The 51,487-nt window shown below is 70.8% G+C and carries 38 protein-coding genes, 1 tRNA gene and 11 pseudogenes; 26 read left to right on the forward strand and 24 right to left on the reverse strand.

What is annotated here, in order from left to right; all coding sequences use genetic code 11:
- From dnaA to BJF83_RS13055, 9 genes and pseudogenes are all read left to right on the forward strand, one after another.
- Window positions 1-1,533, forward strand: a 1,533-nt coding sequence (gene dnaA / locus BJF83_RS13015) for a chromosomal replication initiator protein DnaA (RefSeq protein WP_262391512.1), incomplete at its 5' end; no start/stop codon positions are given.
- A 1,075-nt stretch (window positions 1,534-2,608) separates the two neighbouring features.
- Window positions 2,609-3,745, forward strand: a pseudogene (dnaN, locus tag BJF83_RS13020) (DNA polymerase III subunit beta).
- 109 nt (window positions 3,746-3,854) lie between these two features.
- Window positions 3,855-4,759, forward strand: a pseudogene (gnd, locus tag BJF83_RS13025) (phosphogluconate dehydrogenase (NAD(+)-dependent, decarboxylating)).
- A gap of 89 nt (window positions 4,760-4,848) precedes the next feature.
- The gene (gene recF, locus BJF83_RS13030; protein WP_075926508.1) at window positions 4,849-5,982 is read left to right on the forward strand and encodes a DNA replication/repair protein RecF; all 1,134 of its coding nucleotides are present in this window, start codon (window positions 4,849-4,851) and stop codon (window positions 5,980-5,982) included.
- Window positions 5,983-6,061: 79 nt separating this feature from the next.
- On the forward strand, window positions 6,062-6,565 hold the full coding sequence (locus BJF83_RS13035; protein WP_394329331.1) for a DUF721 domain-containing protein: 504 nt from the start codon (window positions 6,062-6,064) through the stop codon (window positions 6,563-6,565).
- Between the two features lie 451 nt (window positions 6,566-7,016).
- Window positions 7,017-8,954, forward strand: coding sequence for a DNA topoisomerase (ATP-hydrolyzing) subunit B (gene gyrB, locus BJF83_RS13040; protein WP_075926509.1), 1,938 nt, complete (start codon window positions 7,017-7,019; stop codon window positions 8,952-8,954).
- An 87-nt stretch (window positions 8,955-9,041) separates the two neighbouring features.
- Complete coding sequence (gene gyrA, locus BJF83_RS13045) at window positions 9,042-11,624, forward strand: DNA gyrase subunit A (RefSeq protein WP_075926510.1); 2,583 nt, start codon at window positions 9,042-9,044, stop codon at window positions 11,622-11,624.
- 108 nt (window positions 11,625-11,732) lie between these two features.
- A pseudogene (locus tag BJF83_RS13050) lies at window positions 11,733-12,364 on the forward strand (DUF3566 domain-containing protein).
- A 180-nt stretch (window positions 12,365-12,544) separates the two neighbouring features.
- Window positions 12,545-12,618 (forward strand) — tRNA-Ile (locus BJF83_RS13055).
- A 2,226-nt stretch (window positions 12,619-14,844) separates the two neighbouring features.
- Here BJF83_RS13055 and BJF83_RS29075 read toward each other — a convergent pair.
- From BJF83_RS29075 to BJF83_RS13070, 4 genes and pseudogenes are all read right to left on the reverse strand, one after another.
- Window positions 14,845-15,322 (reverse strand): annotated as a pseudogene (locus BJF83_RS29075) (transposase); the annotation flags it as partial.
- 103 nt (window positions 15,323-15,425) lie between these two features.
- Window positions 15,426-15,668 (reverse strand): hypothetical protein, encoded by a 243-nt coding sequence (locus BJF83_RS13065; protein WP_394329332.1) that lies wholly within the window; start codon window positions 15,666-15,668, stop codon window positions 15,426-15,428.
- Between the two features lie 471 nt (window positions 15,669-16,139).
- Window positions 16,140-16,352, reverse strand: a pseudogene (locus tag BJF83_RS29080) (hypothetical protein); the annotation flags it as partial.
- A 37-nt stretch (window positions 16,353-16,389) separates the two neighbouring features.
- Window positions 16,390-16,704: a helix-turn-helix transcriptional regulator gene (locus BJF83_RS13070; protein ID WP_075926512.1), complete on the reverse strand. Its 315-nt coding sequence runs from the start codon at window positions 16,702-16,704 to the stop codon at window positions 16,390-16,392.
- Between the two features lie 245 nt (window positions 16,705-16,949).
- Between BJF83_RS13070 and BJF83_RS13075 the strand changes: the two genes are divergently transcribed.
- From BJF83_RS13075 to BJF83_RS13085, 3 genes are all read left to right on the forward strand, one after another.
- Complete coding sequence (locus tag BJF83_RS13075) at window positions 16,950-18,173, forward strand: Dyp-type peroxidase (RefSeq protein ID WP_083678522.1); 1,224 nt, start codon at window positions 16,950-16,952, stop codon at window positions 18,171-18,173.
- Between the two features lie 80 nt (window positions 18,174-18,253).
- Window positions 18,254-19,201 carry a helix-turn-helix domain-containing protein gene (locus BJF83_RS13080; RefSeq protein WP_075926513.1) on the forward strand — a complete coding sequence of 316 codons (948 nt, stop codon included), beginning with the start codon at window positions 18,254-18,256 and terminating at the stop codon, window positions 19,199-19,201.
- The gene (locus tag BJF83_RS13085) at window positions 19,198-19,755 is read left to right on the forward strand and encodes a dihydrofolate reductase family protein (protein WP_075926514.1); all 558 of its coding nucleotides are present in this window, start codon (window positions 19,198-19,200) and stop codon (window positions 19,753-19,755) included. The genes BJF83_RS13080 and BJF83_RS13085 overlap by 4 nt, the downstream gene beginning before the upstream one ends.
- 352 nt (window positions 19,756-20,107) lie before the next feature.
- On the opposite strand, the gene sigJ is transcribed toward BJF83_RS13085, so the two are convergent.
- On the reverse strand, window positions 20,108-21,007 hold the full coding sequence (gene sigJ / locus BJF83_RS13095) for an RNA polymerase sigma factor SigJ (RefSeq protein WP_075926516.1): 900 nt from the start codon (window positions 21,005-21,007) through the stop codon (window positions 20,108-20,110).
- Between the two features lie 246 nt (window positions 21,008-21,253).
- Here sigJ and BJF83_RS13100 point away from each other — a divergent pair, with 246 nt between their 5' ends.
- Window positions 21,254-22,417 carry an FAD-binding oxidoreductase gene (locus BJF83_RS13100; RefSeq protein ID WP_262391513.1) on the forward strand — a complete coding sequence of 388 codons (1,164 nt, stop codon included), beginning with the start codon at window positions 21,254-21,256 and terminating at the stop codon, window positions 22,415-22,417.
- A gap of 418 nt (window positions 22,418-22,835) precedes the next feature.
- Here BJF83_RS13100 and BJF83_RS31095 read toward each other — a convergent pair.
- Window positions 22,836-23,305: pseudogene (locus BJF83_RS31095) on the reverse strand (hypothetical protein).
- 110 nt (window positions 23,306-23,415) lie between these two features.
- Window positions 23,416-23,856, reverse strand: coding sequence for a MarR family winged helix-turn-helix transcriptional regulator (locus tag BJF83_RS13110; RefSeq protein WP_075926517.1), 441 nt, complete (start codon window positions 23,854-23,856; stop codon window positions 23,416-23,418).
- Window positions 23,857-24,070: 214 nt separating this feature from the next.
- Here BJF83_RS13110 and BJF83_RS13115 point away from each other — a divergent pair, with 214 nt between their 5' ends.
- The 4 genes from BJF83_RS13115 to BJF83_RS29095 are packed head-to-tail and all read left to right on the forward strand — an operon-like array spanning window position 24,071 to window position 27,234.
- The gene (locus BJF83_RS13115; protein WP_075926518.1) at window positions 24,071-24,931 is read left to right on the forward strand and encodes a polyphosphate polymerase domain-containing protein; all 861 of its coding nucleotides are present in this window, start codon (window positions 24,071-24,073) and stop codon (window positions 24,929-24,931) included.
- Window positions 24,932-24,968: 37 nt separating this feature from the next.
- Window positions 24,969-25,655: a DUF4956 domain-containing protein gene (locus BJF83_RS13120; protein WP_075926519.1), complete on the forward strand. Its 687-nt coding sequence runs from the start codon at window positions 24,969-24,971 to the stop codon at window positions 25,653-25,655.
- 5 nt (window positions 25,656-25,660) lie between these two features.
- Window positions 25,661-27,007: a CotH kinase family protein gene (locus BJF83_RS13125; protein ID WP_262391516.1), complete on the forward strand. Its 1,347-nt coding sequence runs from the start codon at window positions 25,661-25,663 to the stop codon at window positions 27,005-27,007.
- Window positions 26,992-27,234 carry a hypothetical protein gene (locus BJF83_RS29095; protein ID WP_262391517.1) on the forward strand — a complete coding sequence of 81 codons (243 nt, stop codon included), beginning with the start codon at window positions 26,992-26,994 and terminating at the stop codon, window positions 27,232-27,234. Before BJF83_RS13125 ends, BJF83_RS29095 begins: the two co-directional genes overlap by 16 nt.
- A 70-nt stretch (window positions 27,235-27,304) precedes the next feature.
- Here the strand turns inward: BJF83_RS29095 and BJF83_RS13135 are convergent, their stop codons facing one another.
- On the reverse strand, window positions 27,305-28,534 hold the full coding sequence (locus BJF83_RS13135; RefSeq protein ID WP_075926522.1) for a glycosyltransferase family 4 protein: 1,230 nt from the start codon (window positions 28,532-28,534) through the stop codon (window positions 27,305-27,307).
- Window positions 28,531-29,346, reverse strand: a complete 816-nt coding sequence (locus BJF83_RS13140) for a hypothetical protein (RefSeq protein ID WP_075926523.1) — start codon at window positions 29,344-29,346, stop codon at window positions 28,531-28,533. The genes BJF83_RS13135 and BJF83_RS13140 overlap by 4 nt, the downstream gene beginning before the upstream one ends.
- Before the next feature lie 461 nt (window positions 29,347-29,807).
- Between BJF83_RS13140 and BJF83_RS13145 the strand changes: the two genes are divergently transcribed.
- Window positions 29,808-31,166: an MFS transporter gene (locus tag BJF83_RS13145; protein ID WP_075926524.1), complete on the forward strand. Its 1,359-nt coding sequence runs from the start codon at window positions 29,808-29,810 to the stop codon at window positions 31,164-31,166.
- 240 nt (window positions 31,167-31,406) lie between these two features.
- Here the strand turns inward: BJF83_RS13145 and BJF83_RS13150 are convergent, their stop codons facing one another.
- Both BJF83_RS13150 and BJF83_RS13155 read right to left on the reverse strand, forming a co-directional pair.
- Window positions 31,407-31,601, reverse strand: coding sequence for a DUF397 domain-containing protein (locus BJF83_RS13150; protein WP_075926525.1), 195 nt, complete (start codon window positions 31,599-31,601; stop codon window positions 31,407-31,409).
- 12 nt (window positions 31,602-31,613) lie between these two features.
- Window positions 31,614-32,417 (reverse strand): helix-turn-helix domain-containing protein, encoded by an 804-nt coding sequence (locus tag BJF83_RS13155; RefSeq protein ID WP_394329333.1) that lies wholly within the window; start codon window positions 32,415-32,417, stop codon window positions 31,614-31,616.
- 436 nt (window positions 32,418-32,853) lie between these two features.
- On the opposite strand from BJF83_RS13155, the gene BJF83_RS13160 reads away from it, so the two are divergent.
- The 5 genes and pseudogenes from BJF83_RS13160 (at window position 32,854) to BJF83_RS13180 (ending at window position 37,162) form a co-directional block, all read left to right on the forward strand.
- Window positions 32,854-33,177: a hypothetical protein gene (locus BJF83_RS13160; protein ID WP_143831878.1), complete on the forward strand. Its 324-nt coding sequence runs from the start codon at window positions 32,854-32,856 to the stop codon at window positions 33,175-33,177.
- A gap of 86 nt (window positions 33,178-33,263) precedes the next feature.
- Window positions 33,264-33,461, forward strand: a complete 198-nt coding sequence (locus tag BJF83_RS13165; protein WP_075926526.1) for a hypothetical protein — start codon at window positions 33,264-33,266, stop codon at window positions 33,459-33,461.
- Between the two features lie 258 nt (window positions 33,462-33,719).
- Window positions 33,720-34,804: pseudogene (pdhA, locus tag BJF83_RS13170) on the forward strand (pyruvate dehydrogenase (acetyl-transferring) E1 component subunit alpha).
- Window position 34,805: 1 nt separating this feature from the next.
- Window positions 34,806-35,798 carry an alpha-ketoacid dehydrogenase subunit beta gene (locus tag BJF83_RS13175; protein ID WP_075926527.1) on the forward strand — a complete coding sequence of 331 codons (993 nt, stop codon included), beginning with the start codon at window positions 34,806-34,808 and terminating at the stop codon, window positions 35,796-35,798.
- Window positions 35,795-37,162, forward strand: a complete 1,368-nt coding sequence (locus tag BJF83_RS13180; RefSeq protein ID WP_075926528.1) for a dihydrolipoamide acetyltransferase family protein — start codon at window positions 35,795-35,797, stop codon at window positions 37,160-37,162. The genes BJF83_RS13175 and BJF83_RS13180 overlap by 4 nt, the downstream gene beginning before the upstream one ends.
- A gap of 96 nt (window positions 37,163-37,258) precedes the next feature.
- Here the strand turns inward: BJF83_RS13180 and BJF83_RS13185 are convergent, their stop codons facing one another.
- On the reverse strand, window positions 37,259-37,489 hold the full coding sequence (locus BJF83_RS13185) for a MerR family transcriptional regulator (RefSeq protein WP_075926529.1): 231 nt from the start codon (window positions 37,487-37,489) through the stop codon (window positions 37,259-37,261).
- A gap of 8 nt (window positions 37,490-37,497) precedes the next feature.
- Here BJF83_RS13185 and BJF83_RS13190 point away from each other — a divergent pair, with 8 nt between their 5' ends.
- Window positions 37,498-37,815: a hypothetical protein gene (locus tag BJF83_RS13190; RefSeq protein WP_075926530.1), complete on the forward strand. Its 318-nt coding sequence runs from the start codon at window positions 37,498-37,500 to the stop codon at window positions 37,813-37,815.
- On the opposite strand, the pseudogene paaZ reads toward BJF83_RS13190, so the two are convergent.
- The 9 genes and pseudogenes from paaZ to sigK all read right to left on the reverse strand — a co-directional run bounded on the left by paaZ (window position 37,776) and on the right by sigK (window position 46,517).
- Window positions 37,776-39,808, reverse strand: a pseudogene (gene paaZ, locus BJF83_RS13195) (phenylacetic acid degradation bifunctional protein PaaZ). The gene BJF83_RS13190 and the pseudogene paaZ overlap by 40 nt on opposite strands.
- Window positions 39,809-40,051: 243 nt before the next feature.
- A complete protein-coding gene (locus BJF83_RS13200; RefSeq protein ID WP_075926531.1) occupies window positions 40,052-41,014 on the reverse strand; it encodes an ADP-ribosylglycohydrolase family protein in 963 nt (320 codons plus the stop codon).
- Between the two features lie 97 nt (window positions 41,015-41,111).
- Window positions 41,112-41,471, reverse strand: a pseudogene (locus tag BJF83_RS29100) (PucR family transcriptional regulator); the annotation flags it as partial.
- Window positions 41,466-42,030: pseudogene (locus BJF83_RS30515) on the reverse strand (SDR family NAD(P)-dependent oxidoreductase); the annotation flags it as partial. The pseudogenes BJF83_RS30515 and BJF83_RS29100, both read right to left, overlap by 6 nt.
- A 300-nt stretch (window positions 42,031-42,330) precedes the next feature.
- Window positions 42,331-42,564 carry a hypothetical protein gene (locus tag BJF83_RS13215; RefSeq protein WP_075926532.1) on the reverse strand — a complete coding sequence of 78 codons (234 nt, stop codon included), beginning with the start codon at window positions 42,562-42,564 and terminating at the stop codon, window positions 42,331-42,333.
- 181 nt (window positions 42,565-42,745) lie between these two features.
- Window positions 42,746-43,246 carry a MarR family winged helix-turn-helix transcriptional regulator gene (locus BJF83_RS13220; RefSeq protein WP_075926533.1) on the reverse strand — a complete coding sequence of 167 codons (501 nt, stop codon included), beginning with the start codon at window positions 43,244-43,246 and terminating at the stop codon, window positions 42,746-42,748.
- Between the two features lie 67 nt (window positions 43,247-43,313).
- A complete protein-coding gene (locus BJF83_RS13225) occupies window positions 43,314-44,948 on the reverse strand; it encodes an AMP-binding protein (protein WP_075926534.1) in 1,635 nt (544 codons plus the stop codon).
- Between the two features lie 178 nt (window positions 44,949-45,126).
- Window positions 45,127-45,924 carry an anti-sigma factor domain-containing protein gene (locus tag BJF83_RS13230; RefSeq protein WP_075926535.1) on the reverse strand — a complete coding sequence of 266 codons (798 nt, stop codon included), beginning with the start codon at window positions 45,922-45,924 and terminating at the stop codon, window positions 45,127-45,129.
- Window positions 45,921-46,517, reverse strand: coding sequence for an ECF RNA polymerase sigma factor SigK (gene sigK, locus BJF83_RS13235; RefSeq protein WP_187347141.1), 597 nt, complete (start codon window positions 46,515-46,517; stop codon window positions 45,921-45,923). Before sigK ends, BJF83_RS13230 begins: the two co-directional genes overlap by 4 nt.
- 158 nt (window positions 46,518-46,675) lie before the next feature.
- Between sigK and BJF83_RS13240 the strand changes: the two genes are divergently transcribed.
- Together BJF83_RS13240 and BJF83_RS13245 are read left to right on the forward strand one after the other, a co-directional pair.
- Window positions 46,676-48,277, forward strand: a complete 1,602-nt coding sequence (locus tag BJF83_RS13240; RefSeq protein WP_075926537.1) for a molybdopterin-dependent oxidoreductase — start codon at window positions 46,676-46,678, stop codon at window positions 48,275-48,277.
- 90 nt (window positions 48,278-48,367) lie between these two features.
- Window positions 48,368-48,673: a hypothetical protein gene (locus tag BJF83_RS13245; RefSeq protein WP_075926538.1), complete on the forward strand. Its 306-nt coding sequence runs from the start codon at window positions 48,368-48,370 to the stop codon at window positions 48,671-48,673.
- A 102-nt stretch (window positions 48,674-48,775) separates the two neighbouring features.
- Here the strand turns inward: BJF83_RS13245 and BJF83_RS13250 are convergent, their stop codons facing one another.
- The 3 genes and pseudogenes from BJF83_RS13250 to BJF83_RS13260 all read right to left on the reverse strand — a co-directional run bounded on the left by BJF83_RS13250 (window position 48,776) and on the right by BJF83_RS13260 (window position 50,697).
- Window positions 48,776-49,459 carry a hypothetical protein gene (locus BJF83_RS13250; RefSeq protein ID WP_075926539.1) on the reverse strand — a complete coding sequence of 228 codons (684 nt, stop codon included), beginning with the start codon at window positions 49,457-49,459 and terminating at the stop codon, window positions 48,776-48,778.
- 167 nt (window positions 49,460-49,626) lie between these two features.
- Window positions 49,627-49,911, reverse strand: coding sequence for a DUF6114 domain-containing protein (locus BJF83_RS13255; protein WP_262391518.1), 285 nt, complete (start codon window positions 49,909-49,911; stop codon window positions 49,627-49,629).
- 118 nt (window positions 49,912-50,029) lie between these two features.
- Window positions 50,030-50,697, reverse strand: a pseudogene (locus tag BJF83_RS13260) (DUF6230 family protein).
- Between the last annotated feature and the right edge of the window lie 790 nt (window positions 50,698-51,487).

The raw sequence follows: 51,487 nt of genomic DNA on the forward strand, positions 1-51,487 counted from the left end.
CGACCGAGACTCCCGCGCCGCAGCCGAACCCCGCTCCCGCCGCCCCCGAGCCGGACACTCGGCACGCGTGGGAGCCGTCGGGGCAGGAGCGGCCCGCACTGGGGTGACGTCCTCGGTCCCACGCAACCGGCGACCGGGACACCCCCGACCGAGACTCCCGCGCCGCAGCCGAACCCCGCTCCCGCCGCCCCCGAGCCGGACACTCGGCACGCGTGGGAGCCGTCGGGGCAGGAGCGGCCCGCACGGGCGTCGTGGCAGCAGCCGACCTGGGACGAGACCGACTGGGACCAACCGAACCGCTGGGAGACCCCGCGGCCGCCGGTGTCCCCCACGGCGGCAGCCGCCTCCGCCCCGGCGCCGCCCGCCGTCCCCGCCGGTGCGGACCGTCCCGACGCCGCGCCGGAGCCGGCCGAGGGGTCCGAACCGGTCGGGGAGGCGCGCCCGGACGTCCCGGACGCGCCTCCGGGCCGGTCCCAGGAGATCCCGGCGGGCGAGCACGCGCGGCTGAACCCGAAGTACACCTTCGACACGTTCGTCATCGGCTCCAGCAACCGGTTCGCCCACGCGGCGTCGGTCGCTGCCGCGGAGGCGCCCGCCAAGGCCTACAACCCGCTGTTCATCCACGGCGGGTCAGGGCTGGGCAAGACGCACCTGCTGCACGCCATCGGGCACTACACGCACCGGCTCTACGAGGGCTCGCGCGTGCGCTACGTCAGCTCGGAGGAGTTCACCAACGAGTTCATCAACTCGATCCGGGACGGCAAGGCGGACGGGTTCCGTCGCCGTTACAGGGACATCGACGTCCTGTTGGTGGACGACATCCAGTTCCTGGAGAACAAGGAGCAGACCCAGGAGGAGTTCTTCCACACCTTCAACACGCTGCACAACTCCGACAAGCAGATCGTCATCTCCAGCGACCGGCCGCCCAAGCAGCTGACCACGCTGGAGGACCGGATGCGCAGCCGTTTCGAGTGGGGACTGCTCACCGACGTCCAGCCGCCCGAACTGGAGACCCGCATCGCCATCCTGCGCAAGAAGGCCGCCCAGGAGGGGCTGGCCGCGCCGCCGGAGGTGCTGGAGTTCATCGCCAGCAAGATCTCGACGAACATCCGCGAGCTGGAGGGGGCGCTGATCCGCGTCACGGCCTTCGCCAGCCTCAACCGACAGTCGGTCGACCTCGACCTGACCGGCCAGGTGCTGCGCGACCTCGTGCCGAGCACCGAGGTCCCCGAGATCACGGCGGGGGCGATCATGTCCCAGACGGCGGCCTACTTCGGCCTGAGCATCGACGACCTGTGCGGAACCTCGCGCTCCCGCGTGCTGGTGACCGCCCGGCAGATCGCGATGTACCTGTGCCGTGAGCTCACCGATCTGTCCCTGCCCAAGATCGGGCAGCAGTTCGGCGGCAGGGACCACACGACGGTCATGCACGCCGACCGCAAGGTCCGGGCGCTCATGGCCGAGCGGCGGTCCATCTACAACCAGGTGCACGAGCTGACGAGCCGCATCAAGGATCAGCCCCCCCTCGCCTGAGCCGGGGACACGGGAGTCGTCGGGGCCGGTCCGCGCGCGGACCGGCCCCGACGCGTTCCCCCGCCGTCCACACCGGTGCCCGCACCGGGTTCGTCCGGCCCCCGTCTGCGGCGCCGGACACCACCCCACGGCAGGGGGTTATCCACAGGCTCTGGGGACAACGGGAGGGACGCGCCGACTTCACCCCGCGATCGGCGCAGACACGCCGCCCTGTCCGACGCCGCACCGTTTTCCCCGTCCGCGTCGGGCTCGCCACCGCTGTCGAGCCGCCCACACCAGGCTCGGCGGCTGCGCTGTCCTGGCGGTTCGCCTCCCCTCCGCGCGCACCCGCGCACCGGGCTGTGGACAAACCTGTGCACAACCGGTTCGTCCAGGTTCGTGTGGTCTGCCCGGGGGCCCGGAAAAAAAAGTTCTCCACTTTCTCGGCCGAGTTATCCACAGGAGGGGGGTCAATTCTGTGGATAACCCTGTGGAAAACCTGTGGACAAGTGCTCCGTAGTTGTGGGTAACCGGGGGTCCTCCTGTGGACGCTCTGCCCCACCATCGGATCACCGAACCACCGGTGGTTGTGGACAACCAGGCGAAAAACTGTGGACACAGCTGTGGACAGAGTGTGGACAACCTGTGGGCGACCTCGGCCGTCCACAGGGCCTCCGAGTTACCCACAGGGATACCCACAGGCCCTGTGGATAAAAATCTCCACTCTGACCTGCGATAACAAGGGTTATCCACACTATCCACAGGCCCTACTACTACGACGCACCTTCATTAACCCAAACGTGGCTTCACAACGCTCCGCGGGAAATCTGTGGACAACGCTCCGATCGACGACCCGAGGCGGTCCGTCGCCGAGTCGTCAGCGACGGGGGAGGAATCCGGGTAACGTGTGGTGTCGCCCCTGTCCACCGCCGCCCCACCCGAGTGACGGTCCCACGGGAACCGAGGCGGACCCGGTGGTGCCCACGTACCCGCCCTCGCTGGCGGTCACCCACCCGCGTCGGTGCCCTCGGCCGACCCACCAGCTGCAACGTTGAGGCTTCGACCGGCCCACCGGTCGTGCGGAAAGTGAGTCGAAGTGAAGTTCCGGGTCGAACGCGACGTATTGGCCGACGCAGTCGCCTGGACCGCGCGCACCCTCCCGACGCGCCCGTCGGTCCCGGTCCTCGTCGGCGTCCTGCTCGACGCAGGCGAGTTCGACGGCCGCCAGCAGGTGCGGCTGTCCGGCTTCGACTACGAGGTCTCCACCCAGGCCGCGATCGACGTCGAGGTCGAGGAGGCCGGTACGGTCCTCGTCCCCGGCAAGCTCCTGGCCGAGATCACCCGCAACCTTCCCCCACAACCCGTGGAGATCTCCACCGACGGCGCCAAGCGTCGTGACGTGCGGCAGCGCCAAGTTCACACTCACGACGATGCCGGTCGAGGACTACCCGACCCTGCCCGAGATGCCCGGTGTGAGCGGCACCGTCGGCAGTGACGCCTTCGCCGCCGCCGTCGGCCAGGTCGCCGTCGCCGCTGGCCGGGACGACACGTTGCCCATGCTCACCGGCGTGCGGGTGGAGATCGAGGGCGAGACCATCACGCTCGCCTCCACCGACCGCTACCGCCTGGCCGTGCGCGAGCTGACCTGGAAGCCGGAGAACCCCGAACTGTCCGCGGTGGCGCTCGTCCCGGCCAGGACGCTGCACGACACCGCCAAGTCGCTCACCTCGGGCGCGAGGTCTCCATCGCGCTCTCCAGCGGTGCGACCGGCGACGGCATGATCGGCTTCGAGGGCGGCGGTCGCCGCACCACGACCCGCCTCCTGGACGGCGAGTTCCCCAAGTACCGCGCGCTGCTGCCGGACAGCTTCAACACCGTCGCCGAGGTCAGCCGGTCCGAGTTCGTCGAGGCCGTCAAGCGCGTGTCGCTGGTCGCCGAGCGCAACACCCCGCTTCGGCTGGCGTTCAGCCCCGGCCGCCTGGTCCTGGAGGCCGGGACCGGCGAGGACGCCCAGGCCGTCGAGGTCCTGGAGGCGGACCTTGAGGGCGACGACATCCAGATCGCGTTCAACTCGGGCTTCCTGCTCGACGGCCTGGGCGCCATCGGCACCGACACCGCCCGCCTGAACTTCACGACCTCCACCAAACCGGCGATCCTCACCGGCAAGCCCGCGGAGGAGGGCGCGGAGCCCGAGTACCGCTACCTGATCATGCCGGTGCGCCTGTCCGGCTGACCGGTCCGGGTTCGGTTCGATTGACGCGCGTCTGCCGTCCCGTGTCCGCGGCCACCGCCCGGACCGGACGGCGCCCACCTGTTCACCGGCGGCGAAGGGGAGCACTGCCATGCAGCTCGGAATGATCGGTCTCGGCAAGATGGGCGGCAACATGGCCGCCCGCCTTCGCGAGAAGGGCCATGAGGTCGTCGGCTACGACGTCTCCTCCGACGAACGGGACGTCGCGAGCCTGGCCGCGCTGGTCGAGCGTCTGCGGGCACCCCGCGTCGTGTGGGTGATGGTTCCCTCCGGCGACCCGACCACCGCGACCGTCAACGAGCTCGGCGGCCTCCTCCAGGCGGGCGACGTGCTCATCGACGGCGGCAACTCCCACTACGCCGACGACCGCGCCCGCGCTGAGCAGCTCGGCGCCAAGGGCGTCGGCTACCTCGACGTCGGCGTGAGCGGCGGAGTCTGGGGCCGCCAGAACGGCTACGGCATCATGGTCGGCGGCGCCGCGGCGGACGTCGAGCGGGCCCGTCCGATCTTCGAGGCCCTCACCCCCGACGAAGGCGGCGGTTTCGTGCACGCAGCGCCGTCGGCGCCGGTCACTTCGTCAAGATGGTCCACAACGGCATCGAGTACGGCATGATGCAGTCCTTCGCCGAGGGCTTCGAGCTCATGGGCGCGTCCGGGATCGTCGACGACGTCCCGGGGACCTTCGAGAGCTGGCGCGAGGGCACGGTCGTCCGCTCCTGGCTGCTCGACCTGCTCAGCCGGGCTCTGGAGGAGGACCCCGACCTCTCCGAGCTGCGCGGTTACGCCGAGGACTCCGGCGAGGGCCGCTGGACGGTGCAGGCCGCCGTCGACCACGCCGTCCCCGCCCCCGCGATCACCGCCGCGCTCTACGCCCGGTTCGCCTCACGCCAGGACGACAGCCCGGCGATGAAGGTGGTCGCGGCCCTGCGCCAGCAGTTCGGCGGGCACGCCGTGACCAAGTCCGGCCCGGACCCGCGCACTCCCTCCCGGGACTGATCCGCGCAGCTCCGAGGACGCGCCCGTGCGGACGCGTCCTCGGACCCCGTGTCCGCCGTCCAGCGCCACCGTCCCAGGAGGAGGGCCGGATGTACGTTTCCCATCTGCGACTGGTCGACTTCCGGTCCTACGGCGACGTCCTGCTGGAACTCGACCCCGGCGTGAGCGCGTTCGTCGGCGCCAACGGCCAGGGGAAGACCAACCTGGTCGAGGCGGTCGGTTACGTGGCCACCCTCGGCAGCCACCGGGTCGCCTCGGACACGCCCCTGATCCGCCAGGGCGCGCCCCGGGCCGTCGTCCGGGCCAAGATCGTGCGCGAGGACCGCCACATGGTGGTGGACCTGGAGCTCAACCCCGGCCGGGCCAACCGCGCCCGGATCAACCAGTCCGCGGCCGGACGCCCGAGGGACGTGTTGGGGATCCTGCGCGCCGTGCTGTTCGCCCCCGAGGACCTGGCCCTGGTCAAGGGCGACCCCGGGGAGCGACGGCGTTTCCTCGACGACCTCCTCGTGGCGCGCGCTCCCCGGATGGCGGGGGTGCGCTCCGACTACGACCGGGTGCTCAAGCAGCGCAACGCCCTGCTCAAGTCGGCCTCGGGCCGGATGTTCGGGCAGCGCTCGGCGCCCGACCTCGGCACCCTGGAGGTCTGGGACGCCCACCTGGCCGAGACCGGAGCGGAACTGCTGGCCGCGCGGACGGCGCTGGTGGCGGAGCTGCGGCCGCGCGTCTTGGAGGCCTACGCGGGCCTGGCCGACTCCGGCGGGCCGGCGGTGTCCGCCTACCGGTGTTCGGCCGACCCCGAGGGCGGGGAGCCGCCGGCCGACCGTCCGCGGCTGGTGGAGACACTGCGCGCGGCCATGGCCGGGGCGCGGGACCGCGAACTCCGGCGCGGAGTCAGTCTCGTCGGGCCGCACCGCGACGACCTCCACCTCCAACTGGGCGACCTGCCCGCCAAGGGGTACGCGAGCCAGGGCGAGTCCTGGTCCTTCGCCCTCGCGCTCAAGCTCGCCGCGTTCGACCTGCTGCGGGCGGACGGTGACGACCCGGTACTCATCCTCGACGACGTGTTCGCCGAACTCGACACCGAACGCCGCCGCCGCCTGGCCGAGCGCGTGCGCGACGCCGAACAGGTCCTGGTGACCGCCGCGGTGCCCGACGACATCCCCAAGGAGTTGGACGGCGTCCGTTTCACGGTCAGCGCGGGGGTGGTCGAGCATGCGTGAGGGTCGTCCACAGCCCGTGGACCGCGGGGAGGGGGCCGCGCGTCCGAGGACGGGCTTCGGGCAGGTCCGTCCACACCCTGTGGACAACGCCCGGGGCGGCGCGGCGGCGCCCGCCGTGGACGCCCCGGACCCGGCGGCGTCCGTCCCGCCGCCGGCCGTGTCCGGCGCCGACCTCGCCCGGCAGGCGTTGGCCCGCGCCCGCGCCGAGGCCCGCGAGCGCGGGGCGGTTCCCCGGGGCGCCGCCCCGCGTCGACGGGCGCGTGGCCGAATCCGGTCACGCAACGAGCCCCAGTTGTTCGGCGACGCCGTCCGGGCGTGGCTCATCGAACACGGCTGGCAGGAACAGGTCGCGGTCGGCGGGGTGTTCGGCCGGTGGGCGGACATCGTCGGCGAGTTCAACGCCCAGCATCTCCGGCCGGTGAAGTACGCGGAGGGAGAACTCGTCGTGGCGGCTGATTCGCCGACCAGTGCCGCCCTCGGACGGTCGATGGCGCGCGATCTGATGCGCCGCCTGAACGAGGAACTCGGTGAGGGAACGATCGTCTCCATCGACGTCAAGGGCCCCGGGTCCCGTCGCCGATGACCGCTCCGACCACCTGCGGGTCTGTGTTCGTGCAGGTCAAAGCGGTTTTCCGTGACGGTCCGGCCATCCGGACGGCGCGGAGGGGCCGTTCGGGCGCGCCGGGACGACGGTCGGGGCGGAGTGACCCAACGGCCACTGAACCGCACCGGAACTTGCGGAAGGGCCCACCCGCGTGTAGGGAGTCGTCTCCCTCCCTGAACGTTCGTTGTCGAGCGGCACAGCGCCGCGAATGCTCTTTTGTCGCACCGCGCGGGGTATCATGGAGCCGGTTCTTCAGATGCCTGTAGCCGGTCCCGCGCCCCCAGGAGAGGGTGGGCGGACGGCCCGTGCGATGGTGTGGTGATCCCCCTGGTGTCGCGGTACGCCGACCCCTTCGGTCACCGCCCCGCGGGCTGACCGCCGTCCGCTCGGCCACGGTCGGCAGGCGTCCCCAGCAGGAGGGTGTTCCCACTTGGCCTACGACGCTCGATCAATCACGGTCCTTGAGGGGCTTGAGGCAGTACGCAAGCGCCCAGGGATGTACATCGGTTCCACCGGGGAGCGGGGCCTGCACCACCTTGTCTACGAGGTGGTCGACAACTCCGTCGACGAGGCGCTGGCGGGGCACGCCAACGCCATCGAGGTCACCCTGCTGGCGGACGGCGGCGTGCGGGTGGCCGACAACGGCCGCGGCATCCCCACCGACCTGCACCCCGTGGAGAAGCGTCCGGCCGTCGAGGTCGTGCTGACCACGCTGCACGCGGGCGGCAAGTTCGACGGCAAGTCCTACGCGGTCTCCGGCGGTCTGCACGGCGTGGGCGTCTCCGTCGTGAACGCGCTGTCCACGGCCCTGGACGTGGAGATCCGCAAGGACGGGCACGTCTGGAACCAGCACTACGAGATGACCGCGCCCACCGGTGAGCTGGTCAGGGGCGAGGAGACCGACGAGACCGGGACGCAGATCACGTTCTGGCCAGACGGCGACATCTTCGAGACCACGGTCTTCTCCATCGAGACCCTCGCCCGCCGGATGCAGGAGATGGCCTTCCTCAACAAGGGCCTGTCCATCACCATCCGCGACGAGCGGCCCGAGCACACCGACGACGGCCCGACGGTCAACACCTTCCACTACGACGAGGGTCTGTCGGACTTCGTCCGGCACATCAACGCCAAGAAGGAGGCCGCGCACGCGTCGATCATCTCCTTCGAGGAGGACGGCGAGGGCATCTCGGTCGAGATCGCGATGCAGTGGAACCAGTCCTACACCTCGTCCGTGCACACCTTCGCCAACACGATCAACACGGCTGAGGGCGGCACCCACGAGGAGGGCTTCCGCTCCGCGTTGACCACCCTGGTCAACCGGTACGCGCGGGACCAGAGGCTCCTGCGCGACAAGGACGACAACCTCACCGGCGACGACATCCGCGAGGGCCTGACCGCGATCATCTCGGTCAAGCTCGCCGACCCGCAGTTCGAGGGCCAGACCAAGACCAAGCTCGGCAACACCGAGGCCAAGTCCTTCGTCCAGAGGGTCACCAACGAGCACCTGCGCGACTGGTTCGAGCGCAACCCCGGTGAGGCCAAGGACATCGTCTCCAAGGCCAGCCAGGCCGCCCGCGCCCGGATCGCCGCCCGCCAGGCTCGCGACCTCACCCGCCGAAAGACCCTGCTGGAGTCCACCTCCCTCCCCGGCAAGCTGTCCGACTGCCAGTCGACCAACCCGGAGGAGTGCGAGCTCTACATCGTCGAGGGCGACTCCGCCGGCGGCTCCGCCAAGGGCGGCCGCGACCCGCACCACCAGGCGATCCTGCCGATCCGGGGCAAGATCCTCAACGTCGAGAAGTCGCGGATCGACCGCATCCTCAAGAACAACGAGGTCCAGGCGATCATCACCGCGTTGGGAACCGGCATCCACGAGGACTTCGACGCCGACAAGCTGCGGTACCACAAGATCATCCTCATGGCCGACGCCGACGTCGACGGCCAGCACATCCGCACCCTGCTGCTGACCCTGCTGTTCCGCTTCATGAAGCCGTTGGTCGAGGCCGGTCACGTCTACCTGGCGTCGCCGCCGCTGTACAAGGTCAAGTGGGACCAGCGCGGCAGCGACGCGAGCTACGCCTTCTCCGACGCCGAACGCGACCGGGTCATCGAGGCCGGGATCGCCGCCGGGAAGAAGGACCCGCGCCCGCGCGACATGGTCCAGCGCTTCAAGGGTCTGGGCGAGATGAACGCCAACGAGCTGTGGGACACCACCATGGACCCCGACCGCCGTCTGCTGCTCCAGGTCAGCCTGGACGACGCGGCCCAGGCGGACGAGATGTTCAGCGTGCTCATGGGCGAGGACGTCGAGTCCCGGCGCTCCTTCATCCAGCGCAACGCCAAGGACGTCCGCTTCCTGGACATCTAGTCCGTGCCGCCCGGGCCGCGCCCCCTCGGGTGGCGGCCGGGCGGGAGAACCACGCTCAACGAAGCTTCGTAGAAGGGATCGACATCCGTGACGGATGCGAACAACCCGGACTCTCCTGAGGGTGCGGACTCCGCTGGCGGAGGCCCGGTCAGGGATCGGATCGAACCGGTCGACATCCAGGTCGAGATGCAGCGCAGCTACCTCGACTACGCCATGTCGGTCATCGTCGGACGCGCCCTCCCCGACGTGCGCGACGGCCTCAAGCCGGTCCACCAGCGCGTGCTGTACGCGATGTACGACGGCGGGTTCCGCCCCGACCGCGGGTTCTTCAAGTGCGCCCGCGTCGTCGGCGACGTGATGGGCAACTACCACCCGCACGGCGACAGCGCGATCTACGACACGCTGGTGCGCCTGGCGCAGTGGTGGTCGATGCGTATGCCGTTGGTCGACCCGAACGGCAACTTCGGCTCTCCGGGCAACGACCCGGCGGCCGCCATGCGGTACACCGAGTGCAAACTCGCGCCGCTGGCCATGGAGATGCTCCGGGACATCGACAAGGAGACCGTCGACTTTCGGCCCAACTACGACGGACGCTCCGCCGAGCCGGTCGTCCTGCCGGCGCGCTTCCCGAACCTACTGGTCAACGGATCGTCGGGCATCGCGGTCGGCATGGCGACCAACATCCCGCCGCACAACCTGCGCGAGATCGCCGACGGCGTCAACTGGTTCCTGGAGAACCCCGAGGTCGGGGACGAGGCGCTGCTGGACGCGCTCATCGAGCGGGTCAAGGGCCCCGACTTCCCCACCCGCGGACTCATCGTCGGCAAGCGCGGGATCGAGGAGGCCTACCGGACCGGCCGCGGCTCCATCACCATGCGCGCGGTCGTGGAGGTCGAGGAGGACAGCCGCGGTCGCCAGACGCTGGTGGTCACGGAGCTGCCCTACCAGGTCAACCCGGACAATCTCGCGCTGAAGATCGCCGACCTGGTCAAGGACGGCAAGGTCACCGGCATCGCCGACGTGCGGGACGAGAGCAGCGGCCGTACCGGTCAGCGCTTGGTGATCGTGCTCAAGCGCGACGCCGTCGCCAAGGTCGTGCTCAACAACCTCTACAAGCACACCCAGCTCCAGGAGACCTTCGGCGCGAACATGCTCGCGCTGGTGGACGGTGTGCCGCGGACCCTGCGCCTGGACCAGATGATCCGGCACTGGGTCAAGCACCAGGTCGAGGTCATCGTCCGTCGGACGCGCTACCTGCTGCGCAAGGCCGAGGAGCGCGCGCACATCCTGCGCGCGCTGCTGCGGGCGATGGACCGCATCGACGAGGTCATCAGCCTCATCCGGGCCAGCGCCTCCGCCGACGAGGCCCGCACCGGCCTGATGGGTCTGCTGGAGATCGACGACATCCAGGCCCGCGCCATCCTCGACATGCAGCTGCGCAAGCTGGCCGCGCTGGAGCGCAACCAGCTCACCTCGGAGTACGACGAGCTGATGGCGCAGATCGCCGACTACAACGACATCCTCGGCTCGGACCCGCGCCAGCGGTCGATCATCCGCGAGGAGCTGGCCGAGATCGTCGACAAGTACGGCGACGAGCGGCGCACGCACATCATCCCCTTCGAGGGCGACATGCGCATGGAGGACTTCATCGCCGAGGAGGACGTGGTCGTCACGATCTCCCGGGGCGGGTACGCCAAGCGTACGCGGATCGACAACTACCGGGCGCAGAAGCGCGGCGGCAAGGGGGTGCGCGGCGCCCAGCTGAAACAGGACGACATCGTCCAGCACTTCTTCGTCACCACCACCCACCACTGGATCCTGTGCTTCACCAACCAGGGCCGTGTGTACCGGACGAAGGCCTACGAGCTGCCGGAGGCGGCCAGGGACGCACGCGGCCAGCACGTGGCGAACCTGCTGCCCTTCCAACCGGGCGAGGAGATCGCGCAGATCATGGCCCTGCGCGACTACGAGGCGGCTCCGTACCTGGTGCTCGCCACCCGTGACGGCCTGGTGAAGAAGTCGCGTCTGGAGGACTTCGACTCCGCGCGGGCGGCGGGGATCATCGCGATCAACCTGCGCGAGGGCGACGAGCTGATCGCGGCCCGGCTGGTCTTCGCCGACGACGACCTGCTGCTGATCTCCAGCGACGCCCAGGCGATCCGTTTCCCGGCCTCCGACCAGTCGCTGCGCCCGATGGGCCGCGCGACCAGCGGTGTGATCGGTATGCGGTTCATGGAGGGCGACTACCTGCTGAGCATGGACGTCATCCGGCCCGGGGACGGGCCCTCCGACGTCCTGGTGGCCACGGAGAACGGCTACGCCAAGCGCACCCCGGCCGACCAGTACCCGGTGCAGAACCGGGGCGGCAAGGGCGTCCTGACGGCCAAGGTCGTCGAGGCGCGCGGCAAGCTGGTCGGGGCGATGATGGTCGACCCGGAGGTGGACGAGATCTTCGCGATCACCTCCGCCGGCGGGGTGATCCGCACCGGGTCCGCCGAGATCAAGCAGTCCGGCCGCACCACCATGGGCGTGCGTCTGATGAACCTCGACAAGGGCAACAAGATCGTGGCCGTGGCACGCAACGCCGAGGCCGCCGAGGACACCGGCGAGGGCGAGGTCGGCGACACGGCCGAGGTCGCGGTGACCGAGGAAGGAAACCCCGAGGCCTAGACTGCGCGTTAGGTCCTATTGGTCCCGTGGGGTTCCGTTCGCGAGCCCCACGGGACAACTCTTCGCGGCATCCACCTGTCTCAACGAAAGTCCAGCGGTAACGTTTCTATGTCTGACAACCAGCGGAACACCCCCACGAACGAATCCGAAGCGGACACGGCGGTGACCGCCGGTGACGAGGCTGCGGAGAAGGACACGGTCGAGACCCAGGCCGTCGAGGAGACCCCTCCCACGAAGGAGGAGGACTCAGCAGCCAAGGTGACGCAGGCCGTGGAGGACCACGCAGAGGCGGGAGAGACGGCAGTGACCGATTCCGAGACCTCGGTCCGCGAGGGGCCGGGCGCGTGAAGGCGACCATGTCGAGTCGTAAGGCGCACCTGACGGTCTCCCGCGTGGAGCCGTGGTCGGTGATGAAGTTCAGCTTCGTCGTGTCGCTGGTGTGCTTCATCATCCTGTTCGTCGCGGTCGCGGTGATCTACGCGACGCTGTCCATGCTGGGCGTCTTCGACGAGGTGACCAGCATGATGGAGGCGCTCCTGGAGGGTGACAGCGGCGACGACGAGCTCGGCCTCGACCCTGCCGCGTGGTTCTCCCCGGGCCGGGTGCTCGGGTACACGGGCGTGGTGGGCGCGCTCAACATCGTGCTGATCACCGCCCTGTCCACGGTGGGCGCGATGGTGTACAACCTGGTCGCCGACCTGGTCGGTGGCGTGGATGTCACGCTGACCGAGGCGGAGTAGGCGCTGTGCCCGGCCCCGGACGCCGCGCCCGGGGCCCCTCGCGCTCCGGTCCGAGCACTCGGGAAACTCGGTAAAATCGGAGGTGAAGAGGGACGCGGAGTCCCGTGTCCCTCTCGCTTACGCGTTATCGAACCGGTTCGCTCCGCGTACTGGGATGCGGTAGAGTTCCACGAGGAACGAGGGCGTATAGCTCAGTCGGTTAGAGCGCATCCCTGATAAGGATGAGGCCCCAGGTTCAAGTCCTGGTACGCCCACACTCGTCAACTGCGAAAAGGCCCCCGCCGGGAACCGGCGGGGGCCTTTGACAGCAGTGGCGACAGCAACGGCCTCAGTCGCCCGGCCCGTCCTGCTGTGTCGCTTCGTCGCTATGTGTTCGGAGGAGTTCACGGTCCGCGCGTTCCGCTGCCCGATGCGCGACGGGGACCCGTACCGCCACGACGACTGGTCCCCGCTCTCTCGCGCGGTACCGCCCCGGGCCGTCAGGCGATACGCGGCCGTCCCCGTGCCCGTAGGCACGCACGCTGTCCGGCATCCGCCCCGCGCGGGTTCACGGCGCTGTTCGGCGTGGACGACCTCCGGTTCGTCGTTGGGTTGGGCCTCGGTCGAGGCCCAACCCAACGACGGCGGGGGGATGCTCATGCGGCCGGGGCCAGGGGCGTCGCCCGCTTCGGGCTCACGGCGTGAGCGGCCGGGCGGCGGAGCACGGGGCGTTTGCAGTCCGTTGCGCCGCGCCTGGCACGCATCGTCCACGAGGTGCCCCGTTCCACTGCCCGCCCCTTGGGGAGCGCAAGGACGCCCGTGGCGTCCTTGGTGCGGGCAGCGACCTGGATCGTGCTGACCAGGGCGTCCTGGGCCCGGGTACACGCCGTGCGGCACCCTGCCGCGGGAACGGGCTCAGCTCACTCGGCCGAGCTGCCGTCCCTGTTGATTCGGGCGTTCTGCTTGAAGGGGAATTCCTTCTGCCCGAGCTGGGCGAAGGTCACATACGTGCCGTCGCCCTGCCTCTCACCGACGGCGACGACTCCCACGGAATTCGCGATGTTCGCCCAGAAGACAGCGATGCTACCGAACTGTGAGAGGTAGACGTCCTCCTTCACCGTGGACCAGCCGCTTTGGGTGGCCTTGATCTTGATCTTGACCTTGTCGTTGTCGTCGTCCTCGTCGTCCTCGTCGTCCTCGTCGTCCTCGTCGTTGTTGTTGTCGTTGTCGTTGTTGTTGTCGTTGTTGTTGTTGTTGTCGTTGTTTTCGTCGTCCTCGTCCTCGTCGATGACAACGACGTTGCCGTTGTCATCGAAACGGAGGTTGCCGTCGTCGTCGAAAACGGCGTTGGGGTTGAAAAGGACGTTGCCGTTGTCGTCGACAACGACGTTGCCGTTGTCGTCGAGAAGGACGGGGCCGTCGTCGATGACAACGACGTTGCCGTCGTTGTTGAGAACGACGTCGGCGTCGCCGCGGACCGTGCCGTTTTTGTCGACGCGTATGTAGCTGACGCCCTTGTCGCTGATCATGTTCACGTCGTCCGCCACAGGCTGCGGAAAGGTCTGCAGCTTCACGTCCTGCACGGCCGCCTCGAGGGCGTCCTTCAGATTCCGGACGTTCGATTCCCGGAAGTTCTTATTGTGCCTCTTGACCCTGTCCGTGACGGCGTCGATCGCGTCCGGGACGATTCGCCGCTCGTTGAGCTTCTGCTTGAACTTAGCGATCGGCTTGACGGGCACGGTGCCGCCGTTGTTGGAATTCTGCTGTGACGGGCCCCCGCCATTGGGTCCGACCCTGTTGTTGCTCTGGCAGTAGAATCCGGGACCGTCGCTGCCGCTCGGCTGCCCCATCCTGATGACGTAGGAGGCCTTGTCGACGTGCTCACCGAAGGCCACGATCCGCACGATGGTGAAGCTGGACCCACGCTCGACGGCGTACCAGATGCTCATCGCCGAAACGCCCACCTTGCCGGCGCTCGCGTGCATCACGTCGGTGGTCAGCTGGTTAACCTTGCCTTCGTCGCCCTCACCGATCAGGACATTGCTTCTGGAAGCCTTCCCCTGGTTCGGGTTGAAGACGTCGTTCATGGCCTGTGAGACGTTCGGCCTCGTGCTGGACATCCCGAGCCTCTGCGCGTGGCGGTACAGCCAATCGGTGGCCCGAGTCTGTGTGTATGTGACCACCGGGATGACCGCGAAGCATTCTGCGACGGGCATGTGACCTCCATAAATACCAAAAAGAGCGGGCTCCGGGCGCTGTCGCTGGGAAGGAGGGACGGATTCCGGCAGCAGGCCGTGTCCGCCTCCAGCGACGCACTGCGGAGAAGGTGCCGAAAGCATAGCGTGCGCGTGGTCGCGTGTCTGGCATTTCCAGAAATTCCCAGATCGCCTCGGGGTGTCGCCGGGACGGGTGCGCGAGGATCGGATGCGGCCTATGCGCGGTGTTCGGGTGTTTGAGCTGCGGACGCGCGGTTTTTGGTGTAGGTCACCTCCCACTCGCCCCGCCCCGGCCAACCGCCCGAACGCCGCGGGGTGGGGAAAGACCTGCACCACGTTTGCTCTGCGGTTGACCTCCCGGTTCAACCGCTCCAACGGGTTGGTCGACCAGATCTTCTTCCCATGCGCCACCGGGAAGCCCGGGAACGCGGTGATGTCGACGCTCGCTTCGGTGAGCATCTGCTCGACCTGTGGGAACGGGCGGCCCAGCAGGTCAGTGACCACCGCGATCTGGGAACGCACCGCTTCGGGGTCGGCCTGGGCGAAGATCGTGCGGGTCGCGGCCGCGACCATCTCCCCCGATCCCTTGGGCGCCTTGGCCAGGACATCACGCACGAAGTGGACCCGGCACCGCTGCCAAGTCGCCCCCCAGGAACACCGTGGCGATGGCGGCGACCAGCCCCGCGTGGGCGTCGGAGACCACCAGTTGCACCCCGTCCAGGCCGCGGGAGCGCGAGCCGCGCAGGAACTGGGTCCACAACGCCGGCGGACTGGTCGGCGCCGGGATCGCGGGGCGCCGTTGCCAACCGTGGTTCTGTAGGGGCGTGCGCCGGGGAGCGGTGTGTCGGGGTGGACTCCGGTGTGTGTCATCCACGGGCGGCGAGGTAGGCGAGCAGCCCCGCTCCGACTCCCAGGACAACCAATTGCACGAGGCCGGGAATGCGCCATCCCAAGGCGAGAAGACCACCGCCTGTGACGACGGCGCCGCCTGCCAGGATCCACATTCCCCGCAACGCTTCCTGGGGCGCCCTGGGCGGATTGCCACTGTCGTAGCTGTCGGCCCAGCCAGCCATCCCGTACTGGATGAGCACTAACCAGGCGATGACCATCAGGTCGATAGCGAGCAGGGCAACGCTCGCCCCAACCTGCTCGCCTCTCGACGGTCTACCCCCGCGCCTCATAACGACCACCGATCCGTTGTTGGGTGACAGGCTGTTGATCGCATGCCGCTCAGCATGCTGGTGTGGTTGGCGCCACGCATGAGCTCACGTACTCAGATGCGCCGCCCTCGTAGGATCCTCTGGAGCGCAGTCGGATCGTCACCGGCCAGCTCGGTGCTGAGCGGCTTCGTCGGGACCTGATGCGCCGAGCGCTGCCAGTCGAGTGTTCCCCTCTTCGCCGACACCAGGACCTGACATCGCCGACGCCGGACAGCGGCGGACACCGCCGAACGTCGACCGACCGCCGGTCGGGAGACGAGTCGGCGGACGTTCCAGGGGAGCATGATCGACCCTACAAGGAGGCCCAGGTTCAATTCCGAGTGCGCCCACCCCGTTTTTCCTGTTCAGGGCCTAGTTTCTCTACCTGGGGAGCACGGCTCCGATGTGCCCGTCATCTGGCCTTGGGGACCCCACGGCATCGCCTGTCGGACCGCGTCCTGGCGCAGGGACTGACGTCCTACCGCCGTTCGGGGAGAATCCGCGCCGCCAGGGCAGGGAGACGTGGACCAGGGCGACGAGGACCGGCGCCTCGATGAGCGGGCCCACGACCCCGGCGAGCGCCTGGTCGGTGGAGGCGAGCAGTCGGCGGTGGCCGCGGCGTCGGCGCGGGTCATGGACAGGCCCTCTTGGCGTCGGCGGCGATGGTCCGGCGCGCGGTGACGGCGAGTTCGCCCAGGGCCCCGGCCAGACCCTCCAGCACCTGGGGGCGCAGTCGGTAGTAGGTGAACCGCCCGCACGGCTCGGTCTCGACCACCCCGGCCTCGCGCAGGACGCGCAGGTGGTTGGACAGGTTCGTCTGCTTCGCACCGGTCTCCTCGACCAGATGCGTGGTGCAGAGGGTCTCGTGGGCGAGCAGGGAGACGATACGCAGGCGCAGCGGGTCTCCCAACGCCCTGATCAGATCATTGTCAGCTGACGTCAGCATGCGCTGATAGTGGCATATCAGTCGGGGCTGATGCGAATCGTCCGCTGGGCCGACCTGGCGGCCGAGTCGGCCCGCCCGTCCCTGGCGGCGCTCCCAGGCCGTCCTCGTGACGCCTCCGCACGCTTTCGCCCTCCTCCGCGTCCGGGTCCCGCGCCGCACCTGGGGACACCCCCGTTCGAAACAGCGGCTCGGGTCGTGTCGCACGCGGCGGCGCGCCGAGCGACTAAATGTGACCGACAGTGTCGATGAAAATACAATGGGTGGTGTTCCGGTCGGGGGTCACGGCCCGCGACGCCGCCTGCCCGCTGCTCGAAGAACGGCTGCCCATGAGCTCACCTCAGGACCCCGCCCCGACCCGGCGCGGACTGATCGCCTCAACGCTCGGGCTCGCGGCCGGGGCCGCCGTCGCCGCCCGCCCGTCCGCGTCGCACACCGCAGTCGCCGCGGACGGCGCACCCTTCCGAGGCCGGCGCCAGGCGGGTGTGACCACACCGCACCAGTCCGACCTCCTCCTCGCCGCCTTCGACCTGCCGGAGGGGGTGGGCGTCGACCAGGCCCGCCGTGCCCTGCGCGGTGTCCTCGACACGTGGACCCGGGAGCTGACGTCCGTCATCGACCGGGGCGAGGGACCGGAGGTCCTCGCGCACGCCCGCCACTCCCGCCTGACCGCGACCGTGGGTCTGGGCGGCACGGCCTTCGACCGGCTGGGACTGTCCCGGCCCCCGCTCCTGGCCGACTTCCCGGCCTTTCCCGGAGACCGGATCAAGGACGCCCACAGCGGCGGCGACCTGGTCGTGCAACTGTGCGCCGACGACGTCTGGACCGTCGCCACCGCGGCCGACCTGCTGGCCGAGGCGGCGGACACCCTGTCGCCGCGTTGGCGGCAGAGGGGGTTCGTCGCCCCGGCCCCGGGGGGAGGGGCCTCCCGCAACCTCTTCGGGCACAAGGACGGCATCTCCAACCCCACGGCGGAGGAGTCCGAGCGGCTCGTGTGGATAGGCCAGGGGGCCGAGGCGGACGGTACCTACATGGTCTTCCGGCGCATCCACATGAAAGTGGACCGTTTCGAGGCGCTGTCCACGGCGGACCAGGAACGCGTCATCGGGCGGCACAAGGACACCGGGGCGCCCCTCGGCCAGCAGAGGGAGACCGACGAACCCGACTTCGCGGCGGTGACCGCGGACGGCGCCCCGGTCATCCCCGACGACGCCCACATGGCGCTCGCCCACGCCCGAAGCCACGACGGGGACCGGATGCTGCGACGGGGCTTCGCCTACGCCGACTCGTGGGACGACCAGGGGCTGCTCTTCCTCGCCTTCATGGACGACCCCCGCCTGTTCATACGGATGCAGAACCTGTTGACCAGGAAGGACCCCCTGTACCCCTTCACCGAGCACAGGGGGACCGGTCTGTACCTGGTGCTCCCCGGGGCGGTCGAGGACCGACCGCTGGGCACGGGCATCCTGTGACCGCGTAGGCGCACCGTCTTCGGCCCGACAGGGCAAGATCGGTCAAGCGGCGACGGCCGCGTCGTGAACATACTGGTCACATGACCCTTCCCACCGACGAACCGCCTCCGGGGCGCGACCGTCTGCGTGAACTCCTCGACGCGGTCCTGGACGAGGACAACACCAGCCTGTCGGACATGGCGGGCAGCGCCCACTCCTCGCCGTTCCACTTCAGCCGACGGTTCTCCCGGGACACCGGGGAGTCGCCGGTGGCGCTGCGCCGCCGGGTCCTGTTGGAGCGGGCCGCCTGGCAGATCAGTCAGGGCGCCAGCGTCACCGACGCGGCCTTCACGGCCGGATACGCGACCGTGGAGGGGTTCACGCGGGCGTTCGCGCGGGCGTTCGGTCATCCGCCCAGCGCCACCACCGCCGGGAGCGGGCGGTGGCTGCCCTCTCCCAACGGGATCCACTTCCACCCTCCGCTGCACCTGTGGGTGGAGGGCAACCCGAGGAGCCGACCGGCCATGGACCTGACCGCGCTGCAGATCCACCACGACGTGGACGACTCCGCGAGGCTCATCCGCCTGGCCGCGGACCTGCCCGAGGAGGACTACCGGAGGGCGTGGAACCCCGGGCGCACCGTCCTGCCCTGGGACGGCCCGGAGGAGTCCGTGGCCGCCACCCTGGAGCACCTGGTGTGGGCCAAGGAGGTCTGGCTCGCCTCGATCGAGGGAGCGGACTTCCCCGAACGCGGGACCGACGATCCGGAGTCGCTGCGGATCCGCCACGAGGACGCGGGCGCGCGCTGGATCGCGGCCGTGGACGACATCGGCCGCCGGGACGCCTGGGGCGACCGCTTCGTCGACGCCCTGTGCGACCCACCGGAGAGCTTCATGCTCGGCGGGGTTGTGGCGCACGTCCTGACCTACGCGGCGCACCGCAGGCAGACCGTCCGGCACATGCTGCGCTCGGCCGGGGTCGAGGTCGACCACGGCGACCCCCTGGAATGGCTGCACCACCGTAACGAACGACGAGGAGACACGACGTGAAGACCGTCTACAACACCGCCACCAGCCTCGACGGGTTCATCGCCGACCAGGACAACTCATTGGAGTGGCTGTTCGCGGTGGAGGGGGGCGCACCGGGCTCCGAGGACAGTGACGCGCTCAAGGAGACCGCGGACTTCATCAACGGGGCGGGCGCGATCGTTCTGGGCGCGACTACCTACGAGTGGATCCTGGAGCACGAGGGCGACACGCCCTGGCCCTACCAGGCCCCCACCTGGGTCCTCACGCACCGGGAACTCCCCAGGATCGAGGGTGACCTGCGCTTCGCCAGTGCCGACACCGACCAGGAGTTGCGGGACCTGCACGCCGACATGGTCAGGGCCGCCGGCGGCCGCGACGTGTGGGTGGTCGGCGGAGGCCGCCTGGCCGCCGACCTGGCCCGGCTGGGTCTGCTCGACGAGGTCGCCGTGTCCATCGCCCCGGTCAGCCTGGGCGGGGGCGCTCCCCTGTTGGACGGGCGGGTGCGGTTGCGCGCCCTGGAGGCCCGGCTCGTGGGCGCCTTCGCCTGCCTGAGGTACGAGGTCGTCCGCGACTGAGGCCCGACCGGTCACCGGACCGATCAGGAATCCAGAAGCGTCCGTCGAGCGGCCGGAACTGACGTGACGGGCATGGCGAACACCGCAAGCATCACGTCCGTCACCCTGGGCGTGGCCGACCCCGAGGCCGCCCACCGCTTCCAGACCGCCGTGGGCCTGGTCTCGCTGATTGGCCTGCGGGCCTCGCGGGAGACCTCGACGGGTTTCCGCCGACGCACGCTCGCGCTCACCGTGGCGCGGTCGGCCGACGTCGACGCCGGGATGGTCACCGCCCCGGACGGGTTCGCGTGGGAGGCCGTGGACGCGCCCCGTCCGGACCTGGTGTGGGCCGACGGGGCGCGGGGCGGGGCGTTCAGTCCCGTCCGTCTCCGGCCAGGCCGGCCAGGTCGAGCTGGGCCAGGCGCACCGGGTCGGCCAGCGCGTCGATGCGCACGATCAGCCCGTCCACCACGGTGAACCCCATGACGGAGAACGGCCGACCCGCGTCGTCGAGCACGACGACCCCCGCGCCACCGTTGACCAGGGCGGGTCGCACGCACTCCGCGGGACGCGCGTAGCTGATCGCCGATCGGGCCACGGCCTCGGCGCCGTGGACCACGGCCGGCACCCCCGGGCGCAGCGCGCCCCAGTCGGCGTGTGTCTCCACCCGCGGGTCCAGGACCCGCAGGAGCGCCTCGAAGTCGCCGCCGCGCGCGGCGGAGAGGAAGGCGTCCACCACGCGCCGCTGCAGGGCCGGGTCGGGGTCGGGACGTGGCGCGGCGCCCTCGACCCTGCGGCGGGCGCGGCTGGCCAACTGGCGCGCTGCGGCGGGGGTCCGGTCGACGATCGGGGCGATCTGGTCGAAGGGCACCGCGAACGTGTCGTGCAGGACGAACGCCACGCGCTCGGCGGGCGGCAGCGTGTCCAGGACGACGAGGAGGGCCAGACCCACCGAGTCGGCCATGACGGCCGCGTGCTCGGGCCCCGAGGACTCGGCGGGGGTGATGATCGGGTCCGGCAGGTGCGCGCCCACCGGGTCCTCGCGGCGCGAGGCGCGCGAGCGCAGCATGTCCAGGCACACGCGGCCCACCACCGTGGTCAGCCACCCCGCGAGGTTCTCGATCTCCTCGGCGTCGGCGCGGCCCAGCCGGATCCACGCCTCCTGGACGGCGTCGTCGGCCTCGGCGAGCGAGCCGAGCATCCGGTAGGCGACCGCGTGGAGGCGCCCCCTCTGCTCCTCGAAGCGTTCGGCCAGAGATTTCTTCGTGTCCACCCGTCACACCTTTCCTTCGGGATCCGTCAGAAGGGTGACGAATCGATCGGGCCGTCCTGACCGGCCCCGCGCCCTGAGGCGCACACCCGAGGAGCGAGCTCGTGACAACCCTGGACAAGCTTCCCACCATCGTCGACGGCCGCGTCCTTGTGGACGGCGACGAGGGATTCGAGGCGGCCCGCGCGCCGTGGAACCTGGCGGTGAGCCAGCCGGTGGCCGCCGTGGTGGCGGCCGCGACGCGACGACGTGGCCGCGGTGGTCCGCTTCGCCCGGACCGCCGGGCTCACCGTGTCGGCACAGCCCAGCGGGCACGGCGCCTCGGGCAACACGGAAGGGGTGATCCTCCTGCGCACGGGAGCCCTGGACGAGGTGCAAGTGGATCCGCGCGGCCGCACCGCCCGGGTGGGGGCGGGGGTGAAGTGGGGCCGGGTGCAGGCCGCCGCCGGGCCACACGGGTTGACCGGTCTGGCGGGCAGCTCCCCGGGCGTGAGCGCGGTCGGCTACACCCTGGGCGGCGGGGTCAGCTGGTTCGGCCGTGCGTTCGGCTGGGCGTCCGACAGCGTGACCGCGTTCGAGGTCGTGGACGCCGAGGGCGCCCGGGGCCGGGTCACCGCCCAGTCCGACCCCGACCTGTTCTGGGCGCTGCGCGGCGGCGGGGGCGACCACGCGCTGGTGACCGCCATGGAGTTCGACCTGCACCCTGCTCCCGCACTGTACGGCGGCCGGATGGTCTGGCCGGGGCACCGGGCCGAGGCGGCGATGGACGCCTTCCGGCGGGTCACCGCGACGGCCCCCGGGGAGCTGAGCACGTGGCTCACCCGCCTCCAGGTGCCAGGGCAGGACGCGATGGTCGTGGTGGACGTCACCTACCTGGGCGGGGAGGCCGAGGCCAAGGAGCTGCTGCGCCCCCTGGAGGGAGTCGGCGCCCCGCTGTCGGACTCGCGCGGCCTGCTCTCCCCGGCCGACCTGGGCTCGGTCACCTCCGACCCCCTCGATCCGGCTCCGGGCCTCTCCCGGGCCGAGCTGCTCACCGGCCTGGACGACGGGGCCGCCGAGGCGCTGCTCGGAGCTCCCGTCGCGCCGATGCTGCTCGCGCAGGTCCGCCACCTGGGCGGCGCGCTGGCCGGGCCCTCCCACAGCCCGCAGGGTCCGATGGCCGAGCCGTACGCGCTGTACATGTTCGGTGTGCCCGGTACCCCTGAGGCCGCCGCGGGCGTGCGGGCCCGCCAGGAGGAGTTCGCCGCGGCGCTCGCACCGTACGTGAGCGGGCGCACCCCCTTCACCCTGCTGTCGCCGGGGAAGACAGCGGCGTCCGCCTTCCCGGCCGGGGCGCTGGAGCGGCTCCGGGAGGTCAAGCGGGACCGCGACCCCCGCGGCGTGATCCGGAGCAACTACCCGGTCCTGGGCTGAACGCCCCGCCGACCACGGGTTCCCCACGGAGCCGACCGTTCGCCTCCCGCTCCGCCCTCCGCGGAGCGGGAGGCGAATCCCGGATGTCGGGGAGGCGATTCGGCGACGTGTCGACAAGGGGACACGTCCGCCGAACGGGGGCGCCGCCTCCTTTGAAGGTCGCGACCGCGATGCCGATCCGCCGCGCACGGCGGCGAACTCCTCACCGCACGCGGCTGCGGGTACGCCGACACCGGAGCCGACGGCGGCGAAGCCGTGCGGGCCGACCCCGAGGACACGCTGTTCCGCGTCGACTCGGTGTCCAAACTCACCGCCCGCGAAGCCGACATCGTGCGGGCGCTCCCCGAAGGGATGTCGAATTCAGGTCGTCGAGTGTGTCCACGGCTGTGCCTCCAGTGGCTCGTCGGCGGGGCGGCGGTCAGGCGTGGTCACCGGGGCGGACGATCATGAGCACGACCACGGCCGCCCACAGCAGGTTGAAGACGCCGGTGAGCATCGAGAGCGTGCTCAGCGCCCCGCGGTCGCCCGGCTCGCGCAGGGCTCGTCGCTGGCGCGGGTAGATCTGCCAGGCCAGCAGCACGCCCGCTGCGGCGGTGAGGACCATGGAGACGTTGATCCAGATCTCCCCCATCCGGCCCTGCGCGACGGCCAGGGCGATCCCGGCCATGGGCACGGTGACGCCGAGGATCGAGTAGACGCGGGTCGTGCGGTGCAGTGACAGGGCGACCCTGCGGCTCCGCTCGTCCTCGGGGGCCGTGGCGCCGGTCAGCGCGGCGGGCGCGGTTCGGCCACCGGCGCGTAGCGGGGGAACAGGCTCGTGGCGACGGTCGCGCCGCCGACGAACACGATGCTCGCCAGGACGTGGACCGAGAGTAGGACGTGCTCCATCGGTGCTCCTTCCAACCTTCAGTGTGTTTGAAGGTTAGCCCATGCTTCAACAGGGTTGAAGGTGGGGGCGGGAAACGCCGGGAGAACGCCATGGGCGGGAGGGGCCGGGGTCAGCCGTCCCCGGGGAACGCCCCGCGGATGGTCCGCGCGATCTCCCGGGGGACCGGCTCCGCCTCCGGACCGAACATCTTCTCGTCGACCGCGCCGATCACCTCCCGTGCCCTGTCGAGCAGGTCGGATCCCCGGGGCGTCAGTTCGATCTCCGACGCCGAACCCGCGCGGGCGGTGAGGTCGCGCACCAGCCCCGCGGACTGGAGCGCCCGGATCCCCGTGTGCACGCTCTGCACCGTGACTCCGCCCATGCGCGCCAGTTCGCTGAACGAGGCGCCCGGCAGGCTGGCGACGTGGCCGAGCAGGGCCAGGCGCGCGACCGTCAGGTCCAGCGGAGCGAGCGCGGCGTTCAGTTCGGCCTCCAGCCGGCGTGCCAGAGTCAACACGATGACGGAGGGGCTCGTCACCGGCGGTTCGGGGCGGGTGCTCTCGGTGCTCACCGTTCCAGTCTCCCCCACGGCGCGCCTTTCGCGCCCGGCGGCGAACAGCTCCCGGCCCCGGGGTTCTCACCCGAATCCAACCTTGGCCAGGAGCCCCGTTCCCACCTGCGGTTCCACCCCGCCTCCCAGGAAAATCCCAGGAAGTTCTGCCCCGCGTCACACACATGTCGACTTGTGTCCTTCTCGTCATCACCACAAGAGGAGGGCAGCCGACGTGCGATCACCACGATCCCCCAGGTCCGCCGGTCCCGGGGGACCCGCCGGGGAGAGCGGGGCCGGTCACCGGCTCCGGACGCCGAGCACACTGCACGCCTTCAACCGGTACGAACTCAAGTACCTGGTCCCCGTGTCCCGCGTGGCCGACGTGCGAGCCGAACTCACCGCGCGCATGCGTCCCGACCGCAACGGCGACGGCACGGGATACGGCGTCTGGAGCGTCTACTACGACACCCGGGCGCTGCGCTTCTACCACGAGAAGATCGAGGGCCTGCGCTTCCGCCGCAAACTGCGGGTCCGGCGCTACGGCGAGGTCGGGCCCGCACCCGAGGACACACCCGTGTCGGTCGAGATCAAGCAGCGGGTCAACCGCGTCACCCAGAAGCGGCGCGTCCTGCTCCCCTACGACCAGGCGCGGGCCCTGTGCGACCGGCGCGTGCGCATCGAGCACCCCGGCGCGGACCAGGCCTTCGTCGACGAGGTCCTCGACCTGATCGTCCGGCTCGACCTGCGGCCCACCGCCATGACCGGGTACCGCCGCGAACCCCACGTCGGCGTCGACGCCGACCTCGGGCTACGCGTGACCCTCGACCACCGCGTCAGGGGCCGCGACCGCGACTTCGATCTGCGCGCGGAGGCCGAGAGCCGCTACATCGTCGACCCCCACCTCGTGGTGATGGAGGTCAAGGCCAACGAACGCGCCCCCTACTGGGTGACGGACATGGCCGCGCGCCTGAACCTCCAGGTGGAGCGGATCTCCAAGTACTGCCAGAGCGTGGAGGTCTTCGGCATGGCCCCGCGCTCGGTCTTCCACGTCCCGGAGGGGGACGAGTCCGCCCTCCACACCGCCGCCTCCTGACCCGGCGGCCACGACCGACCCGACCCGAGAGCACACCATGAACCTTGACTTCGGCATCACCGACCTGTCCGGCACGTTCAGTGTCGCGGACGTGGTCCTCGCACTGTCCCTGGCCTTCCTGACCAGCCTCGTGGTCGCGTGGACCTACCGTTCCACGCACCGCAACATCTCCTACAGCCAGAGCTACGTTCACACCCTCGTCATCCTGGGCATGCTCATCGCCCTGATCATGCTGGTGGTGGGATCCAACATCGCCCGCGCGTTCGCCTTGGTGGGCGCGCTGTCCGTGGTGCGCTTCCGCAACGCGATCAAGGAGACCCGCGACGTCGGGTTCATCTTCCTGGTCATGGGCGTGGGGATGGCCTGCGGCACCCGCTTCTACACGCTGGCGGTCATCGCCACCCTGGTCATCTGCGCGGTCATCCTGCTCATGCACCGCTTCAACTGGTTCGCGCTGAACGTCCAGCGCCAGGTGGTCAAGGTCCAGGTCCCCGCCGACGGCGTCGACCACGAGCCGGAACTCGACGACGTGCTCATCCGCCACACCGACGAGTACGAACTGATCAGCACCGAGACCGTCCGCGGCGGCGCCCTGCTGGAGCTGGCCTACACGGCGCGGTTGAAGAAGGGCGTGCGGGCCGGGGACCTGATCGACCAGCTGCGCGCGGTCAACTCCGGCCAGAAGGCCACCGTCCTGACCGGCTACGACCAGACGGACCTGTGATCGCGATGGCCGCCGACGACCCGTCTGCGCGCCTGACCCGGTCCAACCGCGCGCGCCACCGGATACCGGTCCGGCTGCGCCAGCACTGGAAGCCCGCCGCGGCGGTGCTGGCGGGCCTCGCTGTCCTGGTCCTGGCGTTCGGCGAGACCCGGGTCCGCCCCTACGTCACCTCCGAACTCGTCTCGGCGGACACCGTCGTCGAGGACGTCGCGGGCAGCGCCGACCTCTTCGGCGCGGACACGCACGAGATCGAGCTGACGTTCGACCAGTCCGAGTACGAAGAGATGATGGAGACCTTCCGTGAGGACGGGGAGAAGGAGTTCATCCGGGCGGACGTCGTGATCGACGGCACCGCCGTCCCAGACGTCGGAGTCCGGCTCAAGGGCAACTCGACCCTGTTCAGTCTGCGGACGGACGACGGGCAGGACGACGCCGAGGTGGGCCCCGGCAAGGTCGCGCTCTCGGACGATGCTCCCGAGACGCTGCCGTGGCTGATCAGCTTCGACGAGTACGTCGAGGGCCGTGCCTACCAGGGGCACACCGAGATCGCCTTGCGTCCGGCCACCTCGACCTCGGACACCGCCCTGAACGAGGCCCTGGCCCTGGAGCTGACGGAGGCGGACGGGCAGACGACCCAGGACCACACCTTCGCCTCGGTCACCGTCAACGGCGGTGACGCGGCGCCCCGCATCCTCCTGGACGCTCCCGACGCGCAGTGGGCGGACAGCCTCGGCGACGGGGTCCTCTACAAGGCACGGGCCGGAGGTTCGATGGCCTACCTCGGGCAGGACCCCACCGACTACGACGACGTCTACGAGCAGATCAACGACGAGGGAGGATACGACCTGCAACCGGTGATCGACCTGCTGCGGTTCGTCGAGGAGGCGGACGACGAGGAGTTCGCCCAGGAACTGGACGCGTATCTGGACACCGAGTCCTTCGCGCGGTATCTGGCGATGCAGGACCTCATCTCCAACGGCGACGCCATGGACGGCCCCGGCAACAACTACTACCTCTGGTACGACACCGCCGCCGAGCGGTTCACCGTGTTGTCGTGGGACCTGAACGGGGCCTTCGTCGCGCGGAGTCCGGGACTCGGGGCGGCCGAGGACACGGCCGTGTCACCGCAAGCGCGTTCGTCGGGGGGACTGGAGGGTCAGCGGGGCCCGGAGGGCGTGATGCCTCCGGAGGGCGGGATGCCTCCGGAGGGTGGGGAGTCGCCGAGGGTGGGGAGCGGGACGCGATGTCCGAGGACCGCAGAGGCAGCGGGGAACTCAAGGAGCGGTTCCTGGCCGACCCCGACTTCGAGGAGACGTACCTGCGGGCCTACGCCGACATGTATGACGCTTTGATCGCCAGCGGCACCGCGGACGACCTGGTCGAGGAGGTCACGGCGAGGGCACTGGCCGCGGGGGACGAGGGTGCTGCCGCAGCCGGGGAACAGTTGACGGCGTCGGTCGCCGCCGTCGCGCAGACCCCGCAGGAGGCCGCACTGCCCGGGGCCGGGCAGGCTCGGGGACGCGCCCGGGACCCGGACGCCGCCACGACCGACACGGGCTCCCCGGCGACGTCCACCTGAGGGCGGCGCAACGCGCCGACACGGTTCCGCCGCCGCGGCATCGGGTTCCGGGGCGGCGGCGCCGACAGGCTCAGGCGGCGGCGCCGGGCGGCGCCCCGCCACGGACGCGTCGCGCCCGTCGACCGGGTTCCTTGGCCGCCGACCGGTCGGACAGGAAGGCGTTCCAGCGCTCGACCACCGGTTCCATGGCGTAGGCGGCGGCGGCCTCGACCGCAGCCGCGCCCATCCGCAGCCGCTCGTCCCGGTCCTCGACCAGTCTCAGCAGCCCCGCCGCGAGCGCGTCCACGTCCTGGTCGGGGACGAGCAGGCCGTTGCGGCCGTGCTCGATGATCTCCCCAGGCCCGTGCGGGCAGTCGAAGCTGACCGCCGGGACGCCCACCGAGAGGCCTTCGACGATGGTCATCCCGAACCCCTCCACCCGCGAACTGACCGCGAGCAGCGACGCCTTGGCCAGTTCTCCGGCGATGTCCTTCGTCCGCCCCATGAGTGTGACCTGGTTGCTCAGTCCCAGTTCGACGATCTTCGCGCGCAGCCGCCTGTCCAGCTTCCCGCCGCCGTAGATGCGCAGCCGCCACTCGGGGTGCGCTCGCGCCACGACCGCGAACGCCTCCATGAGCTTGGGGTACTGCTTGACGGGGGCCATGCGGCCGGCGCCGACGATGATCGGGTTGTCCTGCGTCGAGCGCGGGTAGTCGCGGGTGGGCAGGGGGTTGGGCATCGCAGACAGCCAGTCCGGATCGGCGCCGAGCAGGCCCAGGTAGGCCCTACGGTCGGCCTCGGTGAGCACGGTCATCCCGTCGAGTCGGGGGTACACGTGCGCGATGGCCGCCCGGAGCCGCTCGTCGTGGTTGGCCAGGTTGACGTGCTCCTGGCCGATGGCGAGGACGCGCTCCGGCGCCCATCGGGACAGCAGCAGGTTGAGGCCGGGGCGGGTGCCGATGACGACGTCCGCGCTCGTCCGCCGCAGGTAGCGGCGCAGCCCCGCCACGGACCGCGCGGTGAAGAAGTTCGACCGACCCGCCTCCGGCTCGGTGACCAGCCGGGTGAGCGTGCGCTGGTTGAGCAGGAGACCGCCCAGGCCGGAGGAGGTGCGGGGCCCCGGCTCGGCGGCGTTTCCGGCCGTGCTCAGGGCGCGTAGCCCGACCCCGTCGGGGACGGGGAAGAACGGCGAGTCCGTGTGCCGCACGAGGCTGACGATCTCCACCTCGTGGTGGGCGGACAACCCCTCGGCGAGGTTGAAGACCGTGCGGATCGTGCCGCCCATCCCGTAGCCGTTGGCGATGAGGAAGGCGATCTTCACGCCGCACCCCCGTTCCGCGCGTTGGCGAGCAGGGAGAACTCGTCCCTGACCGTGTAGTACGGCCGGATCCGGACCGTGGTGTCCGCCTCGCCTCCGGCCAGGTCGACACCGGTGTAGACGACCTTGCCCTTCTTGCCGACGACGTCGTCCGCGTGCGAGGCGAGCCGCAACTCCGGCTCGTCCTCGGGAAGGCGCAGCCACAGGTCCCACTCGTTGTGCCTGCGCATGGGCTGAAAGGCCCGGGCGAGCGGCGGCAACGGGATCGCGCACGCGAAACGGTCGCCGTCGAGCCGTGCGGGAGCGGTCTCCACCCCCGTGAGTCCGCGCTGGCGGGCGACGACCTCGCCGGTCGCCGCGCCGTCCCGGCCGGGCGCGTAGGCGAGGAAGCCCGAGACGGTGACCGCCTCGGGAGTGACCTCGACCCACTCCACCTCGGCGTACGGCGTGACGCTGGCCGACACGAGCCGCAACCGCCCCCGCGGGTCGCGCATCGCACGCAGGTCGCGTGTACGCGGATGTCGAACGTAGTCGACCCGGCGCCTCAGGCTCAGCCCCGAGTCACGGGTCAGGACCGGCATCGCGGACCCCGACCGATCGACCGACACGACGTCCCAGGTCCCTTCCTCCAACGCGAGGTCGGCGAGCCTGGCGCGGACGACCCTGCCCTCCCGCTCCACGTCGGTGACCGGTACCGGGTCCCCTGCTGTCTCACTCCGCACCAGGGCCAGTCCCGCCCCGGCGTCATCCTCGTCGGCAGCGAGGCGCAGTTCCAACTCGTCCCTCGCGGTGATCCGACTGAGTTCGGCGCGCACTGATCCTCCCCAGGAATCCTGGCGGGTCCACCCGGGATGACGAACATCCTCGCGCGTGGCCCGCGACGCTCCGCATCACTCCAGGTGAGCGGGGAGGAGTGATGCGTGACAAAGATTGCAGATATGATCTTCTGTTGACCTAAGTCAGCTATTGCGGTTCTCGCCCACGGTGGTTCACCGTGTGGCGGATTTCTTTGCCTTACCGCCTTCCGATCGGCTCTGAGCAGGGCTTTTCCCGCGCTCCGTCGCCCGCCGGACCCGTCGCCCCACCGACCGTTCGGTCAGTTCGTGTTCTTCGACCTGCGGAAAAGCCCACCCCGAGCGAAAAGTGGACTGTGTCACATGGGATCGTGTCATCGGACTCATCACCGGCTCGGCGCCCTCGTCCTGGCACCCACCGGTCGAGGGTCCGAGGTCAGATCCGGCTCCGCGTGGGCCGGTCGAGAGTAAACGGAGTACCCATGGCATCTTCCGATCCCCAGGTCGCACCCGCAGGCACCGCAACAGAACAGCGGGAGAGACGCCGCGTCCTCGCCGGCACCATGGTCGGCACCACCATCGAGTGGTACGACTTCTTCATCTACGCACAGGCGGCCGGGATCGTTCTCGCCCCGCTGTTCCTCGCCCCGCTTTCCGAGGCCAACCCCGGCGTCGCCCAGGTGCTGTCCTTCGCCACCATCGGCATCTCGTTCCTGTTCCGGCCCCTAGGCGCCATCGTCGCTGGCTTCCTCGGAGACCGGTTCGGGCGCAAGCAGGTCCTGGTCGGCACCCTCGTCCTCATGGGCCTGTCCACGTTCCTCATCGGAGCGCTGCCCACCTACGCCCAGATCGGTGTCGCGGCTCCCGTGCTGCTCATCGTCCTGCGTATGCTCCAGGGCTTCTCCGCGGGCGGCGAGTGGGGCGGCGCGGCCCTGATGTCCGTCGAGCACGCCCCCGTCACCCGGCGAGGCCTGTTCGGCGCCTACCCGCAGATCGGCGTGCCCTGCGGCATGATCCTCGCGACCTTCGTGGTGTGGGTGATCACCACCGCCATCGGCCCCGACGCCTTCGTCGAGTGGGGCTGGCGGATCCCCTTCCTGCTGTCCTTCCTGCTCATCATCGTCGGCCACCTGATCCGCAAGTCCGTCGAGGAGTCGCCGATCTTCCAGTCGATGCGGGAGATCAGCGCCACCGCCTCCACCCCGCTGCGCCGACTCTTTCGTGGCAACACCCGCGAGGTGGTCCTGTCGGCCCTGATCTTCCTGGCCAACAACGCCGCCGGGTACCTGGTCATCGCCTTCGTCGCCACCTACGCCTCCCGGCCGGAGGCGGAACTGGGTCTGGGCATGGAGCGCGGTCCGGTGCTGCTCGCCACCACGCTCGCCTCGTTCGGCTGGCTTGTGTCCACGCTCTACGGCGGGTGGCTCAGCGACAGGATCGGCCGTGTGCGCACGTTCCAGATCGGCTACGCCATGCTCGCCCTCTGGTCCGTGCCGATGTGGCTGCTCATCGACACGGGCAGCATCGTCGGCTACTTCACCGGGGTGTTCGTCTTCACGCTCGGCATGGGCCTGAGCTACGGTCCTCAGGCGGCGCTGTACGCGGAGATGTTCCCGGCTGCGGTCCGCTACTCGGGCGTCTCGATCGGGTACGCGCTCGGTGCGATCATCGGCGGCGCGTTCGCCCCGATGATCGCGGAACTCCTGCTCACCCGGTTCGGCGTGTCCTGGACCATCGGGGCCTACATCGTGGTGGCCTCGGCGGTCTCGTTCGTGGCGGTCACGCTGGTGAGGGAACCGAAGGGCGTCGACCTGAACGTGGGTGACGACGCCGCGGTGTGAGGCGCTCCGGCGCGGTGACGCGGGGCGGGGGCGATTGTCCCCGCCCCGTCGTCGTGTCGCCCCGTCGTCCTGTCGGCGTGTGGCCGTGTCGACTTCTCGTCGTGTCGACCGGTCTGTTTCACGTGAAACGTCGACCGCGTTGCGGACGGATCCCGTCCGCTCGGTAGACTCGGCGCGGGCTATGCTTCTGGCAAGCATGGACAAGGCCCCGGTCGACAGACCGGGGCCTTCGTCTTGCCGCTAGGGGCGCGTCGCGGACATGAGCAGGGCTACCCACTCGCCGCTGGGGAAGGACAGGTGCCCGGCGCTGGGGTGCACGGAGTCGCGCACGGCGGTTCCGGCGGGGAGGTCGGCGACCTCGACACAGTCCTGCCCCTTGGCGCTGGAGTAGCTGGACTTACGGAAGTGCAGGTGGGATGTGCTGCTGGTAACCATCGTCGGTGTCCTCTAATCGAGCTGGCGTAGGCGATGCTCCAGCCACGCGCGAGAATCGTCCACGCTCAGCGCGGCGGCTTGCACGTGGTCGAGCACCGTTTCATAAAGCGTAATCTGCTCCGGATCCTCGACGAGTAGCGCGCTCCCGCCCGTCTGCTCGACGTACACGGCGGAGGGGTCTCGCGGGAAGTCGAGGATGACGAAGCTGCCATCCATGGCCGCGTGCGGGCCCACGGAGTCAGGAAGGACCTGCACGCGCAGCGACGGTCGCTGCACGTCGATCAGGTGGCGAAGCTGGCCAGCCGCGACGTCCTCGGGGATCTTGCGGAACGCCGATTCGTCGATCACGGCCCACAAGCGCGGGGCGTCGGAGCGAGCCAGTATGTGCTGCCGCATCATCCGCACCTCGACGCGGCGCTCCAGCTCGTCCTCGTCGGTGACGCCTCCGGCGCGGATCATGGCGGTGGCATACTCCTCCGTCTGGAGCAGGCCAGGAAGGTGAAGAACCTGGTATGTGCGAACGCGTGCCGCCTCGGTCTCCAGGTCGACGTATGTCCCCGCGCCGAGGATGTCGCGGTACCCCACCCACCACCCGCTCTTCGCGGCTTCTCGGGCGAGCCTGCGGTACGCCTCTCGCTCATCAGCGTCGGTGACGCCGTAGATGTCCAGCAAGGTCTGGAGGTCGGTGTCCCGTACCCGGACGATCTTCCTCTTCTCGATCCGAGTCACCTTGGCTTCGAACCAGCTCCGGTCTGGGGCACGCTTCTTCGCCTCGGTCGCGGCCTGCTTGGCTGTGAGCCCAGCCTCTTCGCGCAGGCGTAGTAGCTGACGCGCGAGCGCCGACGGCGCAGGGTAGGGCTCGCTGCCAACTCGTCGCTCCTCTTGGTTCGGGCTGAACTGCGTTGACGCTTCGAGCCTACGCTCCGTGCCGCATTTTCAGACATTCAGCGCATCCTTCGATGAGAGAGATCAGTAGCGCTTCAGATTGTCGCATGCGATTTAAAAACGCATCTTGCGGTTTCATGCGCATTCGGCGACGATGGTGGCAGTAGACGCCCGCCGGACCTTCCATCCGGCATCCCGACCAGGAGGTGCGCCTTGCGCCACCCGCCCTCGTCCCCGTCGTTCGCGTGCTGATCGCCCGCGCCGTCGCTCACACTGCTCGTCGCCGGCGGGCCGCCGCGGTCGACCGGGCCGTGACCGTGCTCCTGGCCCCGTCGGTTCTCCGGGAGCGGCGGGAGGTGGTCGCGGCATGAAGTCCACGACCTGCCGTGTGGTCCGGCTCGACCCGTCCGGGTTCACCCGGCCGTGCGTGCTCGGCGCCGACCACGACGGGGACCACGAGGACGCCCGAGGGGAGCGTTGGGAGCCGCCCGCGACGACGTTGGCCCGGCTCCGGGAGCGGTGGGAGCACGCCTACCGGATCGTGTGGACGGGCTCGTTGTGGATGGCCACCGCCTACTCCCCCTACGTCGCGTGGCGCACCGAGGTGGAGCCGACCCCGGAGCAGTTGGAGGCGCGGCTGTACCGCAACGCCCACCCGCGCGCCCCCGGCCGGGCGGGGCGGGAGGGTTGAGACCGCCGCGCCCGGGCTTCCCTTCCGCCCTTCCTGCCCGGGGCGCGGCTCCACCCACGAGGACACGGACACAGAGGAGGCCGCGCATGTGCCCCCGCCAGAAGGAGCCGTACCGCCGGGGCAGCCGCCTGGTGCCACCCGACAGCCCGCTCACGCCCGGGGAGCGGCGTCAGCAGGACGCTCAGACGCGGGCGCTCAAGTTCCGTCGCGAGTGGGAGGAGTTCCTGCGTGCACGCGGCGAGAGGGTGCCCGGACCGTTCGAGGGCGTTGAGTGGGGCGACTGATGGGCTGGCACGGGACGTCGCCGTGGGGCGGGCCGCAGGTGAGACGCCCGCGTTGCGCGTGGCACCTCCTTCCCCAGGCAGTGACCCCGGCCACTCGTCCACCATGGTCGGTGTTCCGAGTCACATATCTGGACGAAATGTGCATGAACCGGATCATTTTTGCGACATCTTCTTGAGTTCTCCTGGTCACTGGCGAACATATGGCCCAAAACACCACCATGTCTCTGTACACCTCACCCCGAACCAGGAGGTTGGAGCATGGCTGGTGGCCAGGACCATCTTCCCTCCGAGCAGCCGCTGCGGCTGCTCGACGAGACCGGACGGCGCGTGTCCGGCGCGGAGCTGCCGTTCCCGGACACGGACCGCCTCCTCGCCGCGTACGCCTCCCTGGTGATCGGCCGCCGCGTCAACGACCAGGCCGGTGCGCTCGTCCGCCAGGGACGACTGGCCGTCTACCCCTCCTCCCACGGGCAGGAGGCGTGCCAGACAGGCGCCGCCCTCGCCCTGGCCGACGGCGACTGGCTGTTCCCCACTTACCGTGACACCGCCGCGATTGTCGCGCGGGGCGTCGACCCCGTCGAGGTCCTCACCCTCCTCAAGGGCGACTGGCACGCGGGATACGACCCCTACGCACACCGGGTCGCCCCCCAGGCCACCCCCTTGGCAACCCAGCTCCCGCACGCCGTCGGCGTCGCCCACGCGGCCCGGCTGCGCGGCGAGGACACCGTCGTCATGGCCCTGTGCGGCGACGGCGCCACCAGCGAGGGCGACTTCCACGAGGCGCTCAACTTCGCCGCCGTCTTCGCCGCGCCCGTCGTCTTCTTCGTGCAGAACAACGAGTACGCGATCTCCGTCCCCCTGTCCCGGCAGACCGCTGCCCCCTCCCTCGCCCACAAGGCGTCGGGTACGGCGTGCCCGGACACCGCGTCGACGGCAACGACACCGCGGCCGTGCTCTCCGTCCTCGACCGGGCGGTCGCCGCCGCCCGCTCCGGCGAGGGCCCCCAACTGGTGGAGGCGCACACCTACCGCATGCAGGCGCACACCAACGCCGACGACGCCACGCGCTACCGCAGCGACGACGAGGTCGACCCGTGGGTGGCCCGCGACCCGCTCCTGCGCATGGAGGCCTACCTCAAACGCAGGCGGGTCCTCACCAAGGCACGCCAGACAGAGATCACCGAGCGCGCGGAGGGCGTGGCCGCCGCCATGCGCGAGGGGCTGGCCCGCGACACCGAGCCCGAGCCCGCCGAGCTGTTCGCGCACGTGTTCTCCGCCCCCACTCCCCAGCTGGCCGAACAGGCCGCCGTGCTGGCCGACGAACTGAGCCGAGAGGGCCACTGACATGGCGACGGATCCCACCAAGCTCACCATGGCCCAGGCGCTCAACCGGGCCCTGCGCGACGCCATGGCCGAGGACGAGAGCGTGTACGTCTTCGGCGAGGACGTCGGCCCCCTCGGCGGCGTCTTCCGGATCACCGACGGCCTCACCGACGAGTTCGGCGACCAGCGCTGTTTCGACACCCCGCTCGCCGAGTCCGGGATCGTCGGCATGGCCGTGGGCATGGCGATGAACGGCATGCGGCCGGTGGTCGAGATGCAGTTCGACGCCTTCGCCTACCCGGCCTTCGAACAGATCGTCAGCCACGTCGCCAAGACCCGCAACCGCACCCGGGGACGGGTCGGGCTGCCGATGGTCATCCGAGTCCCCTACGCGGGCGGGATCGGGGGCGTCGAGCACCACTGCGACTCCTCCGAGGCCTACTACGCGCACACCCCGGGCCTGACCGTCGTCACCCCGTCCACCGTCGCCGACGCCTACTTCCTCCTGCGCGAGGCCATCGCCTCCCCGGACCCCGTCGTCTTCCTCGAACCGAAGAAGCTGTACTGGGGCAAGGAGGAGGTCGACCTGTCCGTCCCGGAGCCGGGCATCGGCACCGCCGTCGTCCGCCGCCCCGGCACCGACGCGACCCTCATCGCCTACGGCCCCTCGGTGCCGACCGCGCTGGAGGCCGCGGACGCCGCCGCCCGGGAGGGCCGCAGTCTCCAGGTGGTCGACGCGCGGTCCCTCGTCCCCTTCGACGACGCGACCGTGTGCGAGGCCGTCCGCTCCACCGGCCGGGCGGTCGTGGTCGCCGAGGCGAGCGGGTACGCCAGCGTCGCCTCGGAGATCGTCGCCCGCGTGACCGAGCGCTGCTTCCACTCGCTGGCCGCGCCGGTGCGCCGGGTCACCGGGTTCGACATCCCCTACCCCCCGCCCAAGCTGGAGCGCTTCCAACTGCCCAGCGTGGACCGCATCCTCGACGCCGTCGACGACCTGCAATGGGAGGACCAGTGAGCATCCGGACCTTCGACCTTCCCGACCTCGGCGAGGGGCTGACCGAGGCCGAGGTGGTCAGATGGCTCGTCGCGGTCGGCGACACCGTGGCGATCGACCAACCCGTCGTCGAGGTGGAGACCGCGAAGTCGATCGTGGAGGTCCCCTCGCCGTTCGCCGGGACGGTCAGCGAACTGCACGGCGCTGAGGGCACGGTCCTCGCGGTGGGGACTCCCCTGATCAGCGTGGCCGACGCCGGGGAGACGGAGTCCCCCGCTCCGGTCGCGCCGCGGACGGTGTCCGCGACCGCGGCCGAGGTCTCGCCGGAGGGTGAACGCTACCGAGAGGAGGAGCGGGCCGGAACCGGGTCGGGCAACGTGCTCATCGGGTACGGCACCCCCGAGCAGCAGGTCGCCGGACGGCGGCGCAGGCCCAGGAACAGGCCGCCCGCACCCGGTCGGGCGACGGCTCCGGTCTCCCCGACGACCAGCACGCGCCCGCCGCTGGTGACCTCGCCGCTGGTCCGACAGTTGGCGCGCGAGGCGGGACTGGCGATCGCCTCGGTCACCGGCAGCGGCCCCGGCGGGCTCATCACCCGGGCGGACGTGCGCGCCGCGATCGAGGCGGGGCAGGCCCCGACCCCGGTGTCGACCGCCGCGCCCGCGCCGACCGACGCGGGCGCCACAGATCCGCGCACCGGTTTGGCCGAGGCCCTCCGCGTCCCGATGAGCGGTTTCCGCAAGGCCGTCGCCGACTCCCTGTCCCGCAGCCGCCGGGAGATCCCGGAGGCCACGGTCTGGGTCGACGTGGACGCCACCGAACTGGTCCGTCTGCGGCGCTCCGACCCCGACGGCCCGGGCCTGCTGTCCTACGTGGCGCGCTTCGTGGTCGCGGGCCTGCGTGCCCATCCGGAGCTCAACGGCCTGGTCGACGCCGAGCGCGGCGAACTCGTCCGGTACGACGGCGTGAACCTGGGCCTGGCCGTCCAGACCGAACGGGGTCTGGTCGCGCCCGCCGTCCTGGGCGCCCACCGGATGACCACGGCCGAACTGGACCGGGAGATCCGGCGACTGACGGCCGCCGCCCGCGAGGGCAGGGCCACCTCGGCGGAGATGACCGGCGGGACGTTCACCCTGAACAACTACGGTTCACTGCGCGTGGACGGCAGCGCCGCCATCATCAACCACCCCCAGGTCGCCATCCTCGGGCTGGGCCGGATCATGGACCGCCCGTGGATCGTGGACGGCGAGCTGACCGCCCGCAAGATCACGCAGCTGTCCTTCGCCTTCGACCACCGCGTCTGCGACGGCGGCACGGCGGCGGGCTTCATGCGCGTGGTCGCCGACGCCATGGAGAACCCCGCGAAGGCCATCGCCCAGCTGTAGGCGGGCGCCGACCGGGCGCCCCGGGGAGTCGGCACCCCGCGCCCGCCTGTCACCGTTCTCCGTCTCGCAGTCCCGCGCCGGGGCGGTCCCATCTCACTACCGTGGCGGGCTCCCGTCGCGTACGGCCTCCAGGTACTCGGAGATGGCGTTCCTGTTCCTGGACAGGCAGGCGATGCGCTGGGACATCCGGTCACGCTCGTGCTCCAGCAGGGCGAGCATCTCCGGGGTGGCGTCGGGGAAGTGGATGGACCTGGGCCGGTCCAGACAGGGCAGGATCCGACACCGGCTCCCGGCCCCGATCGACCGACCGCCTCCCCCTCGCCGCACTGCTGGCCTTGACCACCGCCGTCTTCGTCACGGCCCTCACCGAGACCCTGCCCGCCGGGGTGCTGCTCGCGGGCCTTGGACCGGCGGCCCTGCCCTGGGTCCTGCCCGTCCTGCTGGCCCCCGTGCTGGTCGTGGTGCTGGCCTCCCGTGTCCACGGGTTCCCCGCCCGGCGCCCGGCGCCGGAGGCTGACCCTCCGCGACGCCCGGACGACGGTGCGCCCCGCCACCGTGGAGACGGTGGCGGGGCGCCCTGTCGACATGCCGATCCGGCGACTCGGCGACTCGGCTACTCGTCGCCCTTCGCGACCAGCGTGAGAACGTCGTAGGTGGCGACCGGCTCGTCGCGTTCGTTCGTGACCAGCGCGTCCCAGCGGACCTCACCGTAGTCGGCGTTCGTGCGGGGCGTGATCTGCTTGGCGGTCAGTCGCACCCGGATGCTCTCGCCCTCCTTGACCGGGGTGAGGAACCGCAGGTTGTCCACACCGAAGTTGGCCAGCACCGGGCCCGGAGCCGGGTCGACGAACAGCCCCGCGGCGAGCGAGACCACCAGGTAGCCGTGGGCCACGATCCCGCCGAACAGCGGGTTGGCGGCGGCTGCCTCCTCATCGGTGTGGGCGTAGAACGTGTCACCGGTGAACTCGGCGAAGTGGTCGATGTCCTCGCGCGTGACCGTGCGCTCCGCGGAGGCGATCGTGTCGCCGATCCGCAGCTCGGCGAGGTTCTTGCGGAACGGGTGCACCTCGCCGACGTCGCGTCTGGAACCGGTGGTCCAGTGCCCCGTGATCGCGGTCGCATGTCCGGCGAGGCCTGGATCGCCGTGCGCTGCATGTGGTGCTTGACGCCGCGCACGCCGCCCATCTCCTCACCGCCGCCCGCGCGGCCCGGTCCACCGTGCACCAGCATCGGCAGCGGCGAGCCGTGCCCGGTGGACTCCTTGGCGTCGTCGCGGTCGAGCACGAGGATCCGCCCGTGCCACGGGGCCAGGCCGAGGACGACCTCGCGGGCCACGTCCGGGTCGTGCGTGACGACCGACCCGACCAGGCTGCCCCTCCCCCGGGCGGCCAGCTCGACCGCCTGGGCCAGGTCCTCGTAGGCGATCACGGTGCTCACCGGGCCGAACGGCTCCACCTCGTGCGGCTCGGCGGCCTCGGGGCGGGCGCGGAGCAGGATCGGCGACATGAACGCGCCCGTCTCGGCGTCGGCGCCCACGACCTCGACCCCGTCCAGGTCGCCGTGGACGAGGTCGGCGGAGGCGAGCAGCGCCCTGACCGCCTTGGTGACCTCCGCGCGCTGGTCGAGGGTGGCCAGGGGACCCATCCGCACGCCGTCGTGATCGGCGGCGCCCACCACGACTGCGGACAGACGGGCGGAGACGGCCTCGGTGACGGCGTCGGCCATCGACTGGGGCACGATCACGCGGCGGATGGCGGTGCACTTCTGCCCGGCCTTGACGGTCATCTCCGTGACCACCTGCTTGACGAAAAGGTCGAACTCAGGGTCCTCGACCCCGACGTCCGGGCCGAGGATCGAGCAGTTCAGCGAGTCCGCCTCGACGTTGAGCTGGACTCCGCCGCGCACGACGTTCGGGTGCTCGCGCAGCAGGGCGCCGGTCGCGGCCGAGCCCGTGAAGCCCACGACGTCCTGCGGGCCGAGGTGGTCGAGCAGGCCGCGGTGGGTGCCCACGAGGAGCTGGAGCGAGCCTTCCGGCAGGAGACCGGATTCGACCATGCGCCGCACGACGGCCTCGGTCAGGTACGCGGTCTGGCTCGCGGGCTTGACGATGCTGGGCATTCCGGCGAGGAAGGCGGGCGCGAGCTTCTCCAGCATCCCCCATACGGGGAAGTTGAAGGCGTTGATCTGCACGGCCACCCCGGGTCGGGAGGTGTACACGTGCTGGCCGACGAAGGTGCCCTGGCGGCTGAGCGGCTCCACCGGACCGTCGAGGATGACCGTCGAGTTGGGCAGCTCGCGCCGCCCCTTGCTGGAGAAGCTGAAGAGCGTGCCGAAACCGCCGTCGACGTCGACCATCGTGTCGCGGCCGGTGGCGCCGGTCCGGTGGGACAGCGCGTAGAACTCGTCCTTGTGCTCGGTCAGGTACGCGGCCAGCTGCTTGAGGATGATCGCGCGCTGGTGGAAGGTGAGCGCGCGCAGCGCGGGGCCGCCCACGCTCCGCGCGTAGTCGATCATCCCGGCCACGTCGGGTCCGTTGGCCGAGATCCGGGCCACGGTCTCGCCGGTGTTGGCGTCGGCCAGCGGCGCGCCCTCGTCCTCGGGGGTGAACCACGCTCCGCGCGCGTAGCTCTCCAGTGTGTGGGACACCTGACGGTCCTCTCCTCGGGCTGTGGGTCTGCTCGCACAGTATTACAGACCGATCGTTCAGTAAATAGTCACTGGTGGGGAGCCGTGCCCTCTCACCACGGGCCCACCCGCGCGGCCGGGGTTCCGGACAGGCCGACCGTGTCGACGACCCGGGGAGAACGCGCCCAAACGATCTATCATTTTGTCGACATGTCGACTCCCGCCGTCTCGCGGCACGGCCCCGAGCCCACCGCGGACTCCCGGTCAGGCGTGCCGACGGGCGACGGCCAGCGCCAGGTCCGCCAGTCCCCCGGCCCGGTACCCGGGCCACCCGTGCACGGCGGACACGTACTCCTCGGGGATCGCCCCGGCGCCCCAACGCGCGCCCAGCAGCGCACCGGCGATCGCCGCCACGGTGTCCGTATCGTTCCCGGCGCGCACGGCGGACGCCAGCGCCGACGCGAACCCGCCCTCCCGTGAGACCGCGGACCACGCCGCCTGGAGCGCGCGGACGACGAACCCGTTGTCGCCGAACGCGTGCGGAGGACGCGACTCGGCCTCGTCCAACCACCCCGACCACGCGTCGCGCCGGTCCGCCGGCAGCAGGTCGAGGCCCGCGCGCACGCCGCCGAGGTCGACGTGGACCACGGCGTGCCGCACACCCTCGCACCACAGCACGCAGGCCTCCCCCGCGAGCGGGTCGCCGTGCGTGAGGTCGCTGTACCGGCGCGCCGCCGCGGCCAGGCCCCGGGGATCGTCGAGGTAGGCCAGTGCGAGCGGCCCCGTGCGCATGAGGGACCCGTTCCCGGCGCTCGGGGCGCCCGACGCGTACAGCTTCGCCGCCCCCTCCGCCATGACCCGGGCGACCCCGTCGGTCCGCCAGGCGTGCTCGGCGTCGCCCAGGACCCGCGCTGTCTGGTTCCCGATGTCGGTGGCGCCCTCGTTCCGCCACCGCAGGAACGCCCGCGCCGTCGCGGCCAGCGCCTCGGGCGAGACCGGATCGTCGTGGTCGCGCAGGGTCTCGGCTATGCACACCGCCATCTGCGTGTCGTCGGAGTACTCTCCCGGGGCGTAGGGGCCGAGCCCGCCGCCCGCCATCTCCGGCGCCTCGTCCTCGCGCAGCGGCGGCCGGAACTCGTAGGGAACGCCCAGCGCGTCCCCGCAGGCGGCGCCCAACAGGACGCCCACGGCGCGGTCGTCAGCGGTTCCCGGAGGAGGAAGGGACACGGTGGGCCTCGCGGTCGTCTCGGGGGTGGGGCCCTCCGAAGCCTACGCCTCCCGATCCGCCACGGTGGCGACGATCGGCTTTCTCGTACGCGCCCCCTCAACCGCCGCCCTGCTCGCCGAGGAGGTCCACGCCCTCGTCGAGCAGACCGTGCAAATGCAGGGCGAGGTGTAGCTCCAGGGCGCGGTCGGGGCGCTGCCAGTCCGCCCCGATCAGCTGACCGATCCGCTCCAGGCGCTGTGCCACCGTGTTCACGTGGATGTGCAGGTCGTCCTTGGCCCGGGACAGGTTGCCCCCGGCCGCGAAGTAGGCGCCCAGGGTCTGGACGAGCAGTGTGCCGCGCCGGGCGTCGTAGTCCAGCAGCGGGCCCAGGGCCGCCCTCACGAACCCCGGCATGTCCCGGTCCTGGCTGAGCAGCAGACCAGAGAAGCCCAGGTCGTCCGCGGTGGCCACGGCGCCCTCCAGGGCCACCACCTTCGAGAACCCCTCCAACCCGTGCTTGGCGGTCACGTAGGCCGACTTGTAGGGCGAGGCGCGCAGCCCGTGCACCGAGGAGATGTTCACGACCCGGCCCCACCCCCGCTCGTACATGTGGGGGAGGGCGCCGCGCACGACGCGGAACGGCGACTCGACCATGAGTCGAAGGATGAACGAGAAGCGCTGCGGAGGGAAGTCCTGGACGGGGGCGACCGTCTGTACGCCCGCGTTGTTCACGACGATGTCCGCGCCGCGCCCGGCCTCCTCGGCGGCGTCCAGGTCGGTGAGGTCGATCTCGACGGCCTCGCCCACCCCCCGTTCGGCCAGCTCCGTCAGAGCCCCGCCGTCGAGGTCCGCCATGCGCACGGTCGCGCCGGCGGCGCGGAGCCGCAGCGCGCAGGCCCGACCGATGCCGCTGGCCGCACCGGTGACCAGCGCCGTCCTGCCGGTCAGGTCGACGCGGACGCGTGGGCGGCGCGGGGCGCGTCGGGGGTGTGGGGGCCCGCCGTGTCGTGTGCGACGGGTACTCGTGCGTCGTCATGTCCAGCAACGTAGGTCGGGCGTGTCGCTCAGGGGATGGGCCGCCCGGACACACACTCGGGCGAAGGTGTGTGCGGACCGGACATGTGCGGGATGACCGCGGTGGGCGCGCGGACGTGTCGCCGGTGTCAGGGCCGGGGTCGGGCTGCGGGCGAGGTCCGGCCGAATCCTCCCCCACCGTCGCGCCCGGAGGCTCCCGTGCACCCCACCGACGTCGCGGGCGTGGCCGCCGAACCCGACTCCACCGGACGCACCGCCGCCCCCTGGGGCATCGGCGCCCCGGTGGAGTGCCGGAGAGGCTTCACAGGGTGCTCTCTCCCCGTGCCAGGCGCCCGAAGTGGGCGACCGTGGCGCCCAGCACGAAGTGCGCGGCCTGGTGTTCGGTCATCGGGACCACCCCGGCGGCGATCTGCACCCGGAAGGGGAACTCGTCCTCGGGGCGGATGCGGAAGTCGTCGATCACCCCCTGGGACAGGAGCATGGTCAGGGCCTCGCGCACCTGCCCGCTGCGGTTGTCGGACGCCCAGATCGACATGTCCCCACGGTAACGCAGAGACTGCGCCGCGTACGGGGTTCGCGCCGATCCGGAGATCGCGCGTGGGCGGGCACGCGGGCCCGCCCACACGTGAGGGACGGGCACGACCCCCGTGGTGCCCGTCACCGCCGCCGCGCACGTCCGCCGCCATCCCCCGGCGGCGGACGTGCGCGACGGAGACTCAGGTACGCCGCCGCCGTGCGACGTCCGCCCCGTGCCCGAGCACGTTCGCCCGCAGGCGTCCCAGGGACCGCCGCGTGGCCTCGAACTCGTCCCCGGGGAGGTCGATCGCGCGACCGATCGCGTCAGGGATGCCCTCGGCGCGGGCACGCAGCCGCCTGCCCTCGTCGGTGGCGGTGACCCGGACGGTTCGCTCGTCCTCCGGGTCACGGTCGCGGCGGAGGAGTCCCTGGGTCTCCAGGCGCTTCAGCATCGGGGTGAGTGTGCCGTAGTCGAGTTGCAGGACCGCGCCGATCTCCTTGACCGAGCACTCCTCCCGCTCCCACAACAGCATCATCACCAGGTACTGGGGATAGGTCAGGCCCAACGGGTCCAGGTGGGGCCGATAGACGTTGGTGACGGCCCGCGCTGCGGTGTACAGCGCGAAGCACATTTGCTCGTCGACGGGTGGCAGGGGGCAACCGCCCTCGGGATCAGGGGTTCGATCCGACACCGTACCCATGGTAGTTACCACGCGTGCGATGTCAAAGCCCTCGATGTCCTCGTGCACGAGGTGTCCGAGTCGGCCGTCACCGCGGGGGAAGGTCCGTCGGCAGGTGCCGCTTCATCACCTTGCCCGCGGGGTTGCGCGGCAACTCCTCCAGCGGCACCACGTCGCGTGGCACGGCGAACCGGCCGACCTCGGCACGGACGACCGCGCGGACCTGGTCCGGGTCCACCTCCGCGCCCTCCTGGGGCACGACGAACGCCGCGAACCGCTGCCCGAACTCCTCGTCCGGCACACCCGTCACCGCGACCTCGCTCACCGAGGTCAGCGTCAGGATCGCCTCCTCCACGGGGCGGGGGAACACGTTCTCCCCGCCCGAGACGATCATGTCGTCGTCGCGCCCGGACACGTGCAGCAGCCCGTCGGCGTCCAGGCGCCCGCGGTCACCCGTCTCCATGAGCCCGTGCGCGCGGTTCTTGCTCGCGCCGTTCGTGTAGCCGTCGAAGAGCATGTCGTTGCCGACGAAGATCGAACCCTCCGTCCCCGTCGGAGCCTGCGCGCCGTCCGCGTCGAGGATCTGCACCCGCGTCCCCAACGGGGGGCGTCCCGCCGTCGTCGGCACGGCCCGCAGGTCCTCGGGGGTCGCGATGGTCGCCCACGACACCTCGGTCGAGCCGTACAGGTTGTAGAGCACGTCCCCGAACTCGTCCATGAACTCCGTGATCAGCCGGGGGCTCATCGCCGAGCCGCTGCACGCCACCACCCGCAGCGAGGAGGTGTCGTATTGCGCCCGCGTCCGCGCGGGCAGGTCCATGATCCGCCGCAACATCACCGGGGCCGCGAACAGCGCCGTGCACCGCTGATCCTCCACCGTGCGCAGCACGTCCTCGGGATCGAAACGACGGCGCATGACCAACGTCGCCCGCATGGTCATGCCCAGCTGGACGCCCGCCAGCCCCCACGTGTGGAAGATCGGGGCCGAGACGAGGATCCGGTCCCCGGAGTTCAGCGGGATCCTGGAGAGGATCGCCGCCGCGTCCCGCGGCCCCCTGGGCGTCGGCCGTCGCGCCCCCTTCGGAGTGCCCGTGGTCCCCGAGGTGAGGACGATCAGCCGTCCCGGACGCGCGGGCGGAGCCGGTTCGCCCTCCGTACTCTCCCGCGCGTCCCACGGCACCTGGAGGCCCCCGTCCGGGGCGTCCCCCCACGCGCGGACCCGGGTGACGTCGGCCGGCACCTCCGCGCACTGCGCGTCGAACTCCTCGTCCAGGACCAGGACCGCCACCTGGTTCGCCGTCGCGGCCGCGGCCAGCTGCCCCGGGGCGAGCCCGGTGTTGAGCAGGACGGCGTCGGCCCCCAACCGGCCGCAGGCGATGACGGTCTGCACGAAGGCACTGTGGTTGCGGCACAGCACGCCCACGCGCGACCCCGTGCCCACGCCCGCGTGGTGCAGAGTCCTGGCGAGGGAGCGCCCGCGCAGGATCATCTCGTGGAAGGTGAACGTCCCCCGCTCGTCGACGATCGCCACGGAGTCGGGGACGCGCTCGTTCGCGGCGGCGTAGGCGCCGGCCATGGTCGCGCCCCAGACGCGCAGCGCGCGCAGTTGGCGGACGATCCGGTCGGGGCGTCCGGGGCTGATCACCCCGGATCGGACGAGCACCCGCACCGTCCTCAGGGTGCGGGTCAGGCGGGAGGTGTCGGACGGACTTGCGGCTGCCATGGTGTCTCCGCAGGGATCGGGGACGGGCGAAGCGGTCCGCGCCGCACCGGTGAGCCTTCGCCACTCCACTCCCCGGAGTACTGCGACCGTAGGTGACATGGTGGCATGGTTTCTCCGTCCTGGAGTGAGCGTCGGACCGAGCACGCTTGTCACCTCCCGACAATCCGTCGCGAAGCGGTCAGAGATCGAGCTTCATCGGCCGCTCGCTCGGCTCGGGCATGCCGCCCTCCGGCTCCAGGGAGACCCCCACCTGGATCGGCGTCCCCATGTCGTGCGCCATGCCCGAGTACCGCCCGTCGTCCGACAGCGTGAGCATCCCGGCCGAACGCATGCCGTCCTCGTCGACGTACCACATCTGGTACTGCATTCCGCGCGGAGTGTCCGGCAGTCCGTCGACGACCAGCATGAGCGCGTCCATCTGGTAGGACGTGAAGGCCGTCGCCCTGGCGCCCTCGCCCAGCGGACCCTCGTGCATGTGCGTGTCCGGAGCCGCCAGCAGCGCCTCGACCTCGGCCTGGTGCCGCCTCGACTCGTCCATGCTGCGGTCCACCGACAGCAGCGAGGCCCCGAGCATGACCGCGACCAACGCGCACGCCGCCGCGACGAGCCACGGCAGCCGGCCGCGCCACCAGCGTGCGGGGCCCCGCACGACCTCGGCGGGGCTCCCGTCCCCGCCGTGGTCCCCGGTCACGCTCCCGTCCCCGCGGCCGTTCTCCGCCGCCGTCCCGTCCGCCTTCGGCGGGAGCGGCGCCTGTCTCGTGCGGCGCGCGAGGGCGCTGACCCGCGTCCACAGCTCCTCCGACGGCTGGGTGGATTCCGCGTACGCCAGCCTGACCAGCGTCTCCCGGAACTCCGCCAGGTCCCGGCGGCAGTCCTCGCACTCCGGAAGGTGACGCTCCACGGCGGTCCGTTCCTCCGCCTCCAGCGCGTCCACCGCGTATCCGGCGATCAGCCCGTGGATGTCCACGTCGCTCATGCGGCCACCCCCAGGCAGTCACGGAGCCGGATCAGGCCGTCCCGCAGACGCCCCTTCAGCGTGGTCAGCGGGACGGCCAACAGCGTGGCCGCCTCCCGCTGCGTGTACCCCGTGTAGTACGTGAGCCGAACGGCGTCGTGCTGGAGCGCGGTGAGGCGGCGCAGACAACGCCGCACCTTCTCGCGTTCCAGACTGGTCTCGACATGCTGCTCCACGCCGTCGGCCGGGGTCGCCCCCGGCTCCAACCGTCCCGCCGCGGTCGCGCGCTCCGTCGCGGCCTGCTCCGACCGCACGCGGTCGACGGCCCGCCGGTGCGCGACCGTCAACACCCAGGAGCGGGCGCTGCCGCGAGCGGGGTCGAATCGGGCGCAGTGGCGCCACACCTCCAGGAACACCTCCTGGGCCACCTCCTCGGACTGGGCCTCGTCCAGGAGGACCCTGCGCACCACCCCGAAGACGGGTCCGCTCAGCTCCCGGTAGACGCGTTCGAACGCCGCCAGGTCACCCACCGCCGCCTGGCGGAGCAGCCCGGCCAACTCGTCGTTCGACGGCACGGATCCACCGCCGGGCCTCCCGGCGCCTTCCAACCTGATGCCTCTCACCCGATCCACGGTCACCCTCTCTCCGCCCGCCGCCGTCGCCTCCGTATTCGGCGCGGTGGGCCGTGAGGTGACGTCTCGGCCGGAACATGTTTATCAGTTCGTGACCGCAGCCCACGTCTCTCCGGCGCGGGCGGTTCCGAACCCAGGGCATGTTCGACACCACCCGTACTATCGGACGCGCTCCGGGAGCGATCGCCGGCCTCGTCGCGGCCGGCGCCGCGCTCGCGTCGGCCGAGGTCGTCGGCGCCCTGCTGTCCAGAGCCTCCGCGGCCCCGCTCCTGGCGGTGGGCGACGCCGTCGTCGACCTCACACCGCAACCGGTGAAGCAGTTCGCGGTCGACACGTTCGGGACCGCCGACAAGATCGCCCTCTTCGTCGGCATGGGCGTGATCCTGGCGGGCGCCGCCGCGCTGCTGGGCGCGGGCGCGGCGCGTCGGCGGTGGATCGGCCACGTCGGGATCGCGGCGTTCGCGGCCGTCGGCCTTGCGGCCGCGCTCACCCGGCCTGGGAGCGGGATCCTCGACACGCTGCCGACGCTCACCGGGGCGGCGGTGTGCGGCGCGGTCCTGCTCTGGCTGTTGGGGGTCGCGTCCCGACCGGCGACCGCACCACCCGAGGGCGAGCAGACCGCGCCGGAGGAGCCCGCCGAGAAGCAGTCCCCAGGGTTCGACCGGCGCAGGTTCACCCTGCTCGCGGGGGCCGCGGTCGCGGCTTCGGCGGGTGCGGGAACGGCCGCCCGGCTGCTGTCATCGTCGGGGGCGGGCGCCGGGCTCGTCCGCGAGGACGTCACCCTGCCCAGGCCCGCGTCTGCGGCCGTACCCGTCCCGATCGGCGCGGACCTGGAGATCGACGGCCTGGCCTCGTTCTTCACCCCGAACGAGGACTTCTACCGGATCGACACGGCGCTCTCCATCCCACGGGTGGACGCCTCCACCTGGTCGCTGCGCGTCCACGGCCTGGGGGCGCGCGAAGGGGTGTACACGTACGCCGACCTGCTCGCCCGCGACGACCTCGTCGAACGGGACATCACCCTGGCGTGCGTCTCCAACCCGGTCGGCGGGGAGTACGTGGGCAACGCGCGCTGGGTCGGAGTTCCGCTCGCCGCCCTGCTGGAGGAGGCGGGCGTGCGCCCGCCTGCGGACGGCGGTCCGGCGGACCAACTCGTGTCGCGGTCCGACGACGGCATGACCATCGGCACGCCCGTGGCCGACGTGATGGACGGCCGCGACGCCCTGATCGCCATCGGCATGAACGGCCAGCCGCTCCCCTACGACCACGGGTTCCCCGCACGCATGGTCGTGCCCGGGCTGTACGGGTACGTGTCGGCCTGCAAGTGGATCGTCGACATCGAGTTGACCACCTTCGACGCCTTCGACGCGTACTGGGTCCCGAGGGGCTGGTCGGCCCGGGGGCCGATCAAGACGCATTCCCGGATCGACACACCGCGCGAACGCGCCGACGTGGCCGCCGGAACGGTCACGATCGCGGGTGTGGCCTGGGCGCAGAACACGGGGATCGACCGGGTGGAGGTTCGCGTGGACGACGGAGAGTGGCGGCAGGCGACGTTGGCCGAGGAGGACACGGCCGACACCTGGCGCCAGTGGGTCCACGAGTGGGACGCCGGGCCGGGAGAGCACCGGATCTCGGTACGCGCCACTGACAGGGCTGGCCGGACCCAGACCGCGGACCGGGCGGCCGTGGCCCCAGACGGAGCCACCGGCCACCACACGATCGAGGTCGTCGTCTCCTGACCTCGCCGCGCCGAGGCGCACACGAACCCCCTGGCGCGCCCGCCGCCCAGGGACGACCGGACAACGGATCAGAACGGAAAAGAGCTCATCATGCCCTCAGCCAGCACCCTTCGCCGCCTTCTCATGGCGGGAGCCATCAGCGCCACGGCCGTTCTCACCATGGCCGCATGCAACGACACGGCCTCCGACGGGTCCTCCGTGGAGTCCGAGGAGATGGAGGAGGGCGCCGAGGACGAGATGTCCGACGGTATGGAGGATGACTCCATGGACGACGAGATGACCGACGAGATGGAGGGCGACTCCATGGAGGAGGACATGTCGGACGAGATGGAGGGCGACTCCATGGACGACGAGATGACCGACGAGATGGAGGACGACATGGACGGGGAGAACTGATCACTTCCCGGTGAGTGGCGCCTCGGGGGAGCCCGGCCCGTGTTCGGGCCGGGCTCCCTGGCATGGGGGCGTGTCACCCGCGACCGGACGGCCGGCGCGGCGTCAGCCCGTCACGGTGATCGGATCCGAGGGGGTGTCCGCGTTCGTCACCTCGTAGGTAGCGGTGAACTCGGCCTCGGTCACATTGGTCGGGCAGCCGAAGCCGCCCTGGACGACGGTCGGCGCCGTGGTGTCGAAGTCCAGCGTCGAGACCGGGTCGCCGTTGGTCCACGTGCCCGCGATGGGCACGTCGGCGTTCGGGCTCACGGTCGCGGTGCACGAGGCGAGCCCTCTCGTGGTGACCACGATGCCTCCGGCGGGGATCACCATGGTGCCCACGGAGGGAGCTCCGTGCTGCATCGTCATCTCCCAGACCGGGTCGACGACGTCCACGGTCGCCCGCACGAAGATGATGTTCGTGGAGCAGTTTGTGAACTCCGGCGCGTTGATCGGGCCGGAGACCGGGCCGCCCGGGTTGTGGTTGTCGGGCGCGTCCGGCACCAGGTTGTTGCCGCCTCCGGGGGAGGTCGACGAGGTCTCGCAGGTGATGACGACACTGCCGGTGATGAAGACGGCGCTGCCGGCGAGTGACGCCTCGAAGGCCGCCCCGGCGGGCTCGACGGTGGTCGGGTCGGCCGTCGTGGCCTGGGCGGTACCGGCCCAGGCCAGGCCGAGGACCGCGGTGGAGGCCGCCGCGGCGGCGGAGAGCCAGGAGCGGGTGCGGGATCTCGGTCGGGGAACCGACATGGATGACTCCTTGGGTGGGTCCGGGCGTCGCCCGTGGCGGCGCCCAGCGGTATGGGCGGGATCGCGCCGAGGAGGTGGACGGGACTTGCCGGGCGGGACCGGGAACGCGGTGACGCCGCGCATCTCCGGTGTCCTGTGGCGTGGCCGGTGAACGCGGCGGTGCGGGGTCAGGTTCTGCGTGACGGTCGGGCGACGGGTCGCCAGGCGAAGGCGAGGCCACCGCCGACCAGGGCCAGGAGGGTGCCCGCCACCAGGCCGCCGAGGTTGGACAGGACCAGTGCTCCCAGGCCGAGGAAGCCCGCCATCGCGCCGGTGACGACGTGCTGGTCCGGGGCGAACCAGGTGATGAGACCGAGCACGACGAGCATGCCGCCGAACAGCAGGGAGGAGACCCCTCCGACGCCGGTGTGGATCATCAGCTCCACCGGCATGATGACGAACGAGGCGAGCACGACCCCGGACGCATGATCAGGAGCCCGCCCGCGAACGGTCGTCGCTTGCGCCACCGTCGCCAGGAGCGCGGCCCGCGCGGGTTCTCCGGCTGGTGGCTCCCTCCCCGCCGCGGCCTCCTCAGAAGCACTCGTCGTCCCCGCTGCGCAGGCTGAGGCTCAGCCCGGAGAGCCGGAAGGTACCGGCACTGGCGGCGCGGGCGGTCTGCTGGAGGTCGACGACGTGGATGGTCTCGGACTGCATCCCGAAGGTGTCCTGGAAGCCCCGGCGCCCGCGGGGCCCCGGTCGAGTGTGGAGGCGTCGCGACCGATCTCGATGTCGTCGAACCGTGCGTCGCCATCCATCTGGGACATGTCGATCATCAGGTTGCTGGCTTGGACCGGTGTGCCCTGGTCGCCGGCGGTGAGGGTGAGGGAGAGGGTGCCGATGACCGGGAAGTCGGTGAGCACCGACTGGCAGAGCCCGTGGATCTCCGCCTCGCGGATCCCCGCGACGGCGGCCGGGACCGCTTCGCCCCGGGCTGTCGCGTTCAGCCATCCGTACTGGACGAAGCCCTCGCCGTGCAGCTCGTCCGCGGAGATCTTGAAGTCCTGACCGGAGACGGTGAAGGACGCGGCGAGCACCCCCTCGGCCAGGGCGATCAGAATGCCGCCGACCGCCGCGGCGGCGGGAAGGGCGAAGAGAGCGAACCGCTTCCAGCTGGTGTGGCTCTCGGGAGTGGGTTCGGTGGAGTCGGTGGCCGAGGGGTCCAGGGGCCCGTCGACGGCGTCAGGGGGTGCGGTGTGCATGCGCGTTCTTCCTCGTGTCGCATGACCGCGCCGCGCCTGCCGTCCCCCCGAACTTCCGGCACGCGGTCCCATGTGAGTCCACCCCGTGGGCTGGGGCGGTACCGGACGAGAATCTGTTCCCCCCGGTGGTTGTGCACATCATGGATGCGGGAATCCCTTATTTCAAGGGATCCTGAGGAACTTTCCGAACGGGATTCGGCTTGTCTGGAGAGGTCAAGAGAACAGGTTCTAGCGAGCTGGGCGCCTCATGTGCGTGCTCGGTGGTGAACTCGTCGATGCATGGGATGTGTGGGAAGGGAGGGCAGCGTGTGCCGGTGACCGCCGACACGGGGGTCGCGGTTTGCCTGTGCGCGAGGCTGGGGGTAGTGTTCTCCGAGTCGTCGCGGGACGACGGGCGGCCCTCACGGGGTCGATCCGAAACCGGGCCGCGATTCGAACTCCTTCCACTGAACCCACTGGTCCGAGCATGCGCTCGGAGCGGATAGGATCGGTGGGCGCTCCAGAACCGATCGACCGCGATCGAGAACGGCGCGCGATTCAGCATGAGGACTGACAAAGCGGGTGCTTTATCCCGTTCGGTTGATCCGGAACCGCCGATTTGGCGGGGCACGGAACACCTGATAAAGTAAAGATACAACAAAGCGGAAACGCAGACGCCTTCCACGGAAGAGCGACCGGACACACGATCCACCACGATCCACCAGGATCAACCGTCCGAAGCTTGTACGGGAAGAGCGGTTGTTTCTTGAGAACTCAACAGCGCGTGTTTGATTTTCTTTAAGCCATGTTT

The sequence above is a fragment of the Nocardiopsis sp. CNR-923 genome (genome assembly GCF_001942255.1).
Lineage (GTDB): Bacteria > Actinomycetota > Actinomycetes > Streptosporangiales > Streptosporangiaceae > Nocardiopsis.

Bases quoted from the DNA above. Each gene is read 5' to 3' on its own strand.
- BJF83_RS13250 (WP_075926539.1), bottom strand. From the start codon at position 49,459: ATGTCGGTTCCCCGACCGAGATCCCGCACCCGCTCCTGGCTCTCCGCC.
- BJF83_RS13220 (WP_075926533.1), bottom strand. From the start codon at position 43,246: ATGGGTACGGTGTCGGATCGAACCCCTGATCCCGAGGGCGGTTGCCCC.
- BJF83_RS13125 (WP_262391516.1), top strand. From the start codon at position 25,661: ATGGCCGCCGACGACCCGTCTGCGCGCCTGACCCGGTCCAACCGCGCG.
- BJF83_RS13145 (WP_075926524.1), top strand. From the start codon at position 29,808: ATGGCATCTTCCGATCCCCAGGTCGCACCCGCAGGCACCGCAACAGAA.
- BJF83_RS13065 (WP_394329332.1), bottom strand. From the start codon at position 15,668: ATGGTCATCGCCTGGTTAGTGCTCATCCAGTACGGGATGGCTGGCTGG.
- BJF83_RS13245 (WP_075926538.1), top strand. From the start codon at position 48,368: ATGCCCTCAGCCAGCACCCTTCGCCGCCTTCTCATGGCGGGAGCCATC.
- BJF83_RS13075 (WP_083678522.1), top strand. From the start codon at position 16,950: ATGAAAATACAATGGGTGGTGTTCCGGTCGGGGGTCACGGCCCGCGAC.
- BJF83_RS13120 (WP_075926519.1), top strand. From the start codon at position 24,969: ATGAACCTTGACTTCGGCATCACCGACCTGTCCGGCACGTTCAGTGTC.
- BJF83_RS13080 (WP_075926513.1), top strand. From the start codon at position 18,254: ATGACCCTTCCCACCGACGAACCGCCTCCGGGGCGCGACCGTCTGCGT.
- BJF83_RS29095 (WP_262391517.1), top strand. From the start codon at position 26,992: ATGTATGACGCTTTGATCGCCAGCGGCACCGCGGACGACCTGGTCGAG.
- BJF83_RS13175 (WP_075926527.1), top strand. From the start codon at position 34,806: ATGGCGACGGATCCCACCAAGCTCACCATGGCCCAGGCGCTCAACCGG.
- BJF83_RS13150 (WP_075926525.1), bottom strand. From the start codon at position 31,601: ATGGTTACCAGCAGCACATCCCACCTGCACTTCCGTAAGTCCAGCTAC.
- BJF83_RS13225 (WP_075926534.1), bottom strand. From the start codon at position 44,948: ATGGCAGCCGCAAGTCCGTCCGACACCTCCCGCCTGACCCGCACCCTG.
- BJF83_RS13165 (WP_075926526.1), top strand. From the start codon at position 33,264: ATGTGCCCCCGCCAGAAGGAGCCGTACCGCCGGGGCAGCCGCCTGGTG.
- BJF83_RS13230 (WP_075926535.1), bottom strand. From the start codon at position 45,924: ATGAGCGACGTGGACATCCACGGGCTGATCGCCGGATACGCGGTGGAC.
- BJF83_RS13240 (WP_075926537.1), top strand. From the start codon at position 46,676: ATGTTCGACACCACCCGTACTATCGGACGCGCTCCGGGAGCGATCGCC.
- recF (WP_075926508.1), top strand. From the start codon at position 4,849: ATGTACGTTTCCCATCTGCGACTGGTCGACTTCCGGTCCTACGGCGAC.
- BJF83_RS13215 (WP_075926532.1), bottom strand. From the start codon at position 42,564: ATGTCGATCTGGGCGTCCGACAACCGCAGCGGGCAGGTGCGCGAGGCC.
- BJF83_RS13070 (WP_075926512.1), bottom strand. From the start codon at position 16,704: ATGCTGACGTCAGCTGACAATGATCTGATCAGGGCGTTGGGAGACCCG.
- BJF83_RS13160 (WP_143831878.1), top strand. From the start codon at position 32,854: ATGAAGTCCACGACCTGCCGTGTGGTCCGGCTCGACCCGTCCGGGTTC.